General features: G+C 60.8%; 51 protein-coding genes and 3 pseudogenes (2 of these 54 only partly in view). 25 read left to right on the top strand and 29 right to left on the bottom strand.

Going from position 1 to position 57,086, the window contains the following annotated elements; genetic code table 11:
- The 6 genes from V8689_RS14390 to V8689_RS14415 all read left to right on the top strand — a co-directional run.
- Window positions 1-328, top strand: the end of a protein-coding gene (locus tag V8689_RS14390; RefSeq protein ID WP_056783204.1) for a UDP-glucose dehydrogenase family protein. The gene continues 1,055 nt to the left of window position 1, outside the view; 328 of the gene's 1,383 nt are visible here — the last part of the coding sequence; the start codon falls outside the window, past its left edge; the stop codon is at window positions 326-328.
- Window positions 329-1,951, top strand: coding sequence for an ArnT family glycosyltransferase (locus V8689_RS14395; protein ID WP_056783206.1), 1,623 nt, complete (start codon window positions 329-331; stop codon window positions 1,949-1,951).
- 332 nt (window positions 1,952-2,283) lie between these two features.
- Window positions 2,284-2,460, top strand: coding sequence for a hypothetical protein (locus tag V8689_RS14400; RefSeq protein ID WP_177342987.1), 177 nt, complete (start codon window positions 2,284-2,286; stop codon window positions 2,458-2,460).
- Window positions 2,461-2,625: 165 nt separating this feature from the next.
- Window positions 2,626-3,336 (top strand): HPP family protein, encoded by a 711-nt coding sequence (locus V8689_RS14405; RefSeq protein ID WP_003191232.1) that lies wholly within the window; start codon window positions 2,626-2,628, stop codon window positions 3,334-3,336.
- A 130-nt stretch (window positions 3,337-3,466) separates the two neighbouring features.
- The gene (locus V8689_RS14410; RefSeq protein WP_056783208.1) at window positions 3,467-4,570 is read left to right on the top strand and encodes an enoyl-CoA hydratase/isomerase family protein; all 1,104 of its coding nucleotides are present in this window, start codon (window positions 3,467-3,469) and stop codon (window positions 4,568-4,570) included.
- Window positions 4,571-4,573: 3 nt separating this feature from the next.
- On the top strand, window positions 4,574-5,725 hold the full coding sequence (locus V8689_RS14415) for an acyl-CoA dehydrogenase family protein (protein WP_056783210.1): 1,152 nt from the start codon (window positions 4,574-4,576) through the stop codon (window positions 5,723-5,725).
- A gap of 572 nt (window positions 5,726-6,297) precedes the next feature.
- On the opposite strand, the gene V8689_RS14420 is transcribed toward V8689_RS14415, so the two are convergent.
- Genes V8689_RS14420 through V8689_RS14440 form a run of 5 tightly spaced genes read right to left on the bottom strand, consistent with a single transcriptional unit; the run spans window position 6,298 to window position 11,855 of the window.
- A complete protein-coding gene (locus tag V8689_RS14420) occupies window positions 6,298-7,071 on the bottom strand; it encodes an enoyl-CoA hydratase (RefSeq protein ID WP_034127452.1) in 774 nt (257 codons plus the stop codon).
- 11 nt (window positions 7,072-7,082) lie between these two features.
- The gene (locus V8689_RS14425; protein ID WP_032897288.1) at window positions 7,083-8,210 is read right to left on the bottom strand and encodes an acyl-CoA dehydrogenase; all 1,128 of its coding nucleotides are present in this window, start codon (window positions 8,208-8,210) and stop codon (window positions 7,083-7,085) included.
- A 9-nt stretch (window positions 8,211-8,219) separates the two neighbouring features.
- On the bottom strand, window positions 8,220-9,404 hold the full coding sequence (locus tag V8689_RS14430) for an acetyl-CoA C-acyltransferase (RefSeq protein ID WP_056783212.1): 1,185 nt from the start codon (window positions 9,402-9,404) through the stop codon (window positions 8,220-8,222).
- Window positions 9,405-9,416: 12 nt separating this feature from the next.
- Window positions 9,417-10,184 carry an SDR family NAD(P)-dependent oxidoreductase gene (locus tag V8689_RS14435; protein ID WP_056783214.1) on the bottom strand — a complete coding sequence of 256 codons (768 nt, stop codon included), beginning with the start codon at window positions 10,182-10,184 and terminating at the stop codon, window positions 9,417-9,419.
- Between the two features lie 21 nt (window positions 10,185-10,205).
- Window positions 10,206-11,855 carry an AMP-binding protein gene (locus V8689_RS14440; protein ID WP_056783216.1) on the bottom strand — a complete coding sequence of 550 codons (1,650 nt, stop codon included), beginning with the start codon at window positions 11,853-11,855 and terminating at the stop codon, window positions 10,206-10,208.
- Between the two features lie 377 nt (window positions 11,856-12,232).
- Between V8689_RS14440 and V8689_RS14445 the strand changes: the two genes are divergently transcribed.
- The 4 genes from V8689_RS14445 to V8689_RS14460 all read left to right on the top strand — a co-directional run bounded on the left by V8689_RS14445 (window position 12,233) and on the right by V8689_RS14460 (window position 17,631).
- A complete protein-coding gene (locus V8689_RS14445; protein WP_056783218.1) occupies window positions 12,233-13,126 on the top strand; it encodes a bestrophin family protein in 894 nt (297 codons plus the stop codon).
- A gap of 70 nt (window positions 13,127-13,196) precedes the next feature.
- Window positions 13,197-14,255, top strand: a complete 1,059-nt coding sequence (locus tag V8689_RS14450) for a tetratricopeptide repeat protein (RefSeq protein WP_056783219.1) — start codon at window positions 13,197-13,199, stop codon at window positions 14,253-14,255.
- Window positions 14,256-14,461: 206 nt separating this feature from the next.
- Entirely contained in the window at window positions 14,462-15,961 is a 1,500-nt protein-coding gene (locus V8689_RS14455) for an ATPase domain-containing protein (RefSeq protein WP_056783222.1), read from the top strand.
- Window positions 15,961-17,631, top strand: a complete 1,671-nt coding sequence (locus tag V8689_RS14460) for an ATP-binding protein (protein ID WP_056783225.1) — start codon at window positions 15,961-15,963, stop codon at window positions 17,629-17,631. The genes V8689_RS14455 and V8689_RS14460 overlap by 1 nt, the downstream gene beginning before the upstream one ends.
- A 63-nt stretch (window positions 17,632-17,694) precedes the next feature.
- Here V8689_RS14460 and V8689_RS14465 read toward each other — a convergent pair whose 3' ends face one another.
- From V8689_RS14465 to V8689_RS14485, 5 genes are all read right to left on the bottom strand, one after another.
- Entirely contained in the window at window positions 17,695-18,072 is a 378-nt protein-coding gene (locus V8689_RS14465; RefSeq protein WP_032897270.1) for a response regulator, read from the bottom strand.
- A gap of 78 nt (window positions 18,073-18,150) precedes the next feature.
- Window positions 18,151-19,344 carry a hybrid sensor histidine kinase/response regulator gene (locus V8689_RS14470; RefSeq protein WP_056783226.1) on the bottom strand — a complete coding sequence of 398 codons (1,194 nt, stop codon included), beginning with the start codon at window positions 19,342-19,344 and terminating at the stop codon, window positions 18,151-18,153.
- A complete protein-coding gene (locus tag V8689_RS14475; protein WP_056783228.1) occupies window positions 19,338-19,937 on the bottom strand; it encodes a chemotaxis protein CheB in 600 nt (199 codons plus the stop codon). The genes V8689_RS14470 and V8689_RS14475 overlap by 7 nt, the downstream gene beginning before the upstream one ends.
- Complete coding sequence (locus V8689_RS14480) at window positions 19,934-20,764, bottom strand: CheR family methyltransferase (protein WP_177342988.1); 831 nt, start codon at window positions 20,762-20,764, stop codon at window positions 19,934-19,936. The genes V8689_RS14475 and V8689_RS14480 overlap by 4 nt, the downstream gene beginning before the upstream one ends.
- Window positions 20,765-24,262, bottom strand: coding sequence for a response regulator (locus tag V8689_RS14485; RefSeq protein ID WP_056783230.1), 3,498 nt, complete (start codon window positions 24,260-24,262; stop codon window positions 20,765-20,767).
- 262 nt (window positions 24,263-24,524) lie between these two features.
- Here V8689_RS14485 and V8689_RS14490 point away from each other — a divergent pair, with 262 nt between their 5' ends.
- Window positions 24,525-24,878: a response regulator gene (locus V8689_RS14490; RefSeq protein WP_056783232.1), complete on the top strand. Its 354-nt coding sequence runs from the start codon at window positions 24,525-24,527 to the stop codon at window positions 24,876-24,878.
- 114 nt (window positions 24,879-24,992) lie between these two features.
- Window positions 24,993-26,393: a DUF1254 domain-containing protein gene (locus tag V8689_RS14495; RefSeq protein WP_056783234.1), complete on the top strand. Its 1,401-nt coding sequence runs from the start codon at window positions 24,993-24,995 to the stop codon at window positions 26,391-26,393.
- 54 nt (window positions 26,394-26,447) lie between these two features.
- On the opposite strand, the gene V8689_RS14500 is transcribed toward V8689_RS14495, so the two are convergent.
- Complete coding sequence (locus V8689_RS14500; protein ID WP_056783235.1) at window positions 26,448-27,119, bottom strand: DUF3313 domain-containing protein; 672 nt, start codon at window positions 27,117-27,119, stop codon at window positions 26,448-26,450.
- Between the two features lie 190 nt (window positions 27,120-27,309).
- Between V8689_RS14500 and V8689_RS14505 the strand changes: the two genes are divergently transcribed.
- A complete protein-coding gene (locus V8689_RS14505) occupies window positions 27,310-28,023 on the top strand; it encodes an aspartate/glutamate racemase family protein (RefSeq protein ID WP_056783237.1) in 714 nt (237 codons plus the stop codon).
- A gap of 344 nt (window positions 28,024-28,367) precedes the next feature.
- On the opposite strand, the gene V8689_RS14510 is transcribed toward V8689_RS14505, so the two are convergent.
- A complete protein-coding gene (locus V8689_RS14510; RefSeq protein ID WP_056783239.1) occupies window positions 28,368-28,880 on the bottom strand; it encodes a GNAT family N-acetyltransferase in 513 nt (170 codons plus the stop codon).
- A gap of 227 nt (window positions 28,881-29,107) precedes the next feature.
- Between V8689_RS14510 and V8689_RS14515 the strand changes: the two genes are divergently transcribed.
- The 4 genes from V8689_RS14515 to V8689_RS14530 all read left to right on the top strand — a co-directional run bounded on the left by V8689_RS14515 (window position 29,108) and on the right by V8689_RS14530 (window position 33,334).
- Window positions 29,108-30,079 (top strand): helix-turn-helix transcriptional regulator, encoded by a 972-nt coding sequence (locus V8689_RS14515; RefSeq protein WP_056783241.1) that lies wholly within the window; start codon window positions 29,108-29,110, stop codon window positions 30,077-30,079.
- Window positions 30,080-30,176: 97 nt separating this feature from the next.
- Window positions 30,177-31,049, top strand: coding sequence for a transporter (locus V8689_RS14520; protein ID WP_056783243.1), 873 nt, complete (start codon window positions 30,177-30,179; stop codon window positions 31,047-31,049).
- 21 nt (window positions 31,050-31,070) lie between these two features.
- On the top strand, window positions 31,071-32,225 hold the full coding sequence (locus V8689_RS14525; protein WP_056783246.1) for an MFS transporter: 1,155 nt from the start codon (window positions 31,071-31,073) through the stop codon (window positions 32,223-32,225).
- Window positions 32,222-33,334 carry a class II histone deacetylase gene (locus V8689_RS14530; RefSeq protein ID WP_056783248.1) on the top strand — a complete coding sequence of 371 codons (1,113 nt, stop codon included), beginning with the start codon at window positions 32,222-32,224 and terminating at the stop codon, window positions 33,332-33,334. The genes V8689_RS14525 and V8689_RS14530 overlap by 4 nt, the downstream gene beginning before the upstream one ends.
- Here V8689_RS14530 and V8689_RS14535 read toward each other — a convergent pair.
- The 3 genes and pseudogenes from V8689_RS14535 to V8689_RS14545 all read right to left on the bottom strand — a co-directional run bounded on the left by V8689_RS14535 (window position 33,324) and on the right by V8689_RS14545 (window position 35,769).
- Window positions 33,324-34,463: a glycerate kinase gene (locus V8689_RS14535; RefSeq protein ID WP_056783250.1), complete on the bottom strand. Its 1,140-nt coding sequence runs from the start codon at window positions 34,461-34,463 to the stop codon at window positions 33,324-33,326. The two genes, V8689_RS14530 and V8689_RS14535, sit on opposite strands and share 11 nt — an antisense overlap.
- A 110-nt stretch (window positions 34,464-34,573) precedes the next feature.
- A pseudogene (locus V8689_RS14540) lies at window positions 34,574-34,660 on the bottom strand (outer membrane lipoprotein carrier protein LolA); the annotation flags it as partial.
- An 8-nt stretch (window positions 34,661-34,668) separates the two neighbouring features.
- On the bottom strand, window positions 34,669-35,769 hold the full coding sequence (locus V8689_RS14545) for a sugar diacid recognition domain-containing protein (protein ID WP_056783255.1): 1,101 nt from the start codon (window positions 35,767-35,769) through the stop codon (window positions 34,669-34,671).
- Window positions 35,770-35,926: 157 nt separating this feature from the next.
- Between V8689_RS14545 and V8689_RS14550 the strand changes: the two genes are divergently transcribed.
- Window positions 35,927-37,237: an MFS transporter gene (locus tag V8689_RS14550; RefSeq protein WP_056783256.1), complete on the top strand. Its 1,311-nt coding sequence runs from the start codon at window positions 35,927-35,929 to the stop codon at window positions 37,235-37,237.
- 48 nt (window positions 37,238-37,285) lie between these two features.
- Here V8689_RS14550 and V8689_RS14555 read toward each other — a convergent pair whose 3' ends face one another.
- Complete coding sequence (locus tag V8689_RS14555; protein ID WP_056783257.1) at window positions 37,286-37,990, bottom strand: SDR family oxidoreductase; 705 nt, start codon at window positions 37,988-37,990, stop codon at window positions 37,286-37,288.
- 101 nt (window positions 37,991-38,091) lie between these two features.
- On the opposite strand from V8689_RS14555, the gene V8689_RS14560 reads away from it, so the two are divergent.
- The 3 genes from V8689_RS14560 (at window position 38,092) to rarD (ending at window position 41,005) form a co-directional block, all read left to right on the top strand.
- The gene (locus V8689_RS14560; protein ID WP_056783258.1) at window positions 38,092-38,994 is read left to right on the top strand and encodes a LysR family transcriptional regulator; all 903 of its coding nucleotides are present in this window, start codon (window positions 38,092-38,094) and stop codon (window positions 38,992-38,994) included.
- Between the two features lie 82 nt (window positions 38,995-39,076).
- Window positions 39,077-40,087 (top strand): aldo/keto reductase, encoded by a 1,011-nt coding sequence (locus V8689_RS14565; protein WP_044273895.1) that lies wholly within the window; start codon window positions 39,077-39,079, stop codon window positions 40,085-40,087.
- 36 nt (window positions 40,088-40,123) lie between these two features.
- Window positions 40,124-41,005, top strand: coding sequence for an EamA family transporter RarD (gene rarD, locus V8689_RS14570; protein ID WP_056783261.1), 882 nt, complete (start codon window positions 40,124-40,126; stop codon window positions 41,003-41,005).
- A 68-nt stretch (window positions 41,006-41,073) separates the two neighbouring features.
- Here the strand turns inward: rarD and V8689_RS14575 are convergent, their stop codons facing one another.
- The 4 genes and pseudogenes from V8689_RS14575 to V8689_RS14590 all read right to left on the bottom strand — a co-directional run.
- Window positions 41,074-41,439 carry a hypothetical protein gene (locus tag V8689_RS14575; RefSeq protein WP_314694074.1) on the bottom strand — a complete coding sequence of 122 codons (366 nt, stop codon included), beginning with the start codon at window positions 41,437-41,439 and terminating at the stop codon, window positions 41,074-41,076.
- Window positions 41,429-42,121, bottom strand: coding sequence for a dermonecrotic toxin domain-containing protein (locus V8689_RS14580; protein WP_314694076.1), 693 nt, complete (start codon window positions 42,119-42,121; stop codon window positions 41,429-41,431). The genes V8689_RS14575 and V8689_RS14580 overlap by 11 nt, the downstream gene beginning before the upstream one ends.
- A 289-nt stretch (window positions 42,122-42,410) precedes the next feature.
- Entirely contained in the window at window positions 42,411-43,487 is a 1,077-nt protein-coding gene (gene hppD / locus V8689_RS14585) for a 4-hydroxyphenylpyruvate dioxygenase (RefSeq protein ID WP_060766038.1), read from the bottom strand.
- Between the two features lie 246 nt (window positions 43,488-43,733).
- Window positions 43,734-43,936, bottom strand: a pseudogene (locus tag V8689_RS14590) (EamA family transporter); the annotation flags it as partial.
- A gap of 397 nt (window positions 43,937-44,333) precedes the next feature.
- Here V8689_RS14590 and V8689_RS14595 point away from each other — a divergent pair.
- Window positions 44,334-44,588 (top strand): annotated as a pseudogene (locus V8689_RS14595) (LysR family transcriptional regulator substrate-binding protein); the annotation flags it as partial.
- Here the strand turns inward: V8689_RS14595 and V8689_RS14600 are convergent.
- The 5 genes from V8689_RS14600 to V8689_RS14620 are packed head-to-tail and all read right to left on the bottom strand — an operon-like array spanning window position 44,589 to window position 50,380.
- The gene (locus V8689_RS14600) at window positions 44,589-45,269 is read right to left on the bottom strand and encodes a fimbrial biogenesis chaperone (RefSeq protein WP_056783269.1); all 681 of its coding nucleotides are present in this window, start codon (window positions 45,267-45,269) and stop codon (window positions 44,589-44,591) included. It lies immediately after the preceding pseudogene.
- Between the two features lie 59 nt (window positions 45,270-45,328).
- Complete coding sequence (locus V8689_RS14605; protein WP_162259474.1) at window positions 45,329-46,333, bottom strand: fimbrial protein; 1,005 nt, start codon at window positions 46,331-46,333, stop codon at window positions 45,329-45,331.
- Window positions 46,334-46,368: 35 nt separating this feature from the next.
- A complete protein-coding gene (locus V8689_RS14610) occupies window positions 46,369-48,990 on the bottom strand; it encodes a fimbria/pilus outer membrane usher protein (RefSeq protein WP_056783273.1) in 2,622 nt (873 codons plus the stop codon).
- A 2-nt stretch (window positions 48,991-48,992) separates the two neighbouring features.
- Window positions 48,993-49,766 (bottom strand): fimbrial biogenesis chaperone, encoded by a 774-nt coding sequence (locus tag V8689_RS14615; protein ID WP_056783275.1) that lies wholly within the window; start codon window positions 49,764-49,766, stop codon window positions 48,993-48,995.
- A gap of 53 nt (window positions 49,767-49,819) precedes the next feature.
- Window positions 49,820-50,380 (bottom strand): fimbrial protein, encoded by a 561-nt coding sequence (locus tag V8689_RS14620; RefSeq protein ID WP_032897223.1) that lies wholly within the window; start codon window positions 50,378-50,380, stop codon window positions 49,820-49,822.
- 290 nt (window positions 50,381-50,670) lie between these two features.
- On the opposite strand from V8689_RS14620, the gene V8689_RS14625 reads away from it, so the two are divergent.
- Both V8689_RS14625 and V8689_RS14630 read left to right on the top strand, forming a co-directional pair.
- Window positions 50,671-52,215, top strand: coding sequence for an EAL domain-containing protein (locus tag V8689_RS14625; protein WP_056783276.1), 1,545 nt, complete (start codon window positions 50,671-50,673; stop codon window positions 52,213-52,215).
- A gap of 194 nt (window positions 52,216-52,409) precedes the next feature.
- Complete coding sequence (locus V8689_RS14630; RefSeq protein ID WP_003191298.1) at window positions 52,410-52,775, top strand: histone-like nucleoid-structuring protein, MvaT/MvaU family; 366 nt, start codon at window positions 52,410-52,412, stop codon at window positions 52,773-52,775.
- Between the two features lie 111 nt (window positions 52,776-52,886).
- On the opposite strand, the gene V8689_RS14635 is transcribed toward V8689_RS14630, so the two are convergent.
- Window positions 52,887-53,423: a DUF4946 domain-containing protein gene (locus tag V8689_RS14635; protein ID WP_056783611.1), complete on the bottom strand. Its 537-nt coding sequence runs from the start codon at window positions 53,421-53,423 to the stop codon at window positions 52,887-52,889.
- A gap of 179 nt (window positions 53,424-53,602) precedes the next feature.
- Between V8689_RS14635 and gloA the strand changes: the two genes are divergently transcribed.
- A complete protein-coding gene (gloA, locus tag V8689_RS14640) occupies window positions 53,603-54,124 on the top strand; it encodes a lactoylglutathione lyase (RefSeq protein WP_003191301.1) in 522 nt (173 codons plus the stop codon).
- A 133-nt stretch (window positions 54,125-54,257) separates the two neighbouring features.
- Here gloA and ahpF read toward each other — a convergent pair whose 3' ends face one another.
- The 3 genes from ahpF to V8689_RS14655 all read right to left on the bottom strand — a co-directional run.
- Window positions 54,258-55,823, bottom strand: coding sequence for an alkyl hydroperoxide reductase subunit F (gene ahpF, locus V8689_RS14645; protein WP_056783278.1), 1,566 nt, complete (start codon window positions 55,821-55,823; stop codon window positions 54,258-54,260).
- A 130-nt stretch (window positions 55,824-55,953) separates the two neighbouring features.
- Window positions 55,954-56,517, bottom strand: a complete 564-nt coding sequence (gene ahpC, locus V8689_RS14650; protein WP_003191303.1) for an alkyl hydroperoxide reductase subunit C — start codon at window positions 56,515-56,517, stop codon at window positions 55,954-55,956.
- Window positions 56,518-56,650: 133 nt separating this feature from the next.
- Window positions 56,651-57,086, bottom strand: the final stretch of a protein-coding gene (locus V8689_RS14655) for a site-specific integrase (protein WP_056783280.1). It continues 497 nt past the right edge of the window; only the last 436 of its 933 coding nucleotides appear in the window; its start codon lies beyond the right edge, outside the window; the stop codon is at window positions 56,651-56,653.

Consider the following 57,086-nt stretch of genomic DNA (forward strand, 5'->3'; position numbering starts at 1 on the left):
GCGTGCGTTCGACCCGGAAGCCATGCAGGAAACCCAACGCATCTACGGCGATGACCCGCGCCTGATGCTGATGGGCACCCCAGAATCCACCTTGGGCGGCGCCGATGCGTTGATCGTGTGCACCGAGTGGCAGCAATTCAAGGCGCCGGACTTTGACCTGATTCACCAGCGCCTGAAAACCCCGGTGATCTTCGACGGCCGTAACCTGTACGACGGCGAGCGCCTGGCGCGCAAAGGCTTCAAGTACTTCCCCATCGGCCGCGGCGACTCCTGCGAGTTACCGATCCCCCAGCAAAACTGGGTGGAACAGGTCAAGGACGCTTGCTAGGTGAACATCGCCTTACCGTCCGGGCAGCGTGCAACGATCCGCCACCAGTCGCTGGGGCTTGGGCTCTTGGCGCTGGTGCTGTTTATCGCCGGTAACTGGCACCTGGCGATCATCGGCTTTGATTCGCGCTTCGTGGTGTTTGCCCAGGAAATGCTGCGCCATGGGCCAAGCTTCTTCCCCACCACCTATGGCCAGCCGTACGCCGATTACCTGGCGACGTCGACCCTGCTGACGTGGCTGCTGTCGGTGCCCTTGGGCCAGGTCACCAGCCTGACGGCGTGGCTGCCAACGGCGGTGGCGTCGGCGCTGATCGTGGTGTTGGTCTATCGCCTCACTGCGCCCTACTCACCGCGTTGGGGCCTGCTGAGCATTGCGATGCTGCTGCTCAGCAGTACCTTCGTCAGCGAAACCCGCGCAGTCTCCCTCGATCAGATGCTCGCCGCCGTCGCGTTGGCGGTGTTCTACCTGGGCTATGCCCATGACCATTTCGCCGCTGCAAAGCGCCTGCATTGGGTATTTTTGCTGCTGCTGTTGGGGTTTGCCATTCGTGGCCCGATCGGGCTGGTGATCCCCACGGGCGTGTTGTGCAGCTACTACCTGATCAACCGCCAGTGGCGCCAACTGTTCAGCTTCGGGCTGCTGGCACTGGCGCTGCTGGCGGCGTGCGTCGGCCTGTTGTTGCTGCTGGCCAAGCTCAGCGGTGGCGAAGACTTCATGCATGACGTGATTCGCATGCAGTTCCTGGGGCGCATGGACGGCAGTGAAGGCTCCGGCGGTGTGCTGTATTACTTCACCAGCTCTTTGGGCAATTACGCCCTGGCCTATCCACTGGCATTGTTAGTGCTGCTGGCGGTGCTGATGGGCGGCCGACGTGCGCCGGACCCGGCCTTGAAGCTGGTGCTCTACTGCGCAGCAGCGGGTGTGCTGGTGATGCTGGGGCTGTCGGTCCCCCAAGCCAAAAAAGCGCGTTATATCCTGCCGATGTTGCCGATGGCCGCGATCATTGCCGCGTACCCCTTCCAGGCCACGCAAGGGCGGCTGTTTGCCTGGCTGCGCGCCTTGATGCTGGGCATCTGGACGCTGTTGCCAACGCTGCTGGCCATTGGCCTGGTGGTGGCGCGGCGGCGCTACCCGGAGCCATTGGCAGACCTTGCGCTGATCTTCGTCGTGCTTGGCGTGCTGCAGGTGCTGGCCCTGCTGGCATTGTTTCGAGTGCGGCTGCGCACCTACGGCCCCGCCTTGGCCGCCGTGCTCGCCCTGTGGAGCACCTACATCATGGTGGTCGAACCCCTGGAACGTCAGGTGTACGACACCCGCACCTTCAGCCTCGCCGTCAAAACGCATGTTCAGCAGCAACCGGCGCCGCTGGTATTGCATGCATTGGGCAAAGACGCGAAAGCGATCAAGTTCATGGTCAACTTCGATTGCGACAAGGTGCCGCTGTTTACTCAATTGCCCGCCGAATTGAAACCGGTCCAGGCGCCTGCATGGATAGTGATGAGCCAGGCCGACTTCCAGGCGCTGGACGATCCGCGCCTGCGCTCAATCACGCCGACGCTCACGGCAGCGTTCGACAAAACCCCCTATGTGTTGCTGCATTTGGCAAAAACCTCGACGCCCTGAGTGTTTTTCCGGCTGCATTGTAAGAAAGAACGCCCACTCCTCAACGAGTGGGCGGCTTTCATCATAGGTACCAAGAAAGTGCCTACATTTGTTTGCGTAATGGCTGGTGCACTTTCCCTTCCGGTGCTCGGAGCCCAACTGTAGACTCGCTGCCACGTGCACTCACTATCTACCACCCGACCGTCAGGACCAACCTGTAGCGCTTGGGTCAGGGCACTTCACAACAACAAGGACGTTGTAGGCTGCCCGCGCGCGATGGCTTACTTCATTGAGAGGACAATGCCGTGCGAGATGACCTGTTAACCGTACCTTTACCCAGGCTGGATCGCTTGATGGCGTTGCGTGACGCACTGGTGGCGTTGAAGGGGCCGCTGGCCGACGATCCCAGGCTGCGCGAAGACCTGCAAGCGCGCCTGATCAACGAAGAAACCCATAGTCGCGTGCTAGGCAAGATCAACCCAGCTACGCCAACAGCCACCGGGCCAATTACCTATGGCGAAGCGTTTTAATTGCATTTATTTTGCATTTAACCCTCATTAATATGCAGTAGCGCCCTGTGTTCAGGCGCGGCACACTGCGCAGGTTCCTTCCCCCAATGTTGGAACCTTCAAAGGGCTGTTCCGGGAAACCAGGCAGGCCTTTTTTTTCGCCCGCCGTTTATGGACCGTCTTTCAATGCTCGCTCGCTGGTTACCCGCTGCAATCAACACCCGTCCCGCCGAATGGAGCCGTGCAGCCATCGGCATGGCCCTAGGCACGCTATTGAGTGTCTGGGCTTGTGCCCAAGTATTCGGCATGGAGGTGGCCCTGCACCTGCTCGGCCCTCTTGGCGCCTCGGCGGTGCTGTTGTTTGCCGTGTCATCGGGCGCGCTGGCCCAACCCTGGTCGATCATCGGCAGTTACCTGTGTGCAGGCGTCGTGGCGCTGCTGGTCGCCCGCGTCCTGGGCCGCACCTTGGGCAGCGCGTGCCTGGCGGCGGGCATGACGGTGGTCCTCATCTGCTGGCTACGCTGCCTGCACCCGCCGGCCGGCGGCTTGGCCATGACCCTGGTGCTGGCCGATCCGGCATCCGTCGCCCTCGGCTGGTACGAGCTGGCGCCGGTGATGCTCGGCGCTGGCGCCCTGCTCGCCTGCGCGCTGGCCTATAACAATGCCACGCGCACGCGTTATCCCAAGGGGCTTGCCGAGCCTGCACCGGTTATCCTGGGCACTGCCACCGCCGTCAGCGAGCCGAGCATCACGGCAGCCGACCTCAAGCTGGCGCTGGCCGAGATGGAGCAGTTCTACGATGTCGAACCGACAGAGTTGGAGCAATTGATCCACGCTGCCGAGGGCCATGCCCGGCGCCGCAGTATCGGTGAGGTTCTGGCCAGCCGGGTGGTTTGACCGGCACTGCATAAATGCAACAACGACCTGCAGGATTTCGGGTTGTACGGGGCAAATTTGCACTGGTACGATCACGAGAGAGTTCACCCGCGAACCTCTTGATAAAGACAATAAAAGCAGGGAGTTAGAGATGACTGCTCAGGTTTCATCCCAAGCAAGCCATGCCGGGGTCCAGCAGGACGCTGTCTTGGCACAGGTGCGTAACCATATCGGCCACCTCACCCTCAATCGTCCCGCCGGCCTGAATGCCATCACCCTGGACATGGTCCGCCAGTTGGCCGCGCACTTGCAGGCCTGGGCCGACGACCCCGAGGTCTACGCCGTGGTACTGCGCGGTGCCGGTGAGAAGGCCTTTTGCGCTGGCGGCGACATCCGTTCGCTGTACGACAGCTTCAAGCAAGGCGACACCCTCCACCAGGATTTCTTCGTCGAGGAATATGCCCTCGACCTGGCCATTCACCACTACCGTAAACCCGTATTGGCGTTGATGGACGGCTTCGTGCTCGGCGGTGGCATGGGCCTGGTGCAAGGCGCGGACCTGCGGGTGGTCACCGAACGCAGCCGCCTGGCGATGCCGGAAGTGGCCATCGGGTACTTCCCGGATGTGGGCGGTAGCTATTTTCTCTCGCGTATTCCTGGCGAACTGGGCACCTACCTCGGGGTGACCGGGGTGCAGATCCGTGCGGCGGATGCCTTGTATTGCGGGTTGGCAGACTGGTACATCGACAGCGCCAAGCTGGTTGAGCTGGACCAGAAACTCGACGGCCTGCACTGGCACGACTCGCCGCTCAAGGACTTGCAAGGCGCACTCGCCAAGCTCGCCGTACAGCAATTGCCCGACGCGCCGCTGGCGGCCTTGCGCCCGGCCATTGACCATTTCTTCGGGTTGCCGGACGTACCCAGCATCGTCGAGCAACTGCAACAAGTGACCGTGGCCGATAGCCACGACTGGGCACTGACCACCGCCAACCTCATGCAGACCCGCTCGCCCCTGGCCATGGCCGTGACCCTGGAGATGCTGCGCCGTGGCCGCCACTTGCCACTGGAACAGTGCTTTGCCCTCGAACTGCACCTGGACCGCCAGTGGTTCGAGCGCGGCGACCTGATCGAAGGGGTTCGCGCCCTGATCATCGACAAGGATAAGACTCCGAAGTGGAACCCACCCACCCTCCATGCGCTGGATGCCAGCCATGTCGAGAGCTTCTTCCGCGACTTCGTGCAGATTGGGAAATAAGCTATGCAAGATCTTGAATACACTGAAGAACAAGTGATGATCCGCGACATGGCGCGTGATTTTGCCCGTGGCGAAATCGCGCCCCATGCCCAAGCCTGGGAGAAAGCCGGCTGGATCGACGACGCCCTGGTGGCGAAGATGGGCGAGCTGGGCCTGCTGGGCATGGTGGTACCGGAAGAATGGGGGGGCACCTATGTCGATTACGTCGCCTACGCCCTGGCCGTGGAGGAAATCTCAGCCGGTGACGCTGCGACGGGCGCGCTGATGAGTATCCATAATTCAGTGGGTTGCGGGCCGATCCTCAACTACGGCACAACCGAACAGAAAAACACCTGGCTGGCCGAACTTGCCAGCGGCCAGGCCATCGGTTGCTTCTGCCTGACCGAACCCCAGGCCGGTTCCGAAGCCCATAACCTGCGCACCCGTGCCGAGTTGCGTGACGGGCAATGGGTCATCAATGGCGCCAAGCAGTTCGTCAGCAACGGCAAGCGCGCCAAGCTGGCCATCGTGTTCGCCGTGACCGACCCGGAACTGGGCAAGAAAGGCATTTCGGCGTTCCTGGTGCCCACCGATACCCCAGGCTTCGTGGTCGATCGCACCGAGCACAAGATGGGTATTCGTGCGTCAGACACCTGCGCCGTCACGCTCAACCAATGCAAGGTTCCCGAAGCCAACCTGCTGGGTGAGCGCGGCAAGGGCCTGGCCATCGCCCTCTCCAACCTGGAAGGCGGACGCATCGGCATCGCCGCCCAGGCCCTGGGCATTGCCCGCGCCGCGTTTGAAGCCGCGCTGGCCTACGCCCGTGATCGGGTGCAGTTCGACAAGGCAATCATCGAACACCAGAGCGTGGCCAACCTGCTGGCTGACATGCAAACCCAACTCAACGCTGCGCGCCTGCTGATCCTCCATGCTGCGCGCCTGCGCACCGCCGGCAAACCCTGCTTGTCCGAAGCCTCCCAGGCCAAGCTGTTCGCCTCGGAAATGGCCGAACGGGTCTGCTCCAAGGCAATGCAGATCCATGGTGGGTATGGGTACCTGGAGGATTACCCGGTGGAGCGCTACTACCGGGATGCACGGATCACGCAGATTTACGAAGGCACCAGCGAGATACAGCGGCTGGTGATTGCAAGAGAGCTCAAGAATTACCAGCTCTAACCGACACTACACAAAACCCTGTGGGAGCTGGCTTGCCTGCGAGGCAGACACCTCGGTACATCAGGGTACCGATCAACGGTAACCACGATGCGAAGCGAGTAGCTCTTGATCTGCTCTTGATCTCAGGCGCCCCGTCAAACCACGCTGGCCGGAATTCGACAGTGATTTGGGGGGTAAACCGGCAGGGATGCCGGTTTAGCCGCCCCGCGCCATGGATGGCGCGTGGCGGCGGCCCCCCAAATCACTGGCGGATTACGGGCACACCGAGCCTAAGCGAGGTGCCGAGTGGTGGGGCAAGAGCCCTTTGGTTACTTTGGGGCTTTTCCAAAGTGACCCGCCGTCAGGGCGGAACCCTAGGTGGCCGTTACCGCAGCAATGGATATGTACACAATCCAACTGTGTTGACCGCCAAGCCGCCTTCGCGAGCAAGCCCGCACAGTTGGATCGTGGGTATCAGGTAGATAAGTGTCGGCTGGCAGGCCGCCATCGCAGGCAAGCCAGCTCCCACAGTTGGATCGTTGGGGTGTCAGGTAGGTCGGTGTCGGCTGGCAGGCCACCCCCCCCCCAGCAGGCTACTTATCCTTGAATTCCGGCGCCCGCTTGGCCACAAACGCAGCCATGCCTTCCTTCTGATCCTGGGTCGCAAACGCCGCATGAAACACCCGACGCTCAAAACGCACGCCTTCGGACAGGCTGACTTCAAACGCACGGTTCACGCTTTCCTTGACCATCATGCTGATCGGCACGGATTTACCGGCAATCAGGGTGGCCACTTTCAGCGCCTCTTCCAGCAACTCATCGGCGGGCACGATGCGCGCCACAATCCCGCAGCGCTCGGCCTCTACCGCGTCGATAAAACGCCCGGTCAGGCACATTTCCATGGCCTTGGCCTTGCCCACTGCCCGCGTCAGGCGCTGGGTGCCGCCCATGCCCGGCAGCACGCCCAAGTTGATTTCCGGCTGGCCAAACTTGGCGGTGTCGCCGGCAAGGATAAAGTCACACATCAAGGCCAGTTCACAGCCGCCGCCCAGGGCGAAACCATTCACGGCGGCGATGATCGGCTTGCGGCGATTGGCCACGCGATCGCTGTCGCTGAACAGGTCGTCCATATAAATTTGCGGGTAGGTCAGCTCGGCCATTTCCTTGATGTCGGCGCCGGCCGCGAAGGCCTTTTTCGAGCCAGTCAGCACGATGCAGCCAATTTCCGGGTTGGCTTCCAGGCTGTCCAGCGCCTGGTTCAGTTCGCTGACCAGTTGTGCATTCAAAGCGTTCAGTGCGCTGGGGCGGTTAAGCGTGATCAGCCCGACACGGCCCTGAACGTCAAGCAGGATGGTTTCGTAACTCATGTATCGGCTCCTTAAAGATTGCGTGAGATGACCATGCGTTGAATATCGCTGGTGCCTTCGTAAATCTGGCAGACCCGCACATCGCGGTAGATCCGCTCCAGGGGGAAGTCGTTCAGGTAACCGTAACCGCCCAGGGTTTGCAAGGCGGCCGAGCAGACTTTCTCGGCCATTTCCGAGGCAAACAGCTTGGCCATGGACGCCTCCACCAGCGCTGGCTTGCCGCTGTCACGCAGGGCGGCAGCGTAATGCACCATCTGCCGGGCGACGGCGATCTGGGTGGCCATGTCGGCCAGGCGAAAGGCGACGGCTTGGTGTTCGATCAACGGCTTGCCAAAGCTTTCACGTTCACGGGCATAGTCGCGGGCCGCTTCGAAGGCGGCGCGGGCCATGCCCACCGACTGGGAGGCAATGCCCACGCGGCCGCCTTCCAGGTTGGCCAGGGCAATTTTGTAGCCTTCGCCCTCCTCGCCCAGGCGGTTGGCCACCGGCACTTTCACGTCTTCAAACAGGATCTGGCAAGTGTCCGAGGCATGCTGCCCCAGCTTGTCTTCCACCCGGGCCACGGTGTAACCGGGCGAATTGGTGGGCACGATAAACGCGCTGATCCCACGCTTGCCCGCAGTAGGGTCGGTGACTGCAAACACAATCACAATCCCGGCGTTTTGCCCGGAGGTGATGAACTGTTTGCAGCCGTTGAGTACATAGTGGTCGCCTTCAAGGCGTGCACGGGTTTTCAGGCTGCTGGCATCGGAGCCGGCCTGGGGTTCGGTCAGCGCGAAGGCACCGAGCATAGCGCCGCTGGCCAGTGGCGTGAGGAACTGCTCTTTCTGCTGGTCATTGCCAAACTTGAGGATTGGCACGCAACCCACCGAGTTGTGCACGCTCATGATCGTAGAGCAAGCACCGTCGCCCGCGGCGATTTCTTCCAGGGCCATGGCGTAGGCCAGGTAGCCGGTGTCGCAACCGCCCCACTGTTCTGGCACCAGCATGCCGAAAAAGCCCAGTTCGGCCATTTCCGCGATGGCTTCCTTGGGAAAGCGATGCTCGCGGTCCCACTCGGCGGCGAAGGGTTTCAAACGTTCCTGGGCAAATTGCCGGGCGGCGTCGCTGATCTGTAGTTGTTCGTCATTGGGCAACATGGGTCATCCTCAATACAGGCATTCAACGGCCATCGCCGTGGCTTCACCGCCGCCAATGCAAATGGCTGCGACGCCACGCTTGAGCCCCTTCTGGCGCAGGGCCGCGAGCAATGTCACCAGGATACGTGCGCCAGAGGCACCAATGGGGTGGCCCAATGCGCAAGCGCCGCCATGCACGTTGACCTTGTCGTGGGGAATCTCCAGCTTGCTCATGGTCACCAGGCTGACCACGGCGAAGGCTTCGTTGATTTCGAACAGGTCCACCTCGTCGAGGCTCCAGCCGGTCTTGCTCATCAGCTTGCGGATCGCTCCCACCGGCGCCACCGGAAACAGCCCCGGCTCATCGGCAAACGCGGCGTGCCCATGGATCACCGCCAAGGGCTTGAGGCCACGCTTGAGCGCCTCGGACTCACGCATCAGCAACAACGCCGCGGCGCCATCGGAAATCGAGCTGGAGTTGGCTGCTGTCACTGTACCGCCATCACGGAACGCCGGTTTCAGGCTGGCAATCTTGTCCAGCTTGGCTTTTGGCGGTTGCTCATCATGGAGGATGGTTTTTTGTTCCTTGCCCACGGTGACCTGCACCGGGACGATTTCACTGGCAAAGCTGCCGTGGGTGATGGCCTCCTGTGCGCGGGTCAGGGAAGCGATGGCGAACGCGTCCTGGGCTTCACGGGTAAAACCGTTGTGCTCGGCGCAGTCCTCGGCAAAGGTGCCCATCAGGCGCCCCTTGTCGTAGGCATCTTCAAGGCCGTCGAGGAACATATGGTCGAGCACCTTGCCGTGGCCCATGCGGTAGCCGCTGCGCGCGCGGTCCAACAGGTACGGGGCGTTGGACATGCTTTCCATGCCGCCGGCGATCGCCACATCGACGCTGCCAGCGCGCAGCGAATCGTGGGCCAGGATCGTCGCTTCCATGCCGGAGCCGCACATCTTGTTGAGGGTGGTGCAGCGCGTGCCTTTGTCCAGCCCGGCGCCCAGGGCGGCCTGGCGGGCAGGTGCCTGCCCAAGCCCGGCGGGTAGCACGCAGCCAAACAGCACTTCGTCGACGGCATCGGTGGCGATACCAGCACGCTCGACCGCCGCACGAATCGCGGCAGCGCCCAGTTGCGGCGCGGTCAGGCTTTTAAGGTCGCCCTGAAACCCGCCCATGGGCGTGCGCACGGCGCTGACAATCACAATAGGGTCGTTCATAGCCATTGCTCCTTATTTGGCAGCCATGCGCAAGGCACCGTCGAGACGGATCACCTCGCCATTGAGCATGCTGTTTTCAATGATGTGGCGTACCAGCGCAGCATATTCGGCGGGTTTGCCCAGGCGTGGCGGGAACGGCACGCCGGCAGCCAGGGACTCACGAACCTCTGGGGTCATGCCGGCCATCATTGGGGTTTCGAAAATGCCCGGTGCGATGGTCATCACGCGGATACCAAAGCGCGCCAGTTCCCGTGCGGCAGGCAAGGTGAGGCTGGCAATCGCGCCTTTGGAGGCGGCATACGCAGCTTGGCCGATCTGCCCATCGAACGCCGCCACCGAGGCGGTATTGATGATCACGCCACGCTCGCCGTCGGCATTCGCCTCGGTTTCAGCGATAGCCGCAGCCGCCAGACGCAACAGGTTGAAGCTGCCGATCAGGTTGACGTTGATCACCTGGGCAAAGTTTGCCAGGCCATGCGGGCCATTCTTGCCGAGGATCTTCTCGCCACGCACCACACCCGCGCAGTTGATCAGCCCATGCAAGCCACCAAAAGCCTCTACCGCCGCCGTCACCGCCGCTTCTGCAGCGGCTTCCTGGCTGATGTCCGCCACGGCACTGCGGGCGTTGTCGCCAAGTTGCTCGGCCTTGGCGGCCACGGCGTCGGCGTTCAAGTCCACCAGCATCACCTTGGCGCCCGCGGCGATCAGCATTTCAGCGGTGGCCGCGCCGAGGCCCGACGCGCCGCCGCTGACCAGGAATACCTTGTTTTCAATCTGCATCGTTGTTTCCTTTTAAAGAGATCACGCCACGGCCGCCTGGGCCTTGACTATTTCCTGATTGCGCAAAATAAAGCGTTGCAGCTTGCCGCTCGGGGTCTTGGGCAAGTCGCTGACAAATTCGATTTCCCGTGGGTACGCATGGGCGGCCAGGCGCTGGCGCACATGCAGGCGCAACTCTTCAGCCAGCTCCGGGGTGGCACGGTATTGCTCACTGATCACCACAAAGGCTTTGACCAGCTCGGTGCGCTCCGGGCAAGGCTTGCCGACCACCGCAGCCTCGACCACCGCCGGGTGCTCCACCAACGCACTTTCCACATCGAAGGGGCCCACGCGATAGCCGGATGTGGTGATCACGTCGTCGCTGCGCCCGACAAAGCTGATGCTGCCGTCCGGGTTCAGCTCCACGGTGTCGCCGCTGAGGTAGTACTTGCCAACGAACGCCTTGGTTTTCACGCCGTCGTATCCGGCGAACCAGCACATCGGCGATTGCTCACGGTCGATGGCCAGAATGCCGGGCTGGCCGGCCGGCAGCTCTTGATGGTTGTCATCCAGCACCACGATGCGATGCCCGGGCGAGGCAAAACCCGCCGAACCCACGTGCACCGGATGCGCCAGGCCATGGTGGTTGCACAGCACCATGCCCAGCTCGGTCTGGCCGTAATGGTCGTGGATGGTCACGCCGAGGTTGTCGGCGAACCAGCGGATCACCTCCGGGTTCAACGGCTCGCCGGCGCTGCTGACGATGCGCAGCTTGCCCTTGATCGAACGCGCGAACTGTTCGCCACCGGCAATCAGCAGGCGATACGCCGTGGGCGAACCCGTCAGGTTGGTGATTGCGTATTTATTGATCACCCGGCAGGTGCTTTCCAGGGTGAACGGGCCATCGTAGAAGGTGATCGGGTGGCCCATGGACAACGGCCCGGTCACGCCGAAATAGATGCCATAGGCCCAGCCAGGGTCTGCGACGTTCCAGAACGCGTCCTCGGGGCGCAAGTCCACGGCGTCGCGCATGTAGCCCTGGAACGCGACGATGGCCTTGAGCGGCACCGACAGCGCCTTGGACGGGCCGGTAGTGCCCGAGGTGAACATCAGCAGGAACGGCTCCTCTGCGCCCAGCAGCACCGGCTCGCAGTGAGAAGAGTAATGGGGTAGTTCGGCCCAGAAGCTGTAATCGCCACGCACGATGCCTTCGCCCTTGGCCCCGGCCACCGTGACGATGGTCGGGCAGTCGGCGACTTCAGCCAACTTGGGGCGGTTCACTGCATCGGTGACCACCAGCGCCGCACCGGAACTGTTCAAGCGGTGTTCAATCGCCTTGGGACCGAACGCGGTAAACAGTGGCTGATAGACCGCGCCGATGCGCCAGGTTGCCAATACCACCACCAGCAATTCGGCGGTACGCGGCAGCAGGCCCGCCACCTTGTCACCGCGCTTGACGCCCTGGGCTAGCAGGAAGTTGGCGAAACGTGCAGCCTGCTCCTGCAACTCGGTAAAGGTCGAGGTGGCACTACGCCCGTCCTTGCCTTCCCAAAACAACGCGATACGCCCCGGCAGCGCGTGACGATCACAACACTCCACACAGGCATTGAGCGCTTGCAGATTGCCGGCCAGCGCGGCGTCGACGGTGTGCTGGTAATCAAACTCGGTGGTGGCAGCCAAATACTCACGCATCGCTTCCTATCCTTCTGTGTTTTTATTTTCAGGACGTTTACAACTCGAAAAAAGCGCTGAAATAGTCGCTCCAGAGCGGCGTAGCGGCAATGGTCAAAGCTTTCAACTTGGCTGACTGGTTTGGCCAGTCCATAGTGAAACGCGGGGGGCTTTTTCGCTTTCCTGTGAGAGCGGGCTTGCCCGCGAAGACGGCGTGTCAGTCACCCCATCTGTCACTGCACCACCGCTTTCGCAGGCAAGCCAGCTCCCACAGGGTTATGTACTCCCGGCTCCCACGTTAGTCATTGAGTCGACTGATCAGACGGTCGATCCAAGTGATTGGACGCTCCGGGTGCCAGCTTCTACCCTGATGATCTGCACCGCCACAGAAGCCCGCCATGATCGTTCGCCCCAAACCCAACGTCCTGGGTATCCTGTTCTCCCTCAAAGGCTCCATTGCCAAGCGCATTGCCTGGCGCAGCCTGTTGGTCACACTGTTGGCCTCGGTCATCGTGCTGGTGGAAACCCTGCACCCCGCCTATTTTTCCAAGGTCAACGCTACGCCCTTCACCTTGTTGGGCCTGTCACTGTCGATCTTCATGAGTTTTCGCAACAACGCCTGCTACGACCGTTGGTGGGAGGGCCGCAAGCAACTGGGGCAAATGGTCATTGACGTGCGTTCGCTGATTCGCGAGACCCAAGTACTGGGCGACACCGCCGAGCGTGCTGGCCTGCTGCGCGGCCTGTGCGGTTTTGCCCATGGTTTGGTCGCGCATTTGCGCCATGAAGATCAAGCCCGGGCGATACACCCTTGGATCACCGTGCCAGCCAGCCACCCCAACCTGTCGGACAACGTGCTGCAAACGGTCGGTGCCCGCTTTTCGGTCCTGGCCCAACAGGGTGTGATCAGCGAATGGCGCTACACCCAGCTGGAAAGCCGGTTGGTCAGCCTGAGCCAGGTGCAGGCGGCGTGTGAGCGGATCAAGACCACGCCACTGCCCTTCCCCTACACCCTGCTGTTGCACCGCACCATCTACCTGTTCTGCATCCTGCTGCCGTTCGCCATGGCCGAGCCACTGGGCTGGTTGACGCCGGTGTTCACTGCGATCGTCAGCTACACCTTCTTTGGCCTGGATGCTATTGGCGACGAATTGGAAGACCCTTTTGGCTTTGACGAAAACGACTTGCCGTGTGACGCCATCCTGCGGACATTGGAGCGTGAGATTCTCGCCGCCCTTGGTGAAGTCGACCTGCCGCCTGCGTTGGAACCCGCGGACTACGTGCTGACCTGACGCGGGTTTGACACTCGCCTCGCACTGACCGAAGCTTGGAACTTTGCTGCCCAAGCTTTCGGACGCCTGCATGTCAAAGTCACGCCGTTACTCCATCATCGGCCTGTGCGCCCTGTTGCTGATCGTACTGATCACCTGGTTTTTCTCCCGCACCCCGGCAGTGGCCGTGCCCCCGGCCATCGCCCATGGCTATTCCAAGGCCTTGAAGCAGGCGCACAACGGCGAGCCCGGCGCCGCGCGTGTGTTGTACCAACAGTTGGGCCGGCCGGACCTGTCGCCCGAGCGCCGCGCCGCCTTGCATGCTGAATTACCCAATTACCCCAGCCCCCAGGCGCTGAAGTTGGCCGATAAAGACCTGGCCAATGAATCGGCGCTGGTGCGCGAGGCCGCGATTCACAGCATCGTCGGCCTGGTGCCCACTGGCCAACGCACCCTGCTGCTCGGCCCGGTGCTGGACGACCCCGAACAACCGGTGCGCTTTGCCGCCGCCAACGCCTTGCTCGGCCTTTCGCCCGATACCCTGGGCTTGTACTTTGGCCCCCTGCAGCAGGTGCTCGATGAATTCGTAAAGACCCTCAAGGCCCAGCCCGAAACCGCTGAAGGCTGGATTCAGTTGGCGCGCTTGTACATCCACAGCGCCCTGCTGCCGGAGGCGCAAAACGCCCTGGAGCAGGCAATGCGTTTACAGCCGGACAACCTGCAAGCGGTGGTATCGCAAATCGAACTGCTGGACAAGCAAGGCAAGACCGACGACTCGCGCCAACTGCTGGCCCGGCAACTGGCGGCACACCCCGAGTCGGCCTACCTGCAACATGCCTTGGGGATGTGGTTGCTGCACCATGGCGAGCGCCCCTACGCCCTGCTCGGCCTGTCCAAGGCGGTGGAGCTCGCGCCGGACAATGCGGATTATCGCTACGACCTGGCCACCACCCTGCACGCCCAGGACGAAGTAGAGGCGGCCCAGCGCCAGTTGGAAGAAATCGTCCAGCGTGATCCCGCCAACCGCAAAGCCCGCGTGTTGCTGGTCAATTACTGGAAAGAGACCGGGCAGTTGCAGAACGTGCAGGTGCTGCTCGCCCAACTGGAGCAACAAAACCCCGATGATCCGGCGCTACAGCAGGGCCTGTAGGCGCGAGCTTGCTCGCGAAGATCGTTAACGATAACGCGGGGTGCCTGGTTCACAGTGGCGCCATCCGGATCTTCGCGAGCAAGCTCGCTCCTCCCTTCGTACAATTCATCCAAAACGTTGAACCGCTACGTGCCACTAGGGTCAAGTGAATATGGCGCGTCCCAATCGGCGCGCCCCTCTACTTGTACGTGACCTGAGGGCACTTCTTGAGTACATCCAATCAGCTGTTGAGTGAAAAGGCCGCCACCGGCATCGAAGGTCTTGATGACATTCTTGCCGGCGGGCTATCGCGTAGCCACGTGTTTTTGCTTGAGGGCGAACCCGGCACCGGTAAAACCACCGTGGCCCTGCACTTCCTGCAGGCCGGTGCAAAGAACGGCGAACGTTGCTTGTATATCACCCTGTCCGAAACCGAGCACGAATTGCGCCAGGGCGCCAAATCCCATGGCTGGGACCTGGATGACCATATTCATATCTTCGAACTGACCCCGCCCGAAAGCCTGCTCAACGCCGAGCATCAGCAAAGCCTGCTGTACTCCTCCGACCTGGAACTGGGCGAAGCCACCCGCCAGATCTTTGAAGTGGTGGAACGGGTCAAGCCAACCCGCGTGGTGGTCGACAGCCTGTCGGAGATCCGCCTGTTGGCGCAAAGCTCGTTGCGCTATCGCCGGCAGATCCTGGCGATCAAGCACTACTTTGTGCGCTATGACGCCACCGTATTACTGCTGGATGACCTGACCACCGAATCCCTGGATAAGACCGTGCACAGCGTGGCCCACGGGGTGATTCGCCTGGAGGAACTGACTCCCAACTACGGTGCCGAGCGTCGTCGCATCCGCGTGGTGAAATACCGTGGCCAGAAATACCGTGGCGGCTTTCACGACTTCACGATCATGGGCGACGGCATTCACGTATTCCCGCGCCTGGTGGCGGCCGAGCATCGCGGCGGTTACAACCGTCAAACCTTGAGCAGCGGTATCGAGGAGTTGGACTCGTTGCTCGGCGGCGGTATCGAGACCGGCTCCAGCAGCCTGATTCTCGGCCCGGCCGGTACCGGCAAGTCGCTGATCTCGATGATCTTCGCCGCTGCTGCCGTGGCCCGTGGCGAAAAGGCTGCGCTGTTTATCTTCGATGAAGAGCTGGGCCTGCTGTTCGAGCGTATGAAGAACATGGGCATTGACCTCGCCGCATTACAAGACACCGGCAACCTGCTGATCGAGCAGGTCGACGCCGCCGAACTCTCCCCCGGCGAATTTTCGCACCGGGTGCGCCGCTGCGTGGACGAGCGCGGCATCAAGACGGTGGTCATCGACAGTATCAACGGCTACCAGGCCGCCATGCCCGAAGAGAACGCGCTGATCCTGCATATGCATGAACTGTTGCTGTACCTCAACCGCCGCGGGGCTGCCACCTTCATGACGGTGGCCCAGCACGGCCTGGTCGGCGACATGCAGACGCCAGTCGACATCACCTACCTGGCTGACACCGTGATCCTGCTGCGTTATTTCGAGGCTCTGGGCAAAGTTCGCCGGGCCATTTCGATCATCAAGAAGAGAACCGGCTCCCATGAGTCGACTATCCGCGAATATCGCATCGGCAGCCGTGGCATGACGGTGGGTGTGCCTCTGGATAACTTCCAGGGTGTACTGCGCGGCATTCCAACCTATATGGGCGCCGGTTCCCCCCTGCTCAAGGATGAGGGCTAGTGCCGGCCCTTTCTCCCGTCTCCGAGCGCGCCATCGTGCTGGCGCCCATGGGCCGCGATGGCTCATTGGCGCTGATGATGCTAAACGAAGCCGGCTACAGCGGAATCGTCGCCAGCAGCCTGGCCGCCCTGTGCGAAGAGCTGACCCAAGGCGCCGGCCTGCTCATCATTGCGGCTGAAGCGCTACGGGGCGTCGACCTTGAGCCATTACTTGAGCTGTTGCATCAGCAGCCGGCCTGGTCCGACCTGCCGATCGTGCTGATGACTCAACATGGCGGCAAAGAGCAGAACGGCTCGACCCGGCTGAGCGGCTTGCTGGGTAACGTCACGTTTCTGGAGCGGCCATTCCATCCCATCACCCTGATCAGCCTGGTCAGCGCCGCCCTGCGCGGTCGGCGGCGCCAATACGAGGCGCGGGACCGGTTGATTGACTTGAGCGAGAGTGAACTGCGGCTGCAGCGCACCCTGGAAACCCTCGAGCAGCAAGTGGAAGAACGCACCGCCCAACTGCGTCACAACGAAGAAGCCCTGCGCCAGTCGCAAAAAATGGAAGCCGTCGGCCAGTTGACCGGCGGTATCGCCCATGACTTCAACAATATGCTTACCGGTATTATCGGGAGCCTGGAACTGCTGCGCCGACGTGTGGCGCGAGGCAAACTGGATGACCTGGACGGCCTGATTGACCTGGGCGTGACCTCCGCCAACCGCGCGGCCAGCCTCACCCACCGACTGCTTGCGTTCTCCCGTCGACAATCGCTGGACTCCAAGCCCGTGCAGATCAACCAGTTGGTCGCGGCCATGGGCGAATTGTTGCAACGCAGCATCAACGAAAGCATCAGCCTGGACATGCGCTTGAGCGACGCCTTGTGGACGGCCGAAGCCGACCCGAACCAGCTCGAAAGCGCCCTGCTCAACCTGGTGATCAACGCGCGCGACGCCATGCCCACCGGTGGCACGCTCAGGGTGGAAACCACCAACCGCCACCTCGACAGCGTCTTCACCGCCGCCTACGGCACCCTGACGCCGGGCGATTACGTAGAGCTGAGTGTCAGCGACAACGGTTGCGGTATACCGCAACACTTGATGGGCCGCGTGTTCGATCCGTTTTTCACCACCAAACCCATCGGCCAGGGCACAGGGCTGGGGCTGTCGATGATCTACGGCTTCGCTCGCCAGTCTCGCGGGCATGTGACCATCCACAGCGAAGTCAACAAAGGCACGACGGTCAGCTTGTTCCTGCCGCGTTTTATCGGCGAGCCCCAAGCTCAGGAGCCACTCAACCCGACATTGTTGCCGTTTGCCAACGCAGGGGAAACGGTGTTGATTGTCGAGGATGACCCCGCTGTACGCGTGTTGGTCAGCGCCGTGCTCAAAGAACTGGGGTATGGATTTATCGAGGCTGGGGACGCGAATACGGCGGTGCCGATCATTGAATCCGAGCAGCGCATTGACCTGATGATCAGCGATGTCGGGTTACCCGGTATGAATGGCCGGCAATTAGCGGAAATTGGCCGGCAAATTCGCCCTGAACTCAAGGTGTTGTTCATTACCGGGTATGCCGAGCATGCGGCCGTACGTGGAGGGTTCCTGGACCCTGGCATGCAGTTGATCACCAAGCCGTTTACGTTCGACCTATTGACCGCCAAGGTCCGAGAAATGATCAGAGCCTAGGGCGGTCACGCCACCTAATAAAAGAATAACGTCGAGATGCGCAGGGTCTCAAGGTGTGCGGTATTACGCCAATAACCGCTGGATATGCTCCTGCAGCGTATCCAGATCGAACGGCTTGGCCAGGATCGGCGCATTGCGCGTGATGGGGCTGTGGCAGTCCAGAATTTCCTGCGGGTACCCGCTGATAAAGATTACCTTCAGCTCCGGACGCAATTTGATTGCCGGCTCGGCAATCTGCACGCCCGAGATCCCACCCGGCAGGCGGTAATCGGTGACCATCAAGTCCAGATGCGGCTTGGTCGCAAGGATTTCGAAGGCCTGCTCCCCGTCGATCGCCTTCAAGACCCGGTAGCCCAAGCCTGCCAGGTACTCGCCCAGCACAAACATAATGGATTCGTCGTCCTCGACGATCAGTACGACATCTTGTGCATCTTCACTCATGGGAAGCCTTTGTCCGGTCAATTGCTGCAGTTACGACCATGGGGTCACGCAGAGGTTGCGTCGGGGTGACGATTGATTTCACTCGGCCACTTCCAGGGGCAGGCACACCCGGAACAGGGCGCCCTCACCTATCTGGCTCTCGACCTCAATTGTGCCGCCATGGGCCGCCACGATCTGTTCGGAAATAAACAGGCCCAGGCCCAGGCCGGCGGCGGAATGGTTGGCCGAAACCCGTTCGAACTGCTGAAAAATACGCTTCTGGTTCTCCTCGCTGATACCGATGCCATGGTCGCGCACCTCCACCCGCGCTTCGCCATGCTCGGTATACACCCGCACCTGCACCGGGCTTTTGGCCCCATAACGAAGGGCATTGGTCAGCAGGTTAGTGACCACTTGTTCGATACGAAATTCATCCCAATAACCTTCCACCGCACCTTCGGCCTGCAACTGCATCGACGACTCGGCGGCCGCCACTTGCGGCGCGAAGTTATCGACCAGGTTGCGCACCAGTTGCGCCAGGTCAATATGTGCCGGGCGAATCGACAGCTTGCCCGTGCGGATACGCGACACGTCGAGCATGTCCTCGATCAGGCGGATCAGGCTCTGGATCTGGCGCTCATCGCGGTCAACCATGGCGTGCATCTTGTCCAGGGTGAACGCCGCGGCGTTGTCTCGGGCCAGGTGCATCTTGCGCAGTTGGGTCTCCAGGATCAGCCCGTTGAGGGGCGTGCGCACTTCGTGGGCGACAATCGACATGAAGTCGTCACGCATGCGCACCGCTTGTTCCAGCTCAGCCTGGGTGGCTTGCAGGCGCGTGAGCAATAACTCCTGCTCGCGTCGGCTGCGCTCCAGTTCCTCGACTTGCAGCTTCATCGCCTTGCTTTGGCGATACAGGTCGACGAACACATTGACCTTGCTCTTGACCGCATGGATATCCAAAGGCTTGTGCAGGAAGTCCACCGCGCCGCTTTCATAGCCTTTGAAGGCGTAGTTGAGTTCGCGGCCAGCGGCGCTGACGAACACGATGGGGATGTTCTTGGTCTTTTCGGTGCCGCGCATCAGTTCGGCCAGTTCGAAACCGTTCATGCCAGGCATCTGCACGTCGAGGATCGCCATGGCGAATTCATGTTCCAGCAACAGGGACAACGCCTCGTCGGCACTCAATGCCTTGAAGACCTGGCGATCCTCACGCTTGATCAGCGCCTCGAGGGCCAGCAGGTTTTCTGGCAGATCATCAACGATCAGCAGTTTGGCCTGGACAGTACTTAACATGGGAAAGGTTCCAGGGAAGCCAGCAATGAGCCGATTCGGCTCAAGGAAAGAATATAGTCAGGTGTGTGCAAGGCCAAGGCCGCCAGGGGCATGACGGCAATGCGTGCCTCTTGTGGGTCCTGCACGATGGTAATGCCACCCGATTGCTTGACGTGGGCCAGGCCGCTTGCGCCGTCCTGGTTGGCGCCGGTCAACAAAATGGCGAGCAGGCGGGGCCCATACACATCGGCCGCCGAGGAAAACAGGTAGTCGATGGCGGGCCGGGAATGGTGCACGCGGTCTTCCTGGCTCAGGGACAGGCTGCGGTCCAGCTCTACTGACAGATGATAACCGGGCCCGGCAAAGTACAAGGTGCCCGCCTCTACGGCTTCTTTGTCCCGGGCCTCCTTGACCGGGATGTTCAGGCGCCGCGCAAAGACTTCCGCCAGTTGGCTACGGCGTTCATCCGGCAAGTGCAGCACGGCAATGATCGGCAGGCCGAAGGTGCTCGGCAACTGGCCGAAAATACTCAGCAACGCCTCAACGCCGCCGGCGGAAGCGCCGACGACGATAGCTTCGATCCCGCGAATCGGGGTGTCTGGCGCGTCGCTCATGATTTTCGGTAGATCCGTTCCTGCTTGACCAAGGGCTCGAATTGCTTGCTGTAGGCGGAAAAATCCAGGGTCTCCTTGCTGCCCAGCACCAAAAAGCCGCGATGACACAGCGACTCATGAAACAAGCCGAACGCTCGATCTTGCAATTTTTTATTGAAGTAAATCAATACGTTACGACATGAAATTAATTGAGTTTCTGAAAATACACTGTCGGTCGCCAGGCTGTGATCGGCAAAGGTCACGTTCTCGCGCAATGTCTTGTCGAAGATCGCGTAATCGTAAGCCGCTGTGTAGTAGTCGGCAAATGAACGTTGCCCGCCGGCCTGCTGATAATTGGCGGTATAGGCGCGCACGTTCTCCAAGGAAAAGATGCCCTGCTTGGCTTTCTCCAGCGACGCCGGGTTGATGTCCGTGGCGTAGATGATGGTGCGTTCCAGCAAGCCTTCTTCACGCAGTAGGATGGCCATGGAATACACCTCCTCCCCCGTGCTGCAGCCAGCGATCCAGATCTTGATCGACGGGTAGGTCTTGAGCAACGGCACCACTTCCTGGCGAATCGCGAGGAAGTGCGACGGGTCGCGAAACATCTCGCTCACCGGGATGGTCAAGAACTGCAGCAACTGCATGAACGCGGCCGGGTCGTGCAACACGCGTTCTTGCAGTGCGGAGATGGTCGCGCAGTCGAACTGGCGCAAGGCATGGGCCACGCGGCGTTTGACCGACGCGCCCGAGTAGTCGCGAAAGTCATAGCTGTACTTGAGGTAAATCGCCTCGATCAACAGGCGCAGCTCAATATCGCTGCTCTTATCCAAGAAACACCGCTCCACTTAAATGCGTTCCATCTTCGGTAGCCATACGCGAATCAGTGAGAACAGGCGGTCCAGGTCAATCGGCTTGGCCAGGTAATCGTTTGAGCCTGCTGCCAGGCAACGTTCCTGATCGTCCTTCATGGCCTTGGCCGTCACGGCAATGATTGGCAGTTTTTTCCAGCGTGGGTCCTGGCGGATCAAGGCCGTGGCCTCGTAACCGTCCATCTCCGGCATCATCACGTCCATCAGCACCAGGTCGATATCGTCCACTTCATTGAGTCTGTCGATGGCCTCCTGGCCGTTACGCCCGATCACCACCACGGCGCCTTTGTGCTCCAGGGCGCTGGTCAGGGCGAAGATATTGCGCACATCGTCGTCCACCAGCAGGATTTTGCGCCCTTCGAAGACCTTGTCGCGGCTGCGGGCGGTCTTGAGCATCTTCTGGCGGTCATGGGACAACTGGGATTCGACTTTGTGCAGAAACAGCGTGACTTCATCCAGCAGGCGCTCGGGCGAGCGCGCCCCCTTGATGATGATCGAGCGTGAATACTTGCGCAGTTCGGCCTCTTCGTCCCGGGTCAGGTTGCGCCCGGTGTAGACGATCACCGGCGGGAACGAGCAGATATCCTCGGTTGCCATGCGCTTGAGCAGCTCGTTACCGAGCATGTCCGGCAGCTTGAGGTCGATGATCATGCAGTCGTAGATATTGCTGCGCAGCAGGTCGAGGGCCTCCTGGGCAAAGCCTACGGCGGTGATCTCGATGTCATCGTCGCCGATCAGGCGGGCAATGCTATCGCGCTGCAGGTCGTCGTCTTCCACCAGCAGGATGCGCTTGACCTTCTGGGTCAACTTGGCTTCCAGGCGCGCGAATACGTCCTTGAGTTGTTCGCGGGTGGTGGGCTTGACTGCATAACCGATGGCGCCCATGTGCATGGCGGCTTCGACGCGGTCTTCCACGGAAATCACGTGCACCGGGATGTGGCGCGTGTTGGCGTGTTCCTTGAGGCGCTGCAGCACGGTCAGCCCGGAATGGTCGGGCAGGCGCATGTCCAGCAGGATGGCATCGGGGATGTACTGCTCGGCAAGGCTGTAGCCTTCGTCGGCACCGTGAGCGACCAGGCAGTGGTAACCCAGCTCGTGGGCGAGGTCGAACAGGATGCGCGCAAAATTCGGCTCGTCTTCCACCACCAGGATGCAGCGGGTGCTGAACGGTGCTTTTTCGCGGTCGTCGGCAAAGCGTGGGATCAGCTTGGCGTCGGCCACCGGCAATGGCGACACCTTGACGGGCGCCGGTGCCGGCGCGACCACCACTTGGCGCGGTGGCTCGATCGGCGCCGCGTCCTCGTCGCGTTCGACGTACTGTTCGGGCAACACCAGCGTGAAAATACTGCCTTTGCCCGGTTCGCTGGTCACGCTGATATAGCCGCCCAGCAAGGTGGCCAGGTCACGGGAGATCGACAAGCCCAGGCCCGTACCGCCGTAACGGCGATTGGTGGTGCCATCGGCCTGGCGGAAGGCTTCGAAGATGCTTTCTTGTTGATCCGGGGCGATACCAATGCCGGAATCGCGCACCGTAAAGGCGATGCCCTCCCCCGGCGCGCGGGACACCGACAGGCTGACCTCGCCCTGTTCAGTGAACTTGATGGCGTTGGACAACAGGTTCTTGAGGATCTGCTCCAGGCGCTGGCGATCGGTAAACAGCAGGGTTGGCGAGCCTTGCTGCACGTCCACCTGGAAGCCCAGTTTGCGGTCCATTGCCAGCGGCTCGAACATGCCGCGCAGGCCATCCACCAGGCGCTCGACACTGGCATTTTCCGGGCGCATTTCCAACTTGCCGGCTTCGACCTTGGAAATATCCAGGATGTCGTTGATCAGGTTGAGCAAGTCATTGCCGGCTGAATAGATCGACTCGGCAAACTTGACTTGCTCGGCGCTGAGGTTTTCCTGGGGGTTATCTGCCAGCAGTTTGGCCAGGATCAGCGAGCTGTTCAGCGGTGTGCGCAGCTCGTGGGACATGTTGGCCAGGAATTCGGACTTGTACTTGCTGGAACGCTGCAGCTCATCGGCGCGGTCTTCCAGCTCCAGTTGGGCCTGGTTAAGCTCGATGTTCTTGCGGTCCATGGCGTCGCGCTGTTCGGCCAGGGTCTGGGTCTGTTCGGCCAGTTGCTCGTTGGTCTGCTCCAGCTCAGCCTGCTGGGTTTCCAGGTGGGCCTGGGACTCCTTGAGGATGCGCGACTGTTCTTCCAACTCTTCGTTGGCGGTCTTGAGTTCTTCCTGCTGCACTTGCAGTTCTTCGTTGAGCTGCTGGGTCTCGGCCAGCACTTCCTGCAAGCGCTGGCGATAGCGCGCGGCTTCGATGGAGGTGCCGATATTGCCGGCGATCAGTTCCAGCAGTTCAATATCGCGCTCATCCAGCGGGCGCAGGAAACCCAGCTCGACCACGCCATTGACACGGTCGTCATCGCTGGTAGGCACTACCAGTACGCTACGGGTCGCGCCCTCGCCCAGTCCCGAGCTGACCTTGAAGTAATCCACCGGCACATCATCCAGGCGAATCAGGCGATCGCGCTGGGCGGCCTGCCCGACGATGCCTTCGTCGCTGTAGATCGACTGTTCCTGTTGTTCCTGTTCGCGGGAGAAGCCATAGGTGGCCACGCGCTTTAGACCGCCGTGTTCTTCGCGCACGTACAGCGCCGCGACGGCCGAGCCCATGTACTGGGCGAAGAACTGCAGGATATTGCGCCCCAGCATGTTCAGGGTCAGTTGGCCCAGCACTTGCTCGGCCAGTTCGGTCTGGCCATTGCGCAGCCAGGCAGTTTGCTCCAGGCGCCGGGCAATCTTTTGTTGTGACGCGAGGTTTGCACTGTAACTCTTTGAAAGTGAAATTAAATTCTTCCGGCCAATGTAGGCCAGAAAACCACTCAGCCCCAGTACAAACAGCAAATACAGCGTGACACTGATCACCGTCGTGCGGGTGACCTCGGCATTACGGGTGATACGGAACTGCTGTTCCATCGCCACCGCGTCTTCGTATTCCTTGCGAATCTCATCGGTGAGCCGCTTGCCCCTGCCCGCCTTGACCGCGCCACGATAATCACCGCTGTTGCGCTGCAGCTCAATCATCGACTGTGCGTAGTTGTTCCATTCGGTCTGCAGGGTTTCCAAGCGCTTGAGCCGGTCAACCTGCTGCGGGTTGTCGGCTACCAGGTCTTGCAGGTTGCGCAGGTCGGCAATGATCCGTGGCTTGGCCACTTCGTACGGATCCAGGAAATGCTCGTCACCGGTGATCAGGAAGCCGCGCATACCTGTTTCCAGGTCAACCGTCAGTTTGGACGTCTCATTGAGGTTGTTAATGACGCGGTCGGTGTGCTCCACCCACTGGATCACCGAAAGCAAATAGGTAATCAGGCAGACGAAAAACACCGCGCTGAGCACGCCCACGCCCAAAGGCAGGGCCACGTTTCGGCTCAGCAGGGTACGAAAGCTTTTTTCATCGACGGACGACGCGGGTGTCATGGGCATGCCTTGGCCAAATGCGGAAAAGCCGCAAGTTTGCCCGAACAACCTGGCTAAAAGCTATGTTTGTGCGTTGATTGGCTGCGGATTCGGTCAAGCGCATGGCGCCGGCACCTTTGTGAGTCAGCACGCAAGCTGACGGGACTTTTTGCGCCGCTAAGGTCACAATGCCACCAATTGCTTCGGAACTTGCTGGCATTGTTATCACTCACAATCTTGTTGCCTTTAAGCCCAGCGCCCTCACTGTTCAGGAAAGTTCACTATGTCCCACGCCTCCACCATCCTTGTAGTCGAAGACGACGCCATCGTGCGTATGCTGATCGTCGATGTCCTCGAAGAGTTGGAGTTCAAGGTGCTCGAAGCCGCGGATGCTGAGGAAGCATTGAAGATGGTGAAAGATACCGGCCAGATCATCGACCTGATGATGACCGACGTCGGCCTGCCGGACATGGACGGCAAACAGCTGGCAACCGAAGTCCGCGAACTGCGCGCCACCCTGCCGATTCTGTTTGCCAGCGGCTACGCGGAAAATATCGATGTGCCCGCCGGTATGCAGGTGATTGGCAAACCGTTCTCGATTGATCAATTGCGTGACAAAGTCAAATCCATGCTGTAACGCCCGTCCCCCGTCGTCCTTTGCAGAGATTAACGTGACGTCCGGCCAATAAAACAGGAAACTCAGCGCCTTCACGCCACGCTCTCAGATAGCATTCAGGAAGGACGCAACAACATGATTGGAAAACCGACGCGCCTGCTGTTGGCGAGCCTCTCGATTTTCATGAGCTCCGGCGCCTGGGCTGACTTCACTGCAAGCCCCGGCGAAGCCCGGGCCATCGCCAAGGAAGCCTACCTGTACGGCTTTCCCGTGGTGCAGATGTACAAGACGCTCTACACCCAGGCCGTTGATAAAGGTGGCGCCCACTTCAAGGCACCGTTCAACCGAATCGACAATAGCGCCCAGGTGTTGACGCCCAAGGACACCGCAATCACCACCCCGAACGTCGACACGCCCTATTCGTTCGTGTGGATGGACCTGCGCAAAGAGCCTTTGGTGCTGACGCTGCCCAAGATCGAAGACAACCGCTACTACTCGGTACAGTTGATCGACCTCTACACGCAGAATTTCGCCTACCTGGGTACCCGCAGCACCGGTAATAACGGCGGCCACTACATGATCGCCGGGCCAGACTGGAAAGGTCAGCAGCCGGTGGACATCGACCGTGTGGTCTACAGCGAAAGCAACATCGCCTACGCCCTTTACCGTACGCAGCTGTTTGATGACAAAGACTTGGGCAAGCTCAAGCAGATCCAGAGCGGCTACAAGGTGCAGGCGCTGAGCAGTTATGTGAAGCAACCCACGCCTGCCAATGTGCCGAAAATCCAATGGCCCAAGCCGATGGCAACCATGACCGAAGGCCCGCAACTGTTTCGCTACCTGAACTTCATGCTGGCCTTTGCCGCGCCCCAGGACAGTGAAAAAGACCTGCTGGCGCGCTTTGCCAAGATCGGTATTGCGCCGGGCGCGCCGTTCAAGGTGAACCAGTTGACTGCCGAGCAGCGCAAGGCCCTGGAGGACGGTATCGCCGATGGCCGCGCCGAATTCGCCGCGTTCAAGAAGACCAAGGTCGATACCCACCAAGTGACCGGCGCAGACCTGTACGGCAGCCGCGACCACCTGCAAAACAACTACCTGTACCGCTACGCCGGTGCCGAGCTGGGAATGTTCGGAAACTCCAGTGATGAAGCCGCGCACTTGAGCTACGTCATCGACAGCGAGGGCAAGCCGGCCAATGGTGCGCGCCACAGCTACACCGTGCATTTTGCCAAGGACCAGCTGCCGCCGGCCGATGCGTTCTGGTCGCTGACGATGTACGACGCCAAGACTAAATTGCTGGTGCCCAACCACAAGAAGCGCTACCTGATCAATTCGCAGATGCTACCCACCCTCAAGCTTGACGCCGAGGGTGGCTTGACCCTGGCACTGCAACACCACGAGCCTCCCAAGGCTGAGCAGAGCAACTGGTTGCCGGCCCCGCCCGGCCCGTTTTATGCGGTATTGCGCATTTACCTGCCCAAGCCTGAAGTCGCCAGCGGCCAGTGGAAGCTACCAGCGTTGACGCCGCTTAAATAATCACGGCGAATAAAAAAGCGCGGCGGGCGATACCCGCCGCGCTTTTTTTTTGACTCAGTGTTTTTTCAGTTTCACGTAAGACTGGTGCAGGTCGGACGCCCAGCCGTCGATGACGCTTTTTACATCGTCGGCTTTCATCACCTGGGAGTCATTGGCCAGCGGCTTGCCGGTGCCTTTGCGCACCACTTGGGCCAACACTTTATGAGTGCTGCCATCGAGGAACTGCGCCTCGGTGCCCAGGGTGGTTTCCTGGTCGCGAATGCCGGTGCCGGTGCTCACTGCCGCGGCCACCAGGGCGACGGGAATAAACTCATAGGGCTTGAGGCTTTCGGTTTTGCTGCTCACGGCGGTAATCGCCGCCCTTACCACGATCACCCCGGGGCCTGGGGCGTTGGCCACGGGCAGCGACTGGGCCAGCTCGCGCTTGAGCGCCTGGTTGTAGTAGTCGTTGATGCCGCGCAACGTGCTCTCGGGAATCCGGGAGGTGGCTTGGGGCTTGGGGTAAAACTGGGTGGGCTCGATGTACACCGCCGTGTAACGGCTCAAATCCAGTTGTGGATCAACCCAGCGCATCACCTCTGCCCCCGACGGTGACTTGGCTTCCTTGAGCTGGCTGTAATTGGAGAGGAACCCTGAATACTCATTCGGTTGCACCACCTTGCTCGCGCAACCGGCCAAACCGAGCGAGGCAACGCACAGTGTGCCGATCATTAGCCTTAGCTTCATTAGTGAACTCCCTGGCGACCATCATCGTGAGAACGAGTGGTAGGTATAGCCAATATTGGGGCATTGCACCTTATTTTACGTAGGGCATCACTCAGATTTGAACTGCTCCGGTAAATTGGCTGGCAACTGCATATGACTCGTCAGCCTTCAATGGGTAAGGTGAAGCCACACTTTTTGTCCGGAGCATCACATGCGCACCATCGGCCTTATCGGCGGCATGAGCTGGGAGTCCAGCGCCGAGTATTACCGCCTTATCAACCAGCGCGTGCGCGACCAGCTCGGCCCGCTGCGGTCGGCGCAAGTGTTGATGTACAGCGTGGATTTCGGCCCGGTGGAACAGGCCCAGCATGCCGGGCGTTGGGACGATGCCGCGCTGATCCTGGAAGATGCCGCGCGACGCTTGCAGGCCGGGGGTGCTGATTGTGTGGTGCTGTGTACCAACACCATGCATTTGGTGGCGCCGCGCATTGAGGCGGCGGTGTCGATCCCCTTCCTGCATATTGCTGATGCCACGGCGGCAGCGGCTCTGGAGGCCGGGACCTTGACGGTGGGCTTGCTGGGTACCGCGTTTACCATGGAGCAGGACTTCCTTAAATCGCGCCTCGCCGCCCAGGGGCTCACCGTACTGGTGCCCGACGCGGAGGAACGCAAGGCGGTGCACCGAATCATCTATGAAGAGTTGTGCGCGGGCGCCATCAGTGACGCCTCGCGCCAGGTGTATCAGCGGGTGATCCAGACACTCGCGGCACGCGGCGCTCAGGCGATTATTCTCGGCTGCACGGAAATTTGCCTGCTGATCCAACCGGAGCACAGCGCCCTGCCACTGCTGGACACCACCGCGCTGCATGCGCAGGCCGCGGTGGGGTTTGCCTTACAGGGAACAGGTATCGCCACAACTTTGTAGCCGCTACCTAAACCCAATATCCTGGTCGGCTGTCAGGCCCCCTTCGCGAGCAAGCCCGCTCCCACAGGAAATCTGTGTCGGGCGCCGATTTTGTGAGCAATGCATGACCCGTGTGGGAGCTGGCTTGCCTGCGAAGGCGGTGGTTCAGTTAAAGGCTCAGTGGCTGACACACCGCCATCGCGGGCAAGCCCGCCCACAGGGGATTTGTGTCGGGCGCTGATTTTGTGGGCCATACATGACCAATGTGGGGCCTGGCTTGCCTGCGAAGGCGGTGGTTCAGTCAAAGATTCAGTGACTGACACACCGCTTTCATCGAAGTTGTATAGATCCCTATGCTTACCGGATCAAGCCGATGTGCGCAGGCGCGCCATGCTGAAGGTGTCGACAAACACACCATCACGCAGGGCATAGTCGCGCAACCGCCCTTCCACTTCGAAGCCGAACTTGCGGTACAGGTTGTGCGCAGCTTCGTTGTCGGCGTAGACCGTCAGCTCCACACGGCGCAGGTTCATCCAGTTGTCGGCCACCTCCAGCGCAGCCGCCAACAGCCGCGAACCGACGCCCTTGCCCTGCCACGCGGGCGCCACGCCCATACCCAATGAGCCAACGTGGCTCTGGCGTACACGCAAGTACTGCTCAAGCCCTAGTTGACCAATCACCTCAGTACCCTGCACCGCCACCAGCTGCAGGCGCCGCTCGTTATCCATCACCAGGCGCTTGCGCCACATCTCAACCGACTGAAAAGGCATTTGCAGCACCTGACGGCAAACAGCCGGTTCGTTGTAGAGCGCGGCGACGCCCTCCAGGTGGGCCTCGGTAAAACGCTGGATCACGATAGACGGTTCAGGTATGTGCATTGCATTTCATCCTATGAAAGACAGGTGGCCGACCAGTGTAGAGGCTAAGTCGCGCACCTGACGAGCCGGAGTTTTCCCACCGGCCAACCAGCACCATCCTGCATCTGAACGATGGCGATCCCTGCGCGCAACGCCGATACTCAGCCCAGGCCCTGCCCCGTCAACCCGACGCTTTGGCCTTCACCCTGTGACGAGAACAACAAAAAAAGTCCCACAGAGGAACACCCATGAACCGTCTCGATCCCGCGAGCCTGTTACAGGCTTTCAGCACCCTGACCCTGGACCTGCAACGCCTGGCCCAACACCAGGACATCGAACACTTTCAACACCATGCCCTGGCGCGCCTCAACCAATTGCTGGCCTTCGACAGCGCCTGGTGGGGGCGCTCGGCGGTCATCAACGGGGTGCCGCACGAGCACAACAGCTACCTCTACCAATTGCCCCCCGACTATCTGGCGGACTGGCAGTCGATCCGCCATCTGGACGTGACCGTTGCACGGGTGCATGCCTCGCCCGGCGAGGCAGTGATCATCGATATGCGCGACCCCGCCAGCGGCAGCGCCTTGAACTGGTTGGGGCAACGCCACGGCTTGGGTGAATTGCTATGTGTGATCCATATCGACCCGCAAACCCACCTCAGCCACCACCTGACGCTCTACCGCCAGCCCACCGCGCCCACGTTCAACGCGCAGGATTGCCAGTTGCTCAATAACCTGATGCTGCACCTGGTGGCGGCGGTCTCGGCGAACCAGATCCGCACCTTGGTGGCCATGCGTGAAACCCTGACCAGCCCGCGCAATCTCGCCCTGGCGGTGTGCGACCCACGGGGAGTATTGCAATGCGCCGAGCGCGGGTTTGTCGATCTGCTGCTCACCGAATGGCCGCAATGGTGTGGCCCCACCCTGCCAGTGCCCCTGGATGAGCGCGGGCATGACGGCAAGCACATCCATATCCAGGTGTCCCCCGTGGGCGACCAATTGCTGCTGGCCGCGCGCGTCAACCGCGCCCTGCCCCAGCTCAGCCCACGGGAAAACGACGTGGCCCAAGGGTTTGGCGAGGGCAAGACCTACAAGGAAGTGGCCCGCGACCTCGGCCTCTCACCCAATACCGTGCGCCACCATATTCGCGCCATCTACACCAAGCTCGGCGTCAAGGACAAGGCACGCATAGCGCACCTGGTGCACGCCCCGCCCGACTGACCCTGCCCGTTTCTCCCACGGTTTACCACGGTCGTTTTTTAACGGTCACGGGCTGCTGTTGCCCTTTTTTCGGCCTTCTCACTCGAGACGCTTCTTCATGACTTCCACATGCTTACGTAACTTGACAGTGCTGTGCGCCACCCTGCTCAGCCTCGACAGCCAGGCGGCCGACCTCAACGCCCGCGATTTTTTCGCAGCCCCACCGGGTACCAGCCTGGGTGTGTTGTACCTGCCCGCCACACGCGCCGGGGATTTCCATGGCCCCGCCGACAGCACCGGCAAGGCCGACCTGCGGGTCAACGCCGTGGCTTACCGCCAGGTGTATTTCACTGAGGCCTGCGGCACGTTGTGCACGCCGCAATTCATCCTGCCCTTTGCCGACATCAACGCACGCCTGCCCGGCGCCAGCCAGCGCAGCCGCGAGCGCGGCCTGGGCGACCCACAGGTGGGCGGCACGCTGTTTTTCGTCAATGACCCCGCCTCGCGTACCTACAGCGGCCTGTTGAGCCTGATCACCGTGCCGGTGGGTGAGTACCACAGCCAAAACCCGGACGTGTCCCCCGGTGCCAATCGCTGGGGCGCCACCTTTGTCTACAACTACACCCACGGCATCGGCGACAAATGGGTACTGGAAGCCAACCTGGAAGCCCAGCTCTATGGCCGCAATGACGATTACTTTGGCAGCGAACTCAAGCAAGCGCCGCTGTATCGCTTGCAGGCCTTCGCCTCGTATGACTTCAGCGCCGCCACTTACGGCGCATTGCGCCTGATCCAGGCCGACGGTGGCGCGCTACGCCTCAACAACCGCAGCCTCGACGACACCCACAAGCGCTATACCCAAGTCGGCTTCGAATTCGGGCATTGGCTCGACCGGCAGAACCAACTGATGGTCAGCCTTTCGCAAAACGTTGCGGCTTCCAATGGCTACGCCGGCACCGAGGCGTTGTTACGCCTGGTGCATGTGTTCTGACCCCTTTCCTGGAGCTTGAAAATGCCCATTTCCACCCCTGCAATAACGGCACGCTTGGCGGCGATCGTACTGTTTGCCGCCATCACCCCGACCATCCTGATGACCGCTCCCGCCGTGGCCGCGCAGTTGGCCAGCCAGTGGCAACTGAGCCCTGCGCGCATTGGCGACTTGTTTTCCGTGGAGCTGGGCGCCATGAGCCTGGCGACCTTGCCCGCCTGGTGGTGGCTCAAGCGGGTTGACTGGCGCACCGCCGCCCGGGTCGCCGCGCTGTTGTTCATTGCCGCTAACCTGCTGTCGATGCTCGCCGACACCTACGCCGTGCTGCTGGTGTTGCGCGGTGCCAGCGCCCTGGCCGGCGGCTCGTTGATGATCCTTTGCCTGGCCAGTGCCGCCACCACCGCCAACCCCAGCCGGGTGTATGGCTTGTGGGTGATGGGGCAGTTGGTCGTCGGTGCCCTCGGCCTGGTGGCGCTGCCTGGCTTGTTCGAACGGTTTGGCTTGAATGCCTGCTATCTGATCCTGGCAGGGTTGATGACCCTGCTGCTGCCATTGGCGCGGGCTTTTCCCGCTGGTAGCCCAGCGTTGCCGGCCAACCGCGAGCCGGTATTGCCCGGCTCACGCTGGAAAGCCGCCCTGGGGGTTGGCGCGGTCCTGGCCTTTTACATCAGCCTCGGGGGCGTATGGACCTTTATCGGTGCCTTGGGCGCCAGTGCCGGGATTTCGGCGCAGCACAGCGGCGAAATCCTCGCCATTGCCACCGTGATGGGCATTGCCGGAGCCGCAAGCGCCTCACTGATCGGCGCTCGCCTGCCGCGTGGAGTGCTGTTGTTGCTGGGTTACACGCTGATGGCGGCTGCGGTGCTCTTGCTGGTCGGCCAGCCCGCCTTGCTGCGATTCGCCCTGGCCGCGCTGCTGTTCAAATTTACCTGGACCTTCATCCTGCCACTGATCCTGGCCTGCCTGGCCGACCTCGATCACAGCGGCAAGCTGATGAACGCCTCCAACTTGGTCATCGGCGGTGGCCTGGCCATCGGCCCGGCGCTCGCCGGCCGCCTGATCGAGGCCAGCGGCGGGTTCAGCCTGTTGCTGCTCGGTGCCGCCGCTATCACCTTGCTGTCCCTGGTGATGATCGTCGCCAGCCGTCCCCACTCCCCCACTGAACTGGAACCGGTATGAACCTGACCACCGCATTTTTTTTCGACGAAATGAGCCTCTGGCACAGCGCCGGCGCCCATGCGCTGACCCTGCCCGTGGGCGGCTGGGTGCAGCCGCCAGCCGGCAGCGGGCATGCCGAGTCACCGGAGACCAAGCGGCGCTTGAAAAGCCTGTTGGATGTCTCCGGACTCAGTCGCCACCTGCACCAGCATAGCGCGCCGCCCGCCAGTGAAGAGGACCTGTTGCGCGTCCACAGCCGTGATTACCTGCAGCGTTTCAAGGCATTGAGCGATGCCGGCGGCGGTGAGCTTGGCCCCCAGGCACCGATAGGACCTGGCAGCTATGAGATCGCGCAACTGTCCGCCGGTTTGACCCTGGCCGCCGTGGACGCGGTGCTCAAGGGCCAGGTGCACAACGCCTATTCGCTGTCGCGGCCACCGGGGCATCACTGCCTGGCAGACAGCGCCATGGGCTTTTGCTTTCTCGCCAACATCGCCATTGCCATCGAGGCCGCCAAGGCCCGCAACGGGCTGGGCAAAGTCGCCGTGATCGACTGGGATGTGCACCACGGCAACGGCACGCAGTCGATCTTCGAAGAACGAGCCGATGTGTTGACGATTTCCCTGCACCAGGACGGCTGCTACCCGCCCGGTTACAGCGGCGAGCAGGATCGCGGCCGGGGTGCAGGCCTGGGCGCTAACATCAATATCCCGTTGCCGCCAGGCAGTGGTCACGCCACCTACCTACAGGCCATGGAACGTATCGTGTTGCCTGCCCTGGAGCGCTTCGAACCGGAGTTGATCATCGTTGCTTGCGGTTATGACGCCAACGCCGTCGACCCACTGGCGCGCATGTTGCTGCACAGCGAATCGTTCCGGTTAATGACCCGCGCCCTGCGTCTGGCAGCCGATCGCTTATGTCAGGGCCGCCTGGTGCTGGTGCACGAAGGCGGCTACAGCGAAGCCTATGTGCCGTTCTGCGGTTTGGCGACCCTGGAGGAATTGAGCGGCGTGCGCACCGCGGTGCAAGACCCGATGCTTGAGTTTGTGCAATTGCAGCAACCCGGTGCGGCGCTGCAGGGGTTTCAAGAGCAGTGGGTGGAACGTTTGGCGCGCGGGGTCAGCGAGTAGCTGCCAGGCGCCATACCCGCGCAATGTCCGAGGCCCGCGCGCGTAACAGGCGCGGTGCCTCGTGACAGGCCTGCTCAAGTGACATCGGCCCCGCCGGCAAGGCGAACGCTGCATCCACACCGTGGGCGTACATCTGCTCGTAGCCGTCGCCCAAGGTGCCCGCGATCACCACCACCGGCACGCCCTGTCGCTGGGCAATGCGCGCCACGCCAAACGGGGTTTTGCCACGCAGGGTCTGGGCGTCGAAGCGGCCTTCGCCGGTGATGACCAGATCGGCGCCACCCACCGCTTCATCGAGGCCAACCAGTTCAGCCACCACCTCGACCCCCGGACGAAACTGGGCCGCGAGGAATGCCTTGGCTGCAAAGCCCAGACCACCGGCGGCGCCGCTGCCGGGTTCGTCGCGCACATCCTGGCGCAGCACCAGGGCGCAATGGTCGGCGAAGTGGCCAAGGGCAGCGTCCAGTTGTACCACGTGCTCGGGGCTCGCGCCTTTTTGCGGGCCAAAAATCGACGACGCTCCGTGAGGGCCGCACAGGGGGTTGTTGACGTCGGCGGCGATTTCAAAACGCACCTGCGACAGGCGCGGGTCCAGTTGCTCAAGGCTGATATGGGCCAGGCGTGCCAACGCCAACCCACCCGCCGGCAGTGGCTGGCGTTCGCTATCCAATAGCTGCACGCCAAGGGCCTGCATCGCACCCGCCCCGCCATCGTTGGTGGCACTGCCGCCAATCGCCAGGATAATGCGCTGCGCCCCGGCATCCAGCGCGGCGCGGATCAACTCACCGGTACCGTAGGTGGTACTTGAACACGCGTCGCGCTGCCCCGGCGCGACAAGTTGCAAGCCACTGGCCTCGGCCATCTCGATCATCGCCGTATGGCTGTCGGCCAACCAGCCCCAACGCGCTTCGACGCTGTCGCCCAGCGGGCCTCGAACCGTGTGCCTGCGCAGTTCACCCTTACACGCAGCGAGCACCGCATCCACCGTGCCTTCACCGCCATCGGCCATCGGGCATTGAAGCACGTGCGCAGCCGGCCAGACCTGGGCCCACCCCTCGGCAATCGCCTGGGCGACGCCTGCGGCACTCAGGCTGTCTTTGAACGAGTCGGGGGCGATCACGATTTTCATGGGCTTTCTCCGGTTTTTATAACGCCCATGCTGCCAGTTGGCTGGGGCAATGACGCGGGGCCGATGCACAAGTGTGGGGCGGGTTTGTTGTTCATTTCGACAATGCCCGTTGTAGAAGCGAGCTTGCTCGCGAAAAACCGGAGCGCGCCGCGGTGAATCAGCTGCCCCGCATTATCGTTAACGACCTTCGCGAGCAAGCTCGCTCCTACAGGGGGTGGGGCAGCAGTTGTACGCCCAGGTACAAGGCAAGCATCCCATCGAGGGTCAGCGGGTCCACGCCGCTGAGTTCAGCGATTCGCTCCATGCGGTAACGCAGGCTGTTGCGATGAATGCCCAAGGCGTCGGCACACGCCTGGCTTTGCCCGTCGTGTTCACACCAACTGCGCAATGTGGCGAGCAGTTGCCCGTTGCTGTCCTTGGCCAGCACCTTGCGCAACGGGTTGAGCAGTTCGTCCAGGGCGTCGTCGTTGCGATGACGCCACAGCATCACCGGCAAGCGGTAACGGTTGAGGGTCAACAGGCGTGATTGGGGCAGGATATCGCGGCCATAGGCAAGCAGGTCCCCTACCCTTCGGTAACAGCGGCGCAGCCCCGCCAAACCTTCTGCTTGCCCGCCGATGGCCACGCGCAGTATGTTCCAGCCCAAGCCGTCGAGCTTTTCCAGCAAGCGGGGATTATCGACCTGCACCGCGGCGGGTCGGCACCACAGCAAGGAAAACTGCGCAGAACTGACGCACCAACTGTCCGGGTAACGGCTGGCGAGCCAGGCGCTCAAAGCCTCCGCCGTTTGGCCAGGGCCCAATTCAAACAGGTACGGCGTACGCGCCAGTTGTGGCTTGAGCCCCAGTTGCTGGGCTTCGTCCACCAGGCGCGGGGAGTCGCCGCTGTCAGCCAGCAGCAGGGCCAGCAGATCATCGCAACGCTGGCGCCGCCATTGTTGCTCGGCTTGCTGATGGCGTTGGCTGACCAGCATTTCAGCGGTCATGCGCACCAGTTCGGCATAGGTGCGCAGCCCATCCGGCTCGCCGGTGATACCCAGCACGCCGATCAGGCGTTGATCATGCAGCAGCGGCAGGTTGATGCCCGGCTGTACGCCCTTGAGGTGCTTGGCGGTCTGCCCGTCGATTTCCACCACGCGCCCATTGGCCAACACCAGTTGCGCACCTTCATGGCGAGTGTTGATACGCTCCGGCTCGCCGCTGCCCAGGATCAAGCCCTGGCTGTCCATGACATTGACGTTATGGGGCAGGATCGCCATGGTGCGATCGACAATCTCCTGCGCCAGGGCATGATCCAACTCGAACATGGGGCTAATTTCCTGAAAAAGGTTGTTCACCGGCACAGCGCAAAGATGGCTTGACTGTGCGCCAGCACAAAGACAGTTGCCCGTCACGTCACCGAGACTGTCAGGGCGGTCAACGTTACCCTCGCACCGCGAAAAATCATAATAAAGAGAGAATCCCATGTCACAGAGCGCCACTGCCGCACTGGCCAGCGATGACGATAAAAACGCCATCTACAAGCGCGTTACCCTGCGCCTGATCCCCTTCATCTTTATCTGCTACCTGTTCAATTACCTCGACCGGGTAAACGTTGGCTTTGCCAAGTTGCAGATGCTCGATGCGTTGAAATTCAGTGAAACCGTGTACGGCCTGGGGGCCGGGATTTTCTTTATCGGCTACGTGCTGTGCGGCGTGCCGAGTAACCTGGCGCTGACCCGGTTCGGCCCACGGCGCTGGATCGCGTTGATGATGATCGTGTGGGGCACGCTCTCCACGTGTTTGCTGTTCGTGACCACGCCCACGCATTTCTACACGTTGCGCCTGTTTACCGGTGCCGCTGAAGCCGGCTTCTTTCCAGGGGTGGTGTTGTACCTTTCGCAGTGGTTTCCGACCTTCCGCCGCGGGCGAATCATGGCGCTGTTCATGTCGGCCATTCCGGTGTCCGGCTTGCTCGGCAGCCCGTTTTCCGGCTGGATTCTCAATCACTTCGCCGCCGGCCAAGGTGGCTTGGCGGGCTGGCAGTGGATGTTCCTGCTGCAAGGCATCCCGACCGTAATCCTCGGCGCCCTCGCCTACTTCCTGCTCAGTGACAGCTTTGCCAACGCCAAGTGGCTCAAGCCCCATGAGCGTGCAGTGCTGGAAGCCGACCAGGCCAAGGACCTGGCGAACAAACCCAAAGCCACCAGCGACTCCCTGGCCGAAGTGTTCAAGAACCCGGCGATCTGGGCGTTCGGCCTGATCTACTTCTGCATCCAGAGTGGCGTGTATGCGATCAACTTCTGGCTGCCGTCGATCATCAAGAACATGGGCTTCAGCGACAACCTGGTGATTGGCTGGCTCAGCGCGATTCCGTATCTGCTGGCGGCGGTGTTCATGCTGCTGGTGGGCCGCTCCGCCGACTTGCGCAAGGAGCGCCGCTGGCATTTGGTGGTGCCGATGTTGATGGGCGCCCTCGGCCTGGTCATTGCGGTGAACTTCGCCACCACGCCGGCCATTGCCATTCTCGGCCTGACCATCGCCACCATGGGCGCCCTGACCGGCCTGCCGATGTTCTGGCCGGTGCCCACCGCCATGCTCAGCGCGGGTGCGGCGGCGGGTGGCTTGGCGTTGATCAACTCCATGGGGCAAATGGCGGGGTTTCTCAGCCCGTATATCGTGGGGTTTGTGAAGGATGCCACCGGGTCTACGGATGTGGCGTTGTACCTGCTGGCGGCGGTGATTGTGGGTGGGAGTGTGCTGGCGTTGCGGATGACGCGCACGCTCAAGGCCTGACGCCTTCAAAGTGGGAGGGAGCTTCCCCCTCCCACTTTGGTCATGTATTTACAACAGCCCGCCACCGTCGATATCAACCACTGCCCCGGTCATAAAGCCATTTTCCATGGCCAGCACATACCCCGCCGCCACTTCTTCAGCCTGCCCCACCCGCCCAACCGGCAACCCTTGGCCCGCCTTGGCAAACATCGCCAAACGCTGCTCTTCGCCGAGCCCTGCATAGGCCGGTGTGTCTATCACCCCTGGGCTGATCACATTGACCCGACGCGGTGCCAGTTCTTTGGCCAGTTGCTTGCCCAAGGCCTCGGTCGCAGCGTTAATGCCCGTCTTGATGAACTGCCCTGCCGCCAACTTGCGCCCCAGTTGGCCCGAGGTCAGGGTGATGCTGCCCTGTTCATCCATAAAGGGCAGCGCGTTTTGAATGGCGCGTAGTGCGCCCCAGAGCTTCACATCGAAGTTGTCCTGGGCTTCATCCAGGTCTGTTTCAATCAAAGCCTTGGCCCGTACTGAAGGCCCCGAGGTGTAGACCAGATGGTCAAACCGCCCCACGGTTTCGAACAGTTGCTTTAAAGAGGCGCTGTCGGTGACGTCCACTGGCTCGCTGTGCAGGCCGTTGTCGGAACTTGACGCCAAGCGGCGCCCGGCCACGACCACCTTCGCGCCGCGCGCCAAGGCTGCCTGGGCCACTGCCGCGCCGATACCGCTGCTGCCGCCGATAACAATGATGGTTTTGCCGCTCAGAGAAGAGGTCATGAGAAAACTACCTGGGTCAGAAAGTGAGCGTTCATCTTCCCAGCTTGGTAATCGATGAAAAATCCGGGTAAAACGACAAGATCTTTAAAGGATTTTTATCAATGAGCTCGATTCTTGACCTTGAAGTCTTCGTGCGCAGCGCCGACACCGGCAGCCTGACGGCCGCCGCCCGTGGCCTGGGCCTCACGCCAGCAGCGGCAAGTATTGCGCTCAAGCGCCTTGAGACCCGCCTCGGCATCCGCCTGCTCGCCCGCTCCACCCGCAGCATGCGCCTGACCGAAGAAGGTCGGCGTTACCTGGACAGTGTGCGGGTGGCGCTGGAGGCGCTGTCAGAAGGCGAGCACGCCATCAAGCAACAAGGGCAGAGCCTCAGCGGTTTATTGCAGTTGGCCGCGCCCTCGGACTTTGGCCGCAATGTGTTGCTGGGTTGGCTGGACGAGTTCAAGCTGGAGCACCCTGATGTCCGCTTGCAACTGTTGCTCAACGACAGCAATGCCGACTTGTTTCGCGACACCGTCGACATTGCCTTGCGCTTTGGCGTGCCGAGGGACTCCAGCCTCGTGGCCCTGCCGGTGGTACCCGATCACCATCGCATTGCCTGCGCCAGCCCTGAGTACCTGGCGCGCCATGGCACACCGCTTGAGCCCGAAGACTTGGCCCGCCACAGCACGCTGCGCTATATGCGCCGGGGCCAGGCCAATAGCACCTGGTATTTCCGCCAGGGGGCGTTGCTCCAGGAGGTCGAGGTGAGCGGTGACTACCTCAGCGATGACGGCGAGATTGTCCGCCGCTGGGCGTTGGCGGGGCATGGCATTGCCTATAAGGCCAACCTGGATGTGGCCCGTGATATCCAGGCTGGGCGGTTGGTACCCTTGCTACCCGACTGGCAAGGCGAACCCGCGCCGTTCAACCTGATGTGCCCGCACCGCCTGCAAGTGTCGGAACGCGTGAAAGTGCTGCACCGTTTTTTACAGGCGCGCTGCGTGACTTTGCTACGCACATGAAGAAATGCGCCCAGGGCTTGTTCCAGAGCGCTCGGGTCTGGTATTGCATCACTTACATTTTGCCTGCCATGAGGAGCTTTGCATGATTTACCGCACATTGGGCCACTCCGGGTTGAAGGTCAGCGCTCTGACACTCGGCACCATGATGTTTGGCGAACAGACCAGCACCGAAGATTCGCTGCGCATCATCGACAAGGCCTGGGACCAGGGCATCAATTTCATCGACACCGCTGACGTGTACACAGGTGGGCGCTCCGAGGAAATCGTCGGTGAGGCGATTGCACGCAACCGCCACGATTGGGTGGTGGCCTCCAAGGTCGGCTTCGGCCCTGCCGATGGCGTGCCCAACCGCAGCGGTTTGAGCCGCAAGCGTATGTTCACTGCGCTGGACGCCAGCCTGGCACGCTTGGACACCGACTACCTGGACATCTACTACCTGCACCGCGAAGACCACGACACGCCGTTGGAGGTGACCGTGTCCGCCATCGGTGACCTGATCCGCCAGGGCAAGGTCCGCTACTGGGGCCTGTCCAATTACCGGGGGTGGCGCATCGCTGAAGTGATCCGCGTGGCTGAACGCCTGGGGGTTGATAAACCCATCATCAGCCAACCGCTGTACAACATCGTCAATCGCCAGGCCGAGGTGGAACAGATCACCGCTGCCGCGGCTTATGGGCTGGGCGTGGTGCCTTACAGCCCGCTGGCCCGAGGGGTGCTCAGCGGCAAGTACGCACCGGACGTCACGCCTGAACCCGGCAGCCGTGCCGCGCGCCAGGACAAGCGCATCCTGGAAACCGAGTGGCGGGTTGAATCACTGCGCATTGCCCAGCAGATCCAGCAATACACCCAAGGGCGTGGCGTAGGGATCGTCGAGTTTGCAATCGCCTGGGTATTGAACAATGCGGCGGTGAGCTCAGCGATCGTCGGGCCACGCACCGAGGCGCAGTGGGACGCCTACACCGGCGCGCTGGCGGTGAAGATCAGCGCCGAAGACGAGGCGTTCATTGATTCGTTGGTCACGCCGGGGCATTCGTCCTCGCCGGGGTTCAACGATGTCGGGCATTTTGTATCCGGTCGATTGGCACGCCTGTAGACTGCCGACGAAATAATCGGCTTTCGCGAGGACAGTGTGTCTAAAGGTGTGGTGTTATCGGTCTTGGCCTCGGTGTTGTTTGCGGTGATGTATTACTTCACATCGCTGCTTACCCCCTTGAGTGGCCTGGAAATTTTCGGCTGGCGCATGTTGCTGACCGTGCCGTGCATGACGGTGTTCATGATTGTCAGCGGTGAGTGGCGCAGGGTGTGGGAACTGTTGCGCAGGCTGGCGGCTAAGCCACGGCTGATTGGCGGCGTGCTGGTGTCTTCTGCCCTGCTCGGCGTGCAGTTGTGGCTGTTCATGTGGGCGCCGCTCAATGGGCGCAGCCTGGACGTGTCGGTGGGGTATTTCCTGCTGCCGTTGACCATGGTGCTCACCGGGCGCCTGGTCTACGGCGAGCGCCTCTCACGGCTGCAACAGATCGCCGTGGTGTTGGCCGCGCTTGGCGTGTTGAACGAGCTGTATCAGGCCGGTGGTTTTTCCTGGGCAACACTGGTGGTGATCATCGGCTACCCGGTGTACTTCGTGGTGCGTAAGTACTTGAGCACTGATCATCTGGGCGGGCTGTGGCTGGACATGGCGTTAATGCTGCCGGTGGCCTGGTGGTTTGTACAAAACGGCGAACAAGGCTTTGCCGTAGTGGATGGGCATCCAAAGCTCTATGCATTGATTCCCATGCTGGGCCTTATCAGTGCCTCGGCGCTGGTGAGCTACATCATTGCCAGTCGCCTGCTGGCGTTCAGTCTGTTCGGGCTGCTCAGCTACGTGGAGCCAGTGCTGTTGCTGGCGGTGGCGTTGCTATTGGGTGAAGGCATCCAGGGTGGGCAATGGCTGACCTATATCCCGATCTGGCTGGCGGTGATGGTGCTGGTGTATGAGGGATTCAAGCATTTGGTGCGTCAGCGTCGGGCTTGAAAGGCCGGCTGGTATTAAATGGGGTTATGGGGGCTTCCTTACCCCTCTGTAATATAGCCTGGATTGAATCAGGTCCTTACCTGAGTAGTCGGCTCTTCGTACGGGCCGACCTGCCCCTCGATGACATCGGCCGCGTCGTTGAACCCATCCCTCCATGCGCCATAGTAGGGAATATTGCTTTGGACTTGACTCCCGACACTTTCCAGGGTGGCATCCATCTGTTCCTTATCAACCCCAAACAACTTGCCGAGCCGATTGTCATGGTTCAGTTCAAGCAGCGTTCCTTTCACAGGGTTCTTCAGTATTTCTTCGATGGAATTGGCAACGTCGCCAGGGACGCCTAGCTCTTTGAGTGCCATTCCAATACCGTGCAACGGGTTTCTGAGTTGTTTCACGAACTCATTCAAGAGCCCGCGCTTATCATTAGCACCCATCGCTCTGATACCCGACGTAGGTCGTTTTTCCATCGAGCTCTCGCTTGTAAAGCTGCGTGCCCACCAGGCCCTTGACCTGAACGGGTGGGACCGAAGCGTCTTTGTTCAAACGTTCGAAAATGTCACCTTCCTCATAACCAAAACTTCCCACCACTGCATTGATGTCGCCTTCAGCGAACTCACCTAACTTCTGACTGACCCTGTCCTCCTGTTTCGGCGATTGATCACTGGAAAAATGCTGCGTAAACCGCTTTCGCTCTGTCGGGTCATTGGCTACTTCCTTGAGCCAGTCCGTCATCTCATCTGCATTCTTGAACTCGTGAAACGATGTCACGTCATCTTCCGGCATATACAGGACGAGATTAGGCCCCTCTTCTGTAGGCGGCACCCGCTTGATCATCATCATGTCGTTGGACTGAACGCCATCGACGGCAAATGTCGAGACCTGCACCCCTGGACTTCCCGGCTTGTGGCGTGACAACGCTGCCTTCGTCAGTTGATACCCCTCGGCACTGAGTGTTTCGCCCAAGTACTCGGTTTCACTGTCATCGAGAAACTTTTTACGCGCCTGATCGACCGGGTCTACATGACCGGTTGAACGGACATTGCGCACTGGCCCAGCCTGCTCCGTTGATATAGATGGGCCGATCGGGTGTTGAGGGGTAGGAGCATTCACATTCATAAGAGGGCCTCTTCATAGTGAAAACGCAGGTTTTTCTGCGTCCTGCCCTCTGAGTGATCTCTCAAGAAACATCTGTTCCCAATAAACCGCAGGTTATTTGCAACACGATGCATCAGGTACAAAAAAGCCCGGTAAAACCATAACGCTTGTAGGAGCGAGCTTGCTCGCGAAAAACTCACAGGCGCCGCGTTCATTCAGGATGCCCGCGTCATCGTTGACGTTTTTCGCGAGCAAGCTCGCTCCTACAAACAGTACGGTAAAAACCGGGCTTTTTGCTTTAGCCAGTCGCTCAATCGGCGGTCAGCACACCACGACGCACCTGGTCGCGCTCGATCGACTCGAACAACGCCTTGAAGTTGCCCTCGCCAAACCCATCGTCGCCTTTGCGCTGGATGAATTCGAAGAACACTGGGCCCATCAGGGTTTCCGAGAAGATCTGCAGCAGTAGACGCTTGTCACCAGCAACCGACGAGCCATCCAGCAGGATGCCACGCGATTGCAACTGGTCCACCGGCTCACCGTGGTTCGGCAGGCGGCCTTCGAGCATTTCGTAGTAAGTGTCGGGCGGCGCGGTCATGAAGCGCATGCCGATCTTCTTCAGCGCATCCCAGGTCTGGATCAGGTCGTCGGTGAGGAACGCGACGTGCTGGATGCCCTCGCCGTTGAACTGCATCAGGAACTCTTCGATCTGCCCGGCGCCCTTGGACGATTCTTCGTTCAACGGGATACGGATCTTGCCGTCCGGCGCACTCATGGCCTTGGAGGTCAGGCCGGTGTATTCGCCTTTGATATCGAAATAACGCGCCTCACGGAAGTTGAACAGTTTCTCGTAGAAGTTGGCCCAATAAATCATGCGCCCGCGATAGACGTTGTGGGTCAGGTGGTCGATGACCTTCAGGCCAGCGCCTACCGGGTTGCGATCAACGCCTTCGAGGTACACGAAGTCAATGTCGTAGATCGAGTTGCCTTCGCCGAAACGGTCGATCAGGTACAACGGCGAACCGCCAATGCCTTTGATCGCCGGCAGGTTCAACTCCATCGGGCCGGTGTCGATGTGGATCGGCTGGGCCCCCAGCTCCAGGGCACGCTTGTAGGCCTGTTGCGAGTCCTTGACGCGGAACGCCATGCCGCACACCGACGGGCCGTGCTCGGCCGCGAAGTAGGAAGCGAGGCTGTCGGGTTCGTTGTTGAGGATCAGGTTGATCTCGCCCTGGCGATACAGGTGCACGTTCTTGGAGCGATGGGTCGCCACTTTGGTGAAGCCCATGATCTCGAAGATCGGCTCCAGGGTGCCTGGGGTGGGCGAGGCGAATTCGATGAATTCAAAGCCCATCAGGCCCATTGGGTTTGCGAGTTGGTCGGTCATGTTCGGTGCCTCATCATTCTTGTAGGTAGCAATTGATTAGTTGCGAGCAAGGATGAGGCTGGAGGGTGGCGCACAAGAGAGGCCCCGCACGCTGCGGGCGAGGAAGTCACCAAAGATGAGGGGGGAGCCAAGTAGCTTCATGGTGTCATCAGTCTCTGACGGCCGAGGCTTGCGTGAGCGCAAGTCCATATTCTTGTATGCGTAAACTGATTCTACACAGCGTAACCAGGTTTGTCCGTACTCTTATCAAATCCCCAATGCCCAGCCCTGTGCAAGGGGTTTGTTGCACAGATGCCCAGCAGGATGACCGCGCCGCCCAGCAACATCGGCATCGTCAGTGGTTCGTCCAGCAGCACAGCACCGCAAACGACTGCCGTCAGCGGGTTGAGCGCGATGAACACCCCGGAGCGTGTGGCGCCTATGCGCCGAATGCCATCGTAATATCCGATACCCACGATGCGAAGCGAGCCGCTCTTGATCTGCTTTTGATCTTGATCTCAGGCGCCCCGTCAAACCACGCTGGCCGGAATTCGACAGGGATTTGGGGGGTAAACCGGCAGGGATGCCGGTTTAGCCGCCCCGCGCCATGGATGGCGCGTGGCGGCGGCCCCCCAAATCACTGGCGGATTACGGGCACACCGAGCCTAAGCGAGGTGCCGAGTGGTGGGGCAAGAGCGTTTTGCTTACTTTTGCGCTTTTCAAAAGTGAGCCGCCGTCAGGGCGGAACCCTAAGTGGCCGTTACCTAAATAACGGATATGTACCCGGTCCAACTGCGTTGACCGTTAGGCCGTCTTCGCAGGCAAGCCAGCTCCCACAGTTGGACTGCGGTGCGTCAGGTAGATAAGCAGTTGCAGCCCAAAGTGCGGTACCGCTGTGCGCAGTTGCTCAGCACGTTGGAGGCGGTCAGCCGGGGCGATGGTTTGAGTGTGGTTGCGCAGGCTTCCCTGCCGGAACATGCCGATTCGCGTTATGTGGCGTTGCCATTGGCGCCGCGGGTACCGCGTCGGATCGGGCTGGCCGTGCTGGATCGGCGTCAGTCTTCCCCGGCTGCCCTGGCATTCATCGCGCTGGCACAAGGGCTGTACCCCTCGCCTACTTAGTTACCGGCCTATACGCTGCGTCCTCTCATGCGTCGCGCCATAGTCATCCAATGTGGTGAAGCGCAGCGTCGGCGTACCTCGCCACGGTACAACCCAACCCGGCATGATCAACTCGGCCGTTGAGCGCGGAGCCAGCATCGGTGGGTTTTCATGGCGGTATGCGACGCCCTCAAGATTGAGTGCCACGCTGGACAAGGTCACATGAAAGGCACTCGGGTTGCGCACCCGCAGCACAGGGCGGTCGTCTGCCAGTTGCCATTGCAGCGCCGCCACGGCATCTTCCGCCCTGCCTGGCAACGCATTGGGGCGCAGGAACAACTTGATGCGCGTGCGAAACGCCAATTGCAGTTGATGGCTCGCCGCGTCAGTGGGCCGGATCCCCAGCACATTCAGCCAATACACCACTTCCTGGGGATCGGTTATGGCTTGTCTGGGTACCGGGTGATAAATCACCCGCAACGCTTGAGCCTTACCGGGGTCCATACGCAGAATCGGTGGTGTGACAGTAAAGGGTACATCACTCAGTTCCGGCGCCATCTGGGGGTCGCCTTCATCGATCCATACCTGTACCAGCCTCGGGCTGTCCGCCTCGTTGCGCAGGTTGAGAGTTACCCCCCGTGCGGTGGCCGGGTAAATGAGCCGGGTGCGATCAATGACGATTTCGGCCTGCGCTTTCGCCATAGATGCCGCCAGTGCCAGCCCGAACACGCAGTTCAATAAGGCTCGGATCATCACGCCGACTACCGATAGGCCAAAGTGAAGGTCGCCAGCCCGTTGGCCGTGCCCGGGCGGACGGTGGCGCCGGTTTGTATGTAGCGCGCGGTCAAGGGAATCTGGAAGGTGCCGTTGCCGGTGCTGCCTGCCAACCATTGATTCGGCGTGCCAATAGCGGCGGCGTCGGGGCCGTAACTGATCAGGCGGTTGCCAAACAGCAGTTGCAGCGCCACGCCCTTGGCGGTGGAGTTGGCGGTCAATGTCAGTTGGTCACTGCGATTGGCCGGTTGGGTCTGGTCGGTCAAGGTCAACAGCACATCGCTCTCAGCGCCCCCGCCACCAGCGCATTGCAAGGTGATGGTGCGGGTGGCATTGCCGGCCACGCTGCCAATGCCCTTGAACGCCCTGCTCTCCACCGCCCCCAGCGGGATTGCCACCGAGGGCGTGGAGACCGTGCAGGTGGGTTTGCTCGGCGGGCCGACTTCGACACTGCCGAAGTTGAACGCGTGGTGTGTCTCGCTGGTGTACAGGTACAAGCCCGCGAAGGTCTGCGGCGCAATGGTGCCGCCCTGGATCGGGCCGGTTACCACGAAGAACAAGCGTCCGCGCAAGCCCCACGTAGGCAAACCTGGATGGATCGGTCCGCGCAGCACCGTGACTCCAGTGGTTACGGTTTGCATCGGCCCCACGTCACGGTCCTGCGCCATAAACGCAAACCCGACACCTTGCACGCCGGTCAGATGAACCGGCATGACGACCCCTGAGTGGAAGAAGTTACGTCCCGTCCAGGGAATCTCCCGAGCAATCCGCGTGGACGACCAATAACGAACAATAAGGTTGGGCGGATAGGTGCACCTCAACCCGTGCGCTACCTCGACGGGGTAGCCATCCGGGTTGCCCAGTGCCTGGCCGACCACAGGGTTGGCGGGCACCGTAATGCGCGGCACCGACAGCACCGTCGGCGGCGCGGGCGTACACGTCGCCTTGGCCTGGGCATGGGGCGCGCTAACGAGCGCAACGCAGATCATCATGACAAGCCCTGCCAAACGTTGCGTACGGATGCTGATCATCGGCTGCTGACCTCATCATTGGTGGTGTTGGCGTGGCACCGGCTGACCAGTTGGTCGGCATTTTCCTGGCGGTGCCCCGGTGGCCGCGGTGGCAGACGGTATGGGATATAGCAGCGGTCACTTGCCGCCTCGGTCCAACGCACGGTCAGCGTGCCCTGGTCGGCCACGCCGCGCACAAACGCCTTGCCGGCTTGCCCAATTACCCCGACTTCCCTGCCCTGCTCGTCGAACACCTGAGCGGCAAAAGGCAGCGGCTGACCGTTGCGATGGGTCGCCTTGATCACCACCGCACGGCCACTGACGGTCTCGAACTTGACCAGCGACACCGCGCCTCCTGTCGGTACCACCGAGTGATTCGACTCCTTGAGCTCCACATCCATGGCCATGCCTTCGGGGTCGATATCCACGTCATTGGGATGGTAGGCCCGCAAGCTCGGCAACACGCCATAGCCGTGTGAGTCGATGCGTACACCCCCACCGATCTGCGCGCCCTGGGCATCCGGTGCATACACCAGTGCCGACGCTTCACCGAGGCTTTGCGAGAGGGTCACGCCACCGCCATGGGCAATCAGCCCGCCATCGGCGCTCATGGACACTTGTGCGTTGTTGCCACTCTGGCCGTAACCGGCGCGCAGGTTGGCCGTACTGCTGCGATACCCGGCGTAGGCATTGAAGCTGGAACCGGCCTGGCTCCCCGTGCCCTGGCTGCCGGCCAGGCCGTAGTGCGCCTCTGACGCCTCGCCGAGCAAGCCATTGATGCCCACTTGCTGTTGACTGCCCTTTGATTCGCCGGTGTCGCGTGACAACGCGCTGCTCAGGGTCGGTGCCGATGCGCCCTGGCCCAGCGGCATCGACAGGGTCAGCGCCAGACGATTATCGACGCGACCGGGTTGCAACGCGCGGCCGAAAAAGATCGCGTCACTGTGGTCACGATCGCTGGGTGGGTCGGCGTCGCTGACCCTTGAGCGCTGCGCCGAAATGTTCCAGTTGAGCTGCTTCCAGCGTGATCCATAGCTGAGGGTGAAGGATGTCTGGCGACCTTGCCGGCTCGCCCAGTAGTCAACCGAACTGCCGTACAGGCTCAAGGTGCCTTCCCCCAGTTGCTGGCTGATCGTCAGGTCCAGACGGCTTTTCTGCCGGGCATAGCCCTCGATGTTCCCCTGCTGACGCGCCAGTTCCTGCACATTCAAAGCATCCGGCAGGCTCAGATAGCCGGCCGTGGAGAAGCGATAGGCGCCCAGCGCAAAATGGGTTCCGGAAAACGGGAGGTTCTTGTTGTAGGCCAGGCCCCAACTGTGTCCGCCAACCACCCCGTTGCCCTCGATGCGGGTGCGCGAATGCGTGGTGTCCAGGGCAAACGCGCCGATGGGCGTACTCATCGCCAGCCCGGCCTTGCCCTGCAAGTATCCCTGGGAAACCGCGCTGCCGCCGTACAGGCTCAGGCCATCGGTAAGGCCATGCTGCAAGGTGCCCTGAAACACCACAGGGCGGGTCTTGCTGACCCCGCGTTGCTGCACTTGGCCGAGCGTGGTGCTGTAGTGAGTGGTGCCCCGGCGCAATAACTGTGGGGCCACGGAATACGGCACGACAAAGGTGGTGCGGCGCCCGTCCACCTCGGTGACGCTGACATTGAGGTCGCCACCGTAGCCCGTGGGATATAGGTCGTCGATGACAAAGGGCCCTGGGGCAACCTGGGTTTCGTAGATCGTGTAGCCGTTCTGGCGCACCGTTACCGTGGCGTTGCTGTCGGCGATGCCGCGTATCTGCGGTGCATAGCCTTGTTGCGACGGCGCCAGCATGCGGTCATCGGTCGACAGGGTGATGCCCCGCACCCGCACGCCGTCGAGGACCTGGCCGTTACTGAAGCTGTCGCCAAGGGTCAGTTGCGAACGCCAGGCCGACAAGGGCCGTTGCAGGTACGTGGCGGTGTGTTGATAAGGCAACAGACCGCCACGGGAAGTCCAGGCCTGGCCGCCTTGGTGGCGCAGGCGCCAGTCGCCGAGGTTGACGCCGCCGTTGAGGCCCAGGTAACCCCGACCTTCACCCGCCCCGGAGGTCACCGCTGCGGCGCTGAAGGTGTAATTGAGCAACGCAACGTCGAGCCCCTTGTCCCAGCGGGCCGGATCAACGTAACCGCGCGCGGCACGGCTGAGGTGGGCTTGGGGGATACTGACGTCGAGCGTCAGGGTCTCAATGTCAAGCTGGCTGCTGGCCAGGGGGATCCACTGGGTAAATTCACGGCACTGCGTGTCGGCGCTACGTTCGTCAGGTGGCAGCACGACTCCGAGTTGGGCAAGTTCCCGCGCGCTCACGCAAGGCTGGACATCATCCTGCCCCTTGCGGGAGACAAAGCTGATTTCACGGCGCCCCACGGATTGCCCATTGAGCATCACATCCACACGATAGAGGCCAGGCGCCAGTGCATTGCCCGTATTGAAACGCGAAATATCCACCGCAGTGGACAAGCCGGTGGTAAACGCCTCGATATCAAACAATAGCGGCGCGGCTTCGGCCGGCAGGCATAAGGTCGTGACCACACCCAGCGACACCATCAGCCGCGAGTTGCACAACAGCCAGGCAAACACGGGATGCCCCGTAAATGGCAGGTAAACAGACATAATCAAAACTTCAGGGGGGCTCGCTGCGGCGCGGAGAATGCGCCGTAATCATTGATGTATTTGAAATGCACCTGGGCGTCCGCTGGGATCGTCGCCAGGGCACCGCGTACAGGCAATTCCAGGCTTGCACCGGGGGGCACCATGCCTTCTTGTACCGGTATCAGATGGGCGTCAGGCCGAGGGCCCAGCGCCAGTGCCACCTCGTTGAAGGTCACGTGAAAGGCCGTAGGGTTGTGTACGCGCAGTACGGCTGCGCGCTCGGTGCGCCTCAAACTCCAGCGCAGTTGCGCGGGGGCCTGGTCTGCACTGCCAGGCAAATGACGGGGGCGAAAAAACACTTTGGTGCGGATACGAAAAGCAAACTGCAGGTGGTTGCCTTCAGGGGCTTGTTCACCGAGTTCGGCCGCGCTGATTTTCGGGGGAATCTCCAAGGCATTAAGCCAGAACAAGGACTCTCGATCTGACGGCAACGGATCCTGGGTGTAGACCAGCCGCACACCCTGGCTTCTCCCCGGGTCCAGGCGAAACACCGGGGGCGAGAGGCTGAACGGCACGTCGCTATGGGAGGGATCTGGCGTGGCATCGCCTTGATCCAGCCACACCTGGACCAGGCGCGGTGCCCGTTTATCGTCGTTGGTCAGGCGCAGGGTGATTTCACGGCGCTGCTGGGGGTAGATGTGCCGCGTGCCATCGATCACCACACCCGCGTGGGCCGTGGACGGTAAGCCGGCGAGGAGCGCAAAGGTGAGGCTCGCCAGTAATGTGCGAGAAAGCATGAGTCCATCCTTCAAGACAGGGCCTGGCACGTCGCCAGGCCCACTGGCCTTGATCAGGGGAATGTCACGGAATACAGCACTTGCGTGCTGATCGGGCCGGCGGTCGCTGCCCCTGTGGCGAAGTACTGAGCCGCAAATGGCAGCGTCACCGCGCCGCCGTCTGGCACTGTCGCGGTACTCGAACTCAGGCCCAGCCGCAGGTCCAGGGGCTGGTTGGTGACGCCGTCCACAATCTGTACTTCCACGAACTTTGCCGGTTCGGGCGTGGCTGGCGCCTGATTGACCAGGTTACCGGTCGCCGGGTTGATGGCCGGGCTGCTGCTCTCGAATAACACCGCGACCACCGTGTCCTTCGGGCAACTGCCGACTTGGATAAAGAATGGTTTTACCCCCGCCGTCTGCCCGGCTGCCTTGAGTGCGCTGGCCTGGACCTTGTGCAGCGCAATGGCGAAGTCCGGCCCGGCGCCAGGCGCAGCGCCTGCCCCGCCACTGATGCTGCAGGTGGTGCCAGTGATCTCACCGGTCAGGGTGATAGTGCCGTCCGCCGCGAACGCCGGTAGAGCGACAACGCTGTTAGCCATCAACCAGGCAACGGCCAGTGCGATTTTTTTCATTGCTGCAAATTCCTGTGGAGTCGTTAAAAGGCTGCAAGGCGGCTTCCGACATTCGAAAGGCACGCGCCGACCGTCCCGCCAAAATTGGGCTAGCACGGCACTGAGAGAGGCTGGAGGGATACGGTCCTGAGTCTCTTACTTCTTGCAACGATGTTTATGTTGCCTAGATGAAATCCCCGCCACAACTGACCGAACGGCTAGGTCAACCCGCTCAAAACAACTGAGCAGGCCTGCGTATTGCCATCTATCATCGGCATATCTCACTCTTTTTCTCGCGACTGACCGCCCCTATGCCCCTGACTGTCAAAGGCCCACGAAGCCGAGCCGCACGCTATTTCATCAGTGCAACCAGCGGCGTGTTGCCCATCTTGCTGGGGGTTGTGATTCTGTATTGGCAAGCCGAGCGCACCCTTGAACAAAGCACGGCGCAAACCGCTCAAGAAGCGGTGCGCCAGTTCGACTTGATGCTCGACAACACCGCCATTGCCGCCCAGGCGTTGCTGCCGCTGGCCGGTAAACCTTGTGACAGCGCCGCCAAGTTGGCGCTACGTGAACAAGTCACCCGCCGGCCGTTTGTACGGGCCACCACGCTGTCCTGGCAGAAAAACATCTATTGCAGCTCGTTGTTTGGCGACAGCTACCAATCGCCAGTCAACCCGGACGACTACGTCGATGGACGCCTGTGGTTGATGAAAGGCAACCCCGTCACACCCGATACCGCCCTGCTGGTGTACCGCCTGGTCCAAGGCGATCAAGGCGCGTTTGCCTCGGTTGACGGCTATCACCTCACCAACGCCTTACGCTTGATCAGCCGTTACGCGTACTTGGTATTGCACGTCGGCCCGAACTGGCTGGGTGCCGACGGCAAGGTGCATCAAGGCGCGTTGCCGGTATTTGCCGTGGCGCCACAACGCCTGGCTTCCGAGCGCTATCAATACAGTGTCGAGGCCGGAATGCCCGAGGGTGAAGTCTGGCGTTATATGCAGGCGCGGTATCCGGCGTTGTTCAGCCTGGTGGTGTTCTTCGGGATATTGGCGGGGCTGCTCGCTCACTGGCTACAAAAACGCTCGTCCGCGCCGACCCACGAGTTACAACGCGCCTTGGGGGCCAATGAGTTCATCCCGTATTTCCAACCGGTGGTACGCGGTGACACCCGCCAATGGGCCGGGTGTGAGGTGCTGATGCGTTGGAAGCATCCCAAAGAAGGCCTGGTGCGCCCGGACCTGTTTATCCCCCTGGCCGAAGACTCCGGCCTGATCGTGCCGATGACCCGTGCCCTGCTGCGCCAGACCGCCGCGCAACTGGCGCCTCATGCCGCACGCTTCAGCCCTGGCTTTCATATCGGCGTGAATATCACTGCGCGCCATTGCCAGGACATGGCGCTGGTGCAGGACTGCCAGGAATTCCTCGCCGCGTTCCCACCCGGCCAGGTCACCCTGGTGCTGGAGTTGACCGAGCGGGAGCTGATCGAACCCACCGAGACCACCCGGCGCCTGTTCGAGGCGCTGCATCAAATGGGGGTCATGATCGCCATTGATGATTTTGGCACCGGCCACTCCAGCTTGGGCTATTTGCGCAATTTCAATGTCGACTACTTGAAGATCGATCAAAGCTTTGTCGCCATGATCGGTGCGGATGCGCTGTCGCGGCATATTCTGGACAGCATCATAGAGTTGTCGGTCAAGCTGGATCTAGGCATTGTTGCCGAAGGCGTAGAAACAGCCCAACAGTGTGAATACCTCGTGGCCCAGGGCGTGGATTTCCTACAGGGTTACCTGTTTGGCCGACCATTACCCTGCGATGAATTCATTAAATCGTTGGGCATCGTGGAATAGCCTTGCGCGACCTATGATGAAAGATTGGTCTTTCTTTAAAAGACATGATTTACTCGGGCTGAATTAACTACTACAATTTTTTCTGCCTGTGCAGAACTCGCAGAAGGGTCTTTTTCGTTGACGTGGCTTAACGTTCTTGGCTTATAGCTTTGTCTGCAGTTGATATCAGCAACTACATTATTGGAGTACAGATTTTGTCCAGACTCGCCGAATTTCGCGCAGCAGAAAAAGCCCTTCAAGAGCAGCTTGCACAGCTGGAATCCTTGAAGAACGACGCTGGCCTGAAGAAAGAAATCGAATTCGAAGAAAAGCTCAAGACGCTGATGGGCAAATACGACAAGAGCCTGCGTGATGTGATCGCTATCCTTGATCCCGCGCCACGCAAAGGCGGTGCACCGGCCGCTGCCGCGCCTAAACAGCGCCGCGCACGGGTGGTCAAGGTTTACCACAACCCGCACACCGGCGAACTGATCGAGACCAAAGGTGGCAACCACCGCGGCCTCAAAGCCTGGAAAGAAGAGTACGGCGCTGCCACTGTAGACTCCTGGCTTCGCGGCTGAAACATGTACTAAAAAATAGCCCCGCATACGCGGGGCTTTTTTTGCTCTAACGGTTCGGAATCGAACTTAACTCAGCGTTCATGTTGTTCAAATTCGCTCAATTTGAGCGCGTCAAAGTTTCAGACTGTTACGCACCAAGCTGACTTCCTCCTTGCTCGCCTCGTACGCTTGCGCCTGGCCGGCGTATGAAAAAACATAGGCTTTTTCGACATCCAGCGCACCGACTAATGTTTGCGACAATACGTGTCGACCGTTCTCGGTAATCACGCAGGTAGTTTCCAACGCGTCAAGCCGACTCAATGTCGTAGGGTGCATTTTGCTGCACACGCTTTGATAACCGCCACGGGCAAAGTCTTTCTGGATAGACTTGCGCATCTCCAGCAACACGCCAGCAAGATTAACTTTGTGGCCGGCCTCAATTGGCGTTCCGGTCAACTCCATGACCATCAACGTGGCGCCATTTTCATCATTCTTGATCGCTCGTTGCCGGGACACGGCTTGGGGTTTGCCAGGGGGCTCGCCGTCAGGTACGACTTCTTCGACCTGCCAACCGCTGGGCCAATGGACCTCCGGCTCGGCGGCCAGCACAAACGGGCTGCCCAACAACACGCACACAGCACTCAACAGCGGCCTACGAAACTCGATCATTGCGAAAAACACCCAGGGTTCCAGCGGCAAAGTGTGCGGCCCGGCGCGCGCTGACCGCAAGGGTTGAGCGCGCTTTTTCATTTGGCGCAGCCGGTGCGCCTTGCGTATCATGGCCCGCCTGCATGGAGGCAGGCCGCAAGCCAATGGACCGCTCATCTCACATTTTTTCTGGAGGGCCCATGAGCCTGCACGAATTGAACACCTTCCCGGGCGTCACTGCCCAACCCGACAACGCCACGGCGAACTTCGTGTTCAACCACACCATGTTGCGGGTCAAGGACATCACCAAGTCGCTGGACTTCTACACGCGTATCCTGGGTTTCTCCCTGGTCGAGAAACGTGACTTCCCGGAAGCCGAATTCAGCCTGTACTTCCTGGCCCTGGTGGACAAGGCCCAGATCCCGGCCGACGCCGCCGAGCGTACCCAGTGGATGAAGTCGATTCCGGGCATCCTCGAACTGACCCACAACCACGGCACCGAAAACGATGCCGACTTTGCCTACCACAACGGCAACACCGACCCGCGAGGCTTTGGCCATATCTGTATCTCGGTGCCGGACATTGTCGCGGCGTGCGAACGCTTCGAAGCCTTGGGCTGTGATTTCCAGAAGCGCCTGACGGATGGCCGCATGAAGAGCCTCGCGTTCATCAAGGACCCGGATGCTTATTGGGTTGAGATCATCCAGCCGGCGCCGATGTAATAAGCACTGCGTGACGCGGAGCGTCACCGGATGCATTCCCACGCGGAGCGTGGGAACGAGAATCCCACGCCGAATGTGGGAACGAGAAAAACCCCATGATCGCTCATGGGGTTTTTCATTTTCAGCTCAGGATTTACGCCGGAGCAGAGGTGCGGATCAGGTGATCGAACGCGCTCAACGAAGCTTTGGCGCCCTCGCCTACTGCAATCACGATCTGCTTGTACGGCACGGTGGTGACGTCACCGGCAGCGAACACACCAGGCAGTGAGGTCTCGCCACGGGCATCGACAATGATCTCGCCACGCGGCGACAGTTCTACGGTGCCTTTGAGCCAATCAGTGTTGGGCAGCAAGCCAATCTGCACAAAGATGCCTTCGAGCTCGATGGTCTTGAACTCACCGCTGTCTCGGTCCTTGTAGGCAAGGCCGGTGACTTTCTGGCCATCGCCTTTGACTTCACTGGTCAATGCGCTGGTAATCACATCCACGTTCGGCAGGCTGTAGAGCTTGCGTTGCAACACGGCATCGGCGCGCAGCTTGCTGTCGAACTCAAGCAAGGTGACATGGCTGACGATACCGGCCAGGTCAATGGCCGCTTCCACGCCGGAGTTACCGCCGCCGATCACCGCCACACGCTTGCCTTTGAACAGCGGGCCATCGCAATGCGGGCAGAAGCACACACCCTTGGCCTTGTATTCCTGCTCGCCGGGCACGCCCATCTCTCTCCAGCGGGCGCCAGTGGCCAGGATCACGGTCTTGGACTTGAGTGTGGCACCGCTTTCGAAGCGAATTTCGTGCAGCTCACCGGCATTTTTTGCCGGTACCAGGCTGCTGGCGCGCTGCAGGTTCATGATATCCACGTCGTACTGACGTACATGGGCTTCCAGCGCGCTGGCCAGTTTCGGCCCTTCGGTTTCCTGTACCGAGATAAAGTTCTCGATGGACATGGTGTCCAGCACCTGGCCACCAAAGCGTTCAGCTGCCACACCGGTACGAATACCTTTACGTGCCGCGTAGATGGCAGCCGAGGACCCGGCCGGGCCACCGCCCACCACCAGGACGTCGAAGGCATCCTTGGCGCTGATTTTTTCCGCGGCTTTCTCGATACCGCTGGTGTCGAGCTTGGCGAGGATCTCTTCGAGGCCCATGCGGCCCTGGCCAAAGTTGACCCCGTTCAAGTAGACGCTCGGCACCGCCATGATCTGGCGCTCATCGACTTCGGCCTGGAACAGCGCCCCATCAATCGCGACGTGGCGGATGTTGGGGTTCAGCACGGCCATCAGGTTCAGCGCCTGGACCACGTCCGGGCAGTTCTGGCACGACAGCGAGAAGTAAGTCTCGAAGCTGAACTCGCCTTTGAGGGCGCGGATCTGTTCAATCACCTCGACACTGGCCTTCGACGGGTGGCCACCGATTTGCAGCAGGGCCAGCACCAGCGAAGTGAATTCATGGCCCATGGGGATGCCGGCGAAACGCAGGTTGATATCGGCACCCGGGCGGTTGATGGAGAACGATGGCTTGCGCGCATCATTGCCATCGGTGTTCAGGGTAATCAGCGTGGAGAGGCTGGTTACGTCCTGCAAAAGAGCAAGCATTTCCTGGGATTTCGCACCGTCGTCGAGGGAGGCGACGATCTCGATCGGCTGGGTGACCCGTTCCAGGTATGACTTCAACTGAGCTTTAAGATTGGCATCCAACATACGGGCGATTTCCTGTTCATTCGGTTTATTGCAGACAAAAAAACGCCCGAGCGAATCTCGCCCGGGCGTTTTGAGGGCGGATGCAGCTTACTTAAGTGCGGATACCCGCCCTTGATACGCGTTCACAGACTTAGATCTTGCCGACCAGGTCCAGAGACGGCGCCAGAGTGGCCTCGCCTTCTTTCCACTTGGCTGGGCAGACTTCACCAGGGTGGGCAGCAACGTACTGAGCGGCCTTGATCTTGCGCAGCAGCTCGGAAGCGTCACGGCCTACACCACCGTCGTTCAGCTCAACGATCTTGATCTGACCTTCTGGGTTGATCACGAAGGTGCCGCGGTCTGCCAGGCCAGCTTCTTCGATCAGCACGTCGAAGTTGCGGGAGATGGTCAGGGTTGGGTCGCCGATCATGGTGTACTGGATTTTGCCAATGGCTGGCGAAGTGTTGTGCCAGGCAGCGTGGGCAAAGTGGGTGTCGGTGGAAACGCTGTAGATTTCGACGCCCAGCTTCTGGAATTCGGCGTAGTTGTCAGCCAGGTCTTCCAGTTCGGTTGGGCAAACGAAGGTGAAGTCGGCTGGGTAGAAGAATACAACCGACCACTTGCCTTTCAGGTCAGCGTCGGTCACATCGACGAAGCTGCCGTTTTTGAAAGCGGTGGCTTTAAACGGTTTTACTTGGCTGTTGATGATAGGCATCGTTGACTCTCCGTCAGGGGTTAAGAAGTTGATGAGATGAATCCTACCGGCTCTTTCGGTCGATGGCTCATTGGCAAACCTGATGCTGACGATTGGCTTTCTCTATCAGGTAACGGTATTAATAGAAGAAATCTCAAATCAGCGGTTGGGTTGCCAGAGTCATGCCCAGAAACGGCGTCGCTTCAACATAGCGCATCGCGGATTTCATGTCGTTCCAGCCGACGTAACTCATCAGCGACTTCAAATCCCAGCCACTGCGATGCGCCCAAGTGGCAAAGCCCCGGCGCAGGGAGTGGCTGGTGTATTGCTCGGCGGGGATGCCTGCGTGCTCAAGGGCCTGGCGCAATAACGGGATCACGCTGTTGGGGTGCAAGCCCTCCTGGCCCAGGTTGCCCCAGCGGTCAATGCCGCGAAACACCGGGCCGCGCACCAAGGCCGAGGCGCTGAGCCACTCGCTATAAGCCTGCACCGGGCACAGCCGCAGCAACGCCGGGGCCTGGTAGGTCTTGCCGAGGTTGTCGCGATCACTTTTGCTGCGCGGCAAGTACAGGCTGATGCCAGCGCCCGGC

It is taken from the genome of Pseudomonas sp. AK181 (assembly GCF_051122975.1).
In the GTDB taxonomy this organism is placed as follows: Bacteria; Pseudomonadota; Gammaproteobacteria; order Pseudomonadales; family Pseudomonadaceae; genus Aquipseudomonas; species Aquipseudomonas lactis.

Bases quoted from the DNA above. Each gene is read 5' to 3' on its own strand.
- V8689_RS14500 (WP_056783235.1), bottom strand. From the start codon at position 27,119: ATGAAGCTAAGGCTAATGATCGGCACACTGTGCGTTGCCTCGCTCGGT.
- V8689_RS14420 (WP_034127452.1), bottom strand. From the start codon at position 7,071: ATGAGTTACGAAACCATCCTGCTTGACGTTCAGGGCCGTGTCGGGCTG.
- V8689_RS14430 (WP_056783212.1), bottom strand. From the start codon at position 9,404: ATGAACGACCCTATTGTGATTGTCAGCGCCGTGCGCACGCCCATGGGC.
- V8689_RS14550 (WP_056783256.1), top strand. From the start codon at position 35,927: ATGTCACAGAGCGCCACTGCCGCACTGGCCAGCGATGACGATAAAAAC.
- V8689_RS14520 (WP_056783243.1), top strand. From the start codon at position 30,177: ATGACTTCCACATGCTTACGTAACTTGACAGTGCTGTGCGCCACCCTG.
- V8689_RS14545 (WP_056783255.1), bottom strand. From the start codon at position 35,769: ATGTTCGAGTTGGATCATGCCCTGGCGCAGGAGATTGTCGATCGCACC.
- V8689_RS14565 (WP_044273895.1), top strand. From the start codon at position 39,077: ATGATTTACCGCACATTGGGCCACTCCGGGTTGAAGGTCAGCGCTCTG.
- V8689_RS14600 (WP_056783269.1), bottom strand. From the start codon at position 45,269: ATGGCGAAAGCGCAGGCCGAAATCGTCATTGATCGCACCCGGCTCATT.
- V8689_RS14560 (WP_056783258.1), top strand. From the start codon at position 38,092: ATGAGCTCGATTCTTGACCTTGAAGTCTTCGTGCGCAGCGCCGACACC.
- V8689_RS14625 (WP_056783276.1), top strand. From the start codon at position 50,671: ATGCCCCTGACTGTCAAAGGCCCACGAAGCCGAGCCGCACGCTATTTC.
- V8689_RS14525 (WP_056783246.1), top strand. From the start codon at position 31,071: ATGCCCATTTCCACCCCTGCAATAACGGCACGCTTGGCGGCGATCGTA.
- V8689_RS14510 (WP_056783239.1), bottom strand. From the start codon at position 28,880: ATGCACATACCTGAACCGTCTATCGTGATCCAGCGTTTTACCGAGGCC.
- ahpC (WP_003191303.1), bottom strand. From the start codon at position 56,517: ATGCCTATCATCAACAGCCAAGTAAAACCGTTTAAAGCCACCGCTTTC.
- V8689_RS14575 (WP_314694074.1), bottom strand. From the start codon at position 41,439: ATGGGTGCTAATGATAAGCGCGGGCTCTTGAATGAGTTCGTGAAACAA.
- V8689_RS14490 (WP_056783232.1), top strand. From the start codon at position 24,525: ATGTCCCACGCCTCCACCATCCTTGTAGTCGAAGACGACGCCATCGTG.
- gloA (WP_003191301.1), top strand. From the start codon at position 53,603: ATGAGCCTGCACGAATTGAACACCTTCCCGGGCGTCACTGCCCAACCC.
- V8689_RS14610 (WP_056783273.1), bottom strand. From the start codon at position 48,990: ATGTCTGTTTACCTGCCATTTACGGGGCATCCCGTGTTTGCCTGGCTG.
- V8689_RS14475 (WP_056783228.1), bottom strand. From the start codon at position 19,937: ATGAGCGACGCGCCAGACACCCCGATTCGCGGGATCGAAGCTATCGTC.
- V8689_RS14620 (WP_032897223.1), bottom strand. From the start codon at position 50,380: ATGAAAAAAATCGCACTGGCCGTTGCCTGGTTGATGGCTAACAGCGTT.
- V8689_RS14450 (WP_056783219.1), top strand. From the start codon at position 13,197: ATGTCAAAGTCACGCCGTTACTCCATCATCGGCCTGTGCGCCCTGTTG.
- V8689_RS14515 (WP_056783241.1), top strand. From the start codon at position 29,108: ATGAACCGTCTCGATCCCGCGAGCCTGTTACAGGCTTTCAGCACCCTG.
- V8689_RS14465 (WP_032897270.1), bottom strand. From the start codon at position 18,072: ATGAGTGAAGATGCACAAGATGTCGTACTGATCGTCGAGGACGACGAA.
- V8689_RS14535 (WP_056783250.1), bottom strand. From the start codon at position 34,463: ATGAAAATCGTGATCGCCCCCGACTCGTTCAAAGACAGCCTGAGTGCC.
- V8689_RS14580 (WP_314694076.1), bottom strand. From the start codon at position 42,121: ATGAATGTGAATGCTCCTACCCCTCAACACCCGATCGGCCCATCTATA.
- V8689_RS14415 (WP_056783210.1), top strand. From the start codon at position 4,574: ATGCAAGATCTTGAATACACTGAAGAACAAGTGATGATCCGCGACATG.
- V8689_RS14635 (WP_056783611.1), bottom strand. From the start codon at position 53,423: ATGATCGAGTTTCGTAGGCCGCTGTTGAGTGCTGTGTGCGTGTTGTTG.
- V8689_RS14445 (WP_056783218.1), top strand. From the start codon at position 12,233: ATGATCGTTCGCCCCAAACCCAACGTCCTGGGTATCCTGTTCTCCCTC.
- V8689_RS14555 (WP_056783257.1), bottom strand. From the start codon at position 37,990: ATGACCTCTTCTCTGAGCGGCAAAACCATCATTGTTATCGGCGGCAGC.
- V8689_RS14425 (WP_032897288.1), bottom strand. From the start codon at position 8,210: ATGTTGCCCAATGACGAACAACTACAGATCAGCGACGCCGCCCGGCAA.
- V8689_RS14405 (WP_003191232.1), top strand. From the start codon at position 2,626: ATGCTCGCTCGCTGGTTACCCGCTGCAATCAACACCCGTCCCGCCGAA.
- ahpF (WP_056783278.1), bottom strand. From the start codon at position 55,823: ATGTTGGATGCCAATCTTAAAGCTCAGTTGAAGTCATACCTGGAACGG.
- V8689_RS14485 (WP_056783230.1), bottom strand. From the start codon at position 24,262: ATGACACCCGCGTCGTCCGTCGATGAAAAAAGCTTTCGTACCCTGCTG.
- V8689_RS14400 (WP_177342987.1), top strand. From the start codon at position 2,284: ATGGCGTTGCGTGACGCACTGGTGGCGTTGAAGGGGCCGCTGGCCGAC.
- V8689_RS14615 (WP_056783275.1), bottom strand. From the start codon at position 49,766: ATGCTTTCTCGCACATTACTGGCGAGCCTCACCTTTGCGCTCCTCGCC.
- V8689_RS14495 (WP_056783234.1), top strand. From the start codon at position 24,993: ATGATTGGAAAACCGACGCGCCTGCTGTTGGCGAGCCTCTCGATTTTC.
- V8689_RS14530 (WP_056783248.1), top strand. From the start codon at position 32,222: ATGAACCTGACCACCGCATTTTTTTTCGACGAAATGAGCCTCTGGCAC.
- V8689_RS14605 (WP_162259474.1), bottom strand. From the start codon at position 46,333: ATGATGATCTGCGTTGCGCTCGTTAGCGCGCCCCATGCCCAGGCCAAG.
- V8689_RS14440 (WP_056783216.1), bottom strand. From the start codon at position 11,855: ATGCGTGAGTATTTGGCTGCCACCACCGAGTTTGATTACCAGCACACC.
- hppD (WP_060766038.1), bottom strand. From the start codon at position 43,487: ATGACCGACCAACTCGCAAACCCAATGGGCCTGATGGGCTTTGAATTC.
- V8689_RS14470 (WP_056783226.1), bottom strand. From the start codon at position 19,344: ATGTTAAGTACTGTCCAGGCCAAACTGCTGATCGTTGATGATCTGCCA.
- V8689_RS14410 (WP_056783208.1), top strand. From the start codon at position 3,467: ATGACTGCTCAGGTTTCATCCCAAGCAAGCCATGCCGGGGTCCAGCAG.
- V8689_RS14435 (WP_056783214.1), bottom strand. From the start codon at position 10,184: ATGCAGATTGAAAACAAGGTATTCCTGGTCAGCGGCGGCGCGTCGGGC.
- V8689_RS14505 (WP_056783237.1), top strand. From the start codon at position 27,310: ATGCGCACCATCGGCCTTATCGGCGGCATGAGCTGGGAGTCCAGCGCC.